At 69.4% G+C, this 57,671-nt stretch carries 36 protein-coding genes and 4 pseudogenes (1 of these 40 running past the window's edge); 24 read left to right on the plus strand and 16 right to left on the minus strand.

Going from position 1 to position 57,671, the window contains the following annotated elements; genetic code table 11:
- Positions 1 to 403 (minus strand): heparan-alpha-glucosaminide N-acetyltransferase domain-containing protein (locus G3I77_RS30455; protein WP_248508638.1); only part of this gene is annotated, 403 nt, incomplete at its 3' end.
- Positions 404 to 544: 141 nt separating this feature from the next.
- Positions 545 to 1,072 (minus strand): hypothetical protein, encoded by a 528-nt coding sequence (locus G3I77_RS30460; protein WP_248508639.1) that lies wholly within the window; start codon positions 1,070 to 1,072, stop codon positions 545 to 547.
- A 258-nt stretch (positions 1,073 to 1,330) separates the two neighbouring features.
- On the opposite strand from G3I77_RS30460, the gene G3I77_RS40950 reads away from it, so the two are divergent.
- Together G3I77_RS40950 and G3I77_RS30470 are read left to right on the plus strand one after the other, a co-directional pair.
- Positions 1,331 to 1,609: a glycoside hydrolase family 2 TIM barrel-domain containing protein gene (locus G3I77_RS40950; protein ID WP_248508640.1), complete on the plus strand. Its 279-nt coding sequence runs from the start codon at positions 1,331 to 1,333 to the stop codon at positions 1,607 to 1,609.
- 183 nt (positions 1,610 to 1,792) lie between these two features.
- A complete protein-coding gene (locus G3I77_RS30470) occupies positions 1,793 to 2,803 on the plus strand; it encodes a hypothetical protein (RefSeq protein ID WP_248508641.1) in 1,011 nt (336 codons plus the stop codon).
- 347 nt (positions 2,804 to 3,150) lie between these two features.
- On the opposite strand, the gene G3I77_RS30475 is transcribed toward G3I77_RS30470, so the two are convergent.
- From G3I77_RS30475 to G3I77_RS30490, 4 genes and pseudogenes are all read right to left on the minus strand, one after another.
- Positions 3,151 to 4,257, minus strand: coding sequence for a ricin-type beta-trefoil lectin domain protein (locus G3I77_RS30475; RefSeq protein WP_282574160.1), 1,107 nt, complete (start codon positions 4,255 to 4,257; stop codon positions 3,151 to 3,153).
- Between the two features lie 29 nt (positions 4,258 to 4,286).
- The gene (locus G3I77_RS41305) at positions 4,287 to 4,466 is read right to left on the minus strand and encodes a hypothetical protein (RefSeq protein ID WP_374387485.1); all 180 of its coding nucleotides are present in this window, start codon (positions 4,464 to 4,466) and stop codon (positions 4,287 to 4,289) included.
- 54 nt (positions 4,467 to 4,520) lie between these two features.
- Complete coding sequence (locus G3I77_RS30485) at positions 4,521 to 6,734, minus strand: sialidase family protein (RefSeq protein WP_248508645.1); 2,214 nt, start codon at positions 6,732 to 6,734, stop codon at positions 4,521 to 4,523.
- A 101-nt stretch (positions 6,735 to 6,835) separates the two neighbouring features.
- Positions 6,836 to 7,003, minus strand: a pseudogene (locus G3I77_RS30490) (carbohydrate ABC transporter permease); the annotation flags it as partial.
- Positions 7,004 to 7,593: 590 nt separating this feature from the next.
- On the opposite strand from G3I77_RS30490, the pseudogene G3I77_RS30495 reads away from it, so the two are divergent.
- Positions 7,594 to 7,942: pseudogene (locus G3I77_RS30495) on the plus strand (sugar hydrolase); the annotation flags it as partial.
- Positions 7,943 to 8,760: 818 nt separating this feature from the next.
- On the opposite strand, the gene G3I77_RS30500 reads toward G3I77_RS30495, so the two are convergent.
- Positions 8,761 to 11,412 (minus strand): RICIN domain-containing protein, encoded by a 2,652-nt coding sequence (locus G3I77_RS30500; protein WP_248508647.1) that lies wholly within the window; start codon positions 11,410 to 11,412, stop codon positions 8,761 to 8,763.
- 666 nt (positions 11,413 to 12,078) lie between these two features.
- On the opposite strand from G3I77_RS30500, the gene G3I77_RS30505 reads away from it, so the two are divergent.
- The 7 genes from G3I77_RS30505 (at position 12,079) to G3I77_RS30535 (ending at position 20,418) form a co-directional block, all read left to right on the plus strand.
- Complete coding sequence (locus tag G3I77_RS30505) at positions 12,079 to 13,137, plus strand: LacI family DNA-binding transcriptional regulator (RefSeq protein WP_248508649.1); 1,059 nt, start codon at positions 12,079 to 12,081, stop codon at positions 13,135 to 13,137.
- A 178-nt stretch (positions 13,138 to 13,315) separates the two neighbouring features.
- Positions 13,316 to 14,560 carry an extracellular solute-binding protein gene (locus tag G3I77_RS30510; protein WP_248508652.1) on the plus strand — a complete coding sequence of 415 codons (1,245 nt, stop codon included), beginning with the start codon at positions 13,316 to 13,318 and terminating at the stop codon, positions 14,558 to 14,560.
- A 30-nt stretch (positions 14,561 to 14,590) separates the two neighbouring features.
- On the plus strand, positions 14,591 to 15,580 hold the full coding sequence (locus tag G3I77_RS30515) for a carbohydrate ABC transporter permease (RefSeq protein WP_248508653.1): 990 nt from the start codon (positions 14,591 to 14,593) through the stop codon (positions 15,578 to 15,580).
- Positions 15,577 to 16,434: a carbohydrate ABC transporter permease gene (locus tag G3I77_RS30520; RefSeq protein WP_248508654.1), complete on the plus strand. Its 858-nt coding sequence runs from the start codon at positions 15,577 to 15,579 to the stop codon at positions 16,432 to 16,434. Before G3I77_RS30515 ends, G3I77_RS30520 begins: the two co-directional genes overlap by 4 nt.
- Positions 16,435 to 16,482: 48 nt before the next feature.
- Entirely contained in the window at positions 16,483 to 18,219 is a 1,737-nt protein-coding gene (locus tag G3I77_RS30525) for an amylo-alpha-1,6-glucosidase (protein ID WP_248508655.1), read from the plus strand.
- Between the two features lie 137 nt (positions 18,220 to 18,356).
- Positions 18,357 to 20,147, plus strand: coding sequence for an RICIN domain-containing protein (locus G3I77_RS30530; protein WP_248508656.1), 1,791 nt, complete (start codon positions 18,357 to 18,359; stop codon positions 20,145 to 20,147).
- Between the two features lie 121 nt (positions 20,148 to 20,268).
- Positions 20,269 to 20,418, plus strand: a complete 150-nt coding sequence (locus G3I77_RS30535) for a hypothetical protein (protein WP_248508657.1) — start codon at positions 20,269 to 20,271, stop codon at positions 20,416 to 20,418.
- Between the two features lie 452 nt (positions 20,419 to 20,870).
- Here G3I77_RS30535 and G3I77_RS30540 read toward each other — a convergent pair whose 3' ends face one another.
- The 4 genes from G3I77_RS30540 to G3I77_RS30555 form a co-directional block, all read right to left on the minus strand.
- The gene (locus G3I77_RS30540) at positions 20,871 to 22,226 is read right to left on the minus strand and encodes a PHB depolymerase family esterase (RefSeq protein ID WP_248508658.1); all 1,356 of its coding nucleotides are present in this window, start codon (positions 22,224 to 22,226) and stop codon (positions 20,871 to 20,873) included.
- Positions 22,227 to 23,098: 872 nt separating this feature from the next.
- Positions 23,099 to 24,745, minus strand: coding sequence for a lectin (locus tag G3I77_RS30545; RefSeq protein ID WP_248508659.1), 1,647 nt, complete (start codon positions 24,743 to 24,745; stop codon positions 23,099 to 23,101).
- 88 nt (positions 24,746 to 24,833) lie between these two features.
- Complete coding sequence (locus G3I77_RS30550) at positions 24,834 to 26,240, minus strand: non-reducing end alpha-L-arabinofuranosidase family hydrolase (protein ID WP_248508661.1); 1,407 nt, start codon at positions 26,238 to 26,240, stop codon at positions 24,834 to 24,836.
- A 168-nt stretch (positions 26,241 to 26,408) separates the two neighbouring features.
- Positions 26,409 to 28,718 (minus strand): beta-L-arabinofuranosidase domain-containing protein, encoded by a 2,310-nt coding sequence (locus tag G3I77_RS30555; RefSeq protein WP_248508663.1) that lies wholly within the window; start codon positions 28,716 to 28,718, stop codon positions 26,409 to 26,411.
- A gap of 1,031 nt (positions 28,719 to 29,749) precedes the next feature.
- Here G3I77_RS30555 and G3I77_RS30560 point away from each other — a divergent pair.
- Positions 29,750 to 30,209, plus strand: a pseudogene (locus tag G3I77_RS30560) (hypothetical protein).
- Here the strand turns inward: G3I77_RS30560 and G3I77_RS30565 are convergent.
- A complete protein-coding gene (locus G3I77_RS30565) occupies positions 30,202 to 30,573 on the minus strand; it encodes a hypothetical protein (protein WP_248508666.1) in 372 nt (123 codons plus the stop codon). The pseudogene G3I77_RS30560 and the gene G3I77_RS30565 overlap by 8 nt on opposite strands.
- Before the next feature lie 305 nt (positions 30,574 to 30,878).
- Here G3I77_RS30565 and G3I77_RS30570 point away from each other — a divergent pair, with 305 nt between their 5' ends.
- Positions 30,879 to 31,445, plus strand: coding sequence for a PadR family transcriptional regulator (locus G3I77_RS30570; RefSeq protein WP_248508668.1), 567 nt, complete (start codon positions 30,879 to 30,881; stop codon positions 31,443 to 31,445).
- Between the two features lie 79 nt (positions 31,446 to 31,524).
- Complete coding sequence (locus G3I77_RS30575; protein ID WP_248508670.1) at positions 31,525 to 33,243, plus strand: acyl-CoA dehydrogenase family protein; 1,719 nt, start codon at positions 31,525 to 31,527, stop codon at positions 33,241 to 33,243.
- A gap of 188 nt (positions 33,244 to 33,431) precedes the next feature.
- Here G3I77_RS30575 and G3I77_RS30580 read toward each other — a convergent pair whose 3' ends face one another.
- Complete coding sequence (locus tag G3I77_RS30580) at positions 33,432 to 36,185, minus strand: SpoIIE family protein phosphatase (protein ID WP_248508672.1); 2,754 nt, start codon at positions 36,183 to 36,185, stop codon at positions 33,432 to 33,434.
- Between the two features lie 137 nt (positions 36,186 to 36,322).
- Here G3I77_RS30580 and G3I77_RS30585 point away from each other — a divergent pair, with 137 nt between their 5' ends.
- The 3 genes from G3I77_RS30585 (at position 36,323) to betT (ending at position 41,643) form a co-directional block, all read left to right on the plus strand.
- Entirely contained in the window at positions 36,323 to 37,450 is a 1,128-nt protein-coding gene (locus G3I77_RS30585) for a PP2C family protein-serine/threonine phosphatase (protein ID WP_374387384.1), read from the plus strand.
- 394 nt (positions 37,451 to 37,844) lie between these two features.
- A complete protein-coding gene (gene betA, locus G3I77_RS30590; RefSeq protein ID WP_248508676.1) occupies positions 37,845 to 39,503 on the plus strand; it encodes a choline dehydrogenase in 1,659 nt (552 codons plus the stop codon).
- Between the two features lie 31 nt (positions 39,504 to 39,534).
- Positions 39,535 to 41,643: a choline BCCT transporter BetT gene (betT, locus tag G3I77_RS30595; protein ID WP_248508678.1), complete on the plus strand. Its 2,109-nt coding sequence runs from the start codon at positions 39,535 to 39,537 to the stop codon at positions 41,641 to 41,643.
- A gap of 321 nt (positions 41,644 to 41,964) precedes the next feature.
- Here the strand turns inward: betT and G3I77_RS30600 are convergent.
- A pseudogene (locus G3I77_RS30600) lies at positions 41,965 to 42,108 on the minus strand (amino acid ABC transporter substrate-binding protein); the annotation flags it as partial.
- A gap of 46 nt (positions 42,109 to 42,154) precedes the next feature.
- The gene (locus G3I77_RS30605) at positions 42,155 to 42,484 is read right to left on the minus strand and encodes a helix-turn-helix domain-containing protein (RefSeq protein WP_248508680.1); all 330 of its coding nucleotides are present in this window, start codon (positions 42,482 to 42,484) and stop codon (positions 42,155 to 42,157) included.
- A gap of 107 nt (positions 42,485 to 42,591) precedes the next feature.
- Between G3I77_RS30605 and G3I77_RS30610 the strand changes: the two genes are divergently transcribed.
- The 3 genes from G3I77_RS30610 to G3I77_RS30620 all read left to right on the plus strand — a co-directional run bounded on the left by G3I77_RS30610 (position 42,592) and on the right by G3I77_RS30620 (position 50,205).
- Positions 42,592 to 42,996 carry an STAS domain-containing protein gene (locus tag G3I77_RS30610; RefSeq protein ID WP_248508682.1) on the plus strand — a complete coding sequence of 135 codons (405 nt, stop codon included), beginning with the start codon at positions 42,592 to 42,594 and terminating at the stop codon, positions 42,994 to 42,996.
- A gap of 344 nt (positions 42,997 to 43,340) precedes the next feature.
- The gene (locus G3I77_RS30615) at positions 43,341 to 47,612 is read left to right on the plus strand and encodes a HAMP domain-containing protein (protein WP_248508685.1); all 4,272 of its coding nucleotides are present in this window, start codon (positions 43,341 to 43,343) and stop codon (positions 47,610 to 47,612) included.
- A gap of 97 nt (positions 47,613 to 47,709) precedes the next feature.
- Positions 47,710 to 50,205, plus strand: a complete 2,496-nt coding sequence (locus tag G3I77_RS30620) for a SpoIIE family protein phosphatase (RefSeq protein ID WP_374387389.1) — start codon at positions 47,710 to 47,712, stop codon at positions 50,203 to 50,205.
- 63 nt (positions 50,206 to 50,268) lie between these two features.
- Here the strand turns inward: G3I77_RS30620 and G3I77_RS30625 are convergent, their stop codons facing one another.
- On the minus strand, positions 50,269 to 51,945 hold the full coding sequence (locus G3I77_RS30625) for an NAD-dependent malic enzyme (RefSeq protein ID WP_248508688.1): 1,677 nt from the start codon (positions 51,943 to 51,945) through the stop codon (positions 50,269 to 50,271).
- A 226-nt stretch (positions 51,946 to 52,171) separates the two neighbouring features.
- Here G3I77_RS30625 and G3I77_RS30630 point away from each other — a divergent pair, with 226 nt between their 5' ends.
- The 5 genes from G3I77_RS30630 to G3I77_RS30650 all read left to right on the plus strand — a co-directional run.
- A complete protein-coding gene (locus tag G3I77_RS30630; RefSeq protein ID WP_248508690.1) occupies positions 52,172 to 53,806 on the plus strand; it encodes a hypothetical protein in 1,635 nt (544 codons plus the stop codon).
- Between the two features lies 1 nt (position 53,807).
- A complete protein-coding gene (locus G3I77_RS30635; protein WP_248508692.1) occupies positions 53,808 to 54,896 on the plus strand; it encodes a hydrogenase expression protein HypE in 1,089 nt (362 codons plus the stop codon).
- A 64-nt stretch (positions 54,897 to 54,960) separates the two neighbouring features.
- Positions 54,961 to 56,754: a nickel-dependent hydrogenase large subunit gene (locus G3I77_RS30640; RefSeq protein WP_248508694.1), complete on the plus strand. Its 1,794-nt coding sequence runs from the start codon at positions 54,961 to 54,963 to the stop codon at positions 56,752 to 56,754.
- Positions 56,747 to 57,295 carry a NifU family protein gene (locus G3I77_RS30645; protein WP_248508696.1) on the plus strand — a complete coding sequence of 183 codons (549 nt, stop codon included), beginning with the start codon at positions 56,747 to 56,749 and terminating at the stop codon, positions 57,293 to 57,295. The genes G3I77_RS30640 and G3I77_RS30645 overlap by 8 nt, the downstream gene beginning before the upstream one ends.
- A protein-coding gene (locus G3I77_RS30650) for a DUF5947 family protein (RefSeq protein ID WP_248508698.1) crosses the window boundary here: on the plus strand, positions 57,292 to 57,671 show its 5' portion. Its footprint extends 217 nt past the window's final position; the window shows 380 of its 597 coding nt (coding positions 1–380); its start codon is at positions 57,292 to 57,294; the stop codon falls past the right edge of the window. The genes G3I77_RS30645 and G3I77_RS30650 overlap by 4 nt, the downstream gene beginning before the upstream one ends.

The raw sequence follows: 57,671 nt of genomic DNA on the forward strand, positions 1-57,671 counted from the left end.
CCCCGTACTCCATCGCCAGCACGGTGCCCAGGGCCAGCAGGATCACGGCGCGGATCGCGATGCGGGCCTTCGCCTGCCGGCCCGCCAGGCCGGTCTTCGGCTCTCGGCGGCCGGCGATCAGCATCAGCGAGAACCCGGCGAGGGTGGCGAACAGGGCCGACGAGCGCCCCTCGGCCAGAAAGTACACCCAGCTGCCGACGCTGTCCCCGGCTGACTCCATCGGGGCGATGTGCACGATGTACATGCCGAACACCGCCAGCGCGCGGGCCAGATCCAACCCGACCAGGCGTCCCATCGAGGGACCGCCCGAGACCTGCCCGGCGGAATCGGACGAGGTTCTCGGCCCTGGAGGCGAGTTCTCCTGCGGAGCCGATGTCTCCTGCGGCGGCTTGATCTGTGTCATGCGCAGAATCCTTCGGTGCCGTCAGGAGACGGACCATCCGGCAGGCTTCGGTAACACCCCCGCCGACCGGCCGGGACCACCCCGCCGACCGGCGGAACAGCGCCGCGTCGGCCGGCCGGCAGGCCCGGACAGTCAACTGCCCTACTTGATGACGGCGTTGGCCACCACGACCGCAAGCCCGAGCAACGCGTCCACTGTGCCGATCTTCAAGGCGGAGCCCCACGTGCGACCGGCAGCGCGGGCCGCGAGCAGGCCCCAGGCGAACAGCAGCACCACGTTCACGGCGAAGGCCACGTACTCGATGCCCGCCGAGGGCCACCACCCCCAGGCCGCTCCGAGCAGCAGGAGCAGTGTCGGCGCCGTCGCCACCACCAACGGCCACTCGGACAGCAACAGCCGCACCGCGGCGCGCACACCGTGATGGGTCCGGTCGCCGCGCAGGGCGATCAGATGTGCGTAACCGTGCGCCAAGGCCGATGCGACGGCCGTGACCAGGAGCCACTGGGCACTGATGAACCGCTCGGCGGGCGCCGTCTCACCCTGCTCCGTCAGGGCGGCCACCATGGAGCTGGCCAGGACCGCGCCGTACACGCCCCCGAACAGCACATGGGGCCGCGCCGCACAGCGGCGCAGAGCACGGACAGGCTGACGCAGGTACAAGCGGGGCATGGCTGGGTGATCCTCGAACGGTACGGACATCGACTGTGGCCCGCAGACTCGAGCGGGCCCACGGACCGATCCCACCGGACGAGAACCGCCGACACCATCCGCCGAGCCTCGCCCACCCGCCCGCCGACAGGCCGGAGTGCCCCCCCGAGCGGGTGGAACCAGCCTGCCGGGCGCAGCAGCCGCACCGTCGCGCGCCGTGCCGACGTACTGTCGACAGCAGGCGATCACCGTACGAGAACGTGGACGCCCCGCTGCGGGGTGCACGAGGTCGCGCTCCGCGTCGGCGACCGCACCGTCCACCGCGTCGAGGAGAGATTCGGCTTCCGCACCGTCGAAGTGCGCCCCGGCGACGGCGTGTACGTCAACGGCGTCAAGATCCTCCTCAAAGGCGCCAACCGGCACACCATCTGGCCCACGTCCGGCCGGGCGACCAGCGCGCGCATCAGCCACAAGGACATCCTCCTGATGCAGGAGATGAACATGAACGCGGTCCGGATGTCCCACTACCCGCCGGACCGCCCTCGACAACGACGATGAACATGAACGCGGTCCGGATGTCCCACTACCCGCCGGACCGCCCTCGACAACGACTACGCCCGCCACGACCCCCAGCGGCGCACCGTTCTCCACCCCTGGGCGAACTTCGGCGGGATCAACACTGACCACTACGAGACGCACGACAGCACGCGCCGTATCCTCCAGGAACAGGGCGACGTCTTCATGCCCACCGAGTTCCTCCACGGCCTATACGACGGCGGCGCCGGCGCGGGGCTCGACGACTACTGGAAGCTGATGGGCCATGAACGGCTCTCCGCCGGCGGCTTCCTGTGGTCACTGGTCGACGAGGGCATCGTGCGCGACGACCTCGACGGCACCATCGATGTGGCGGGCAACGCCGCACCCGACGGCATCCTCGGCCCCTTCCGCGAGAAGGAGGCCGGCTTCTACACGATCAAGGACATCTGGTCCCCCGTACAACTCGCCGAACAAGAGCGGTTCACCTACCGACCCATCCCGCCTGACGCACGGGCCGACGGCAACGGCTACACGGTGCAGGCCGAGTACTCCGGCGTCCTGCGCCACGTCCGGTGGCGTCTGCACCCCAGCGGCTGGCTGCAGTTGGACTACCGCTACGACCTCACCGGCGAGCACCACCTGTTCGGCGTCGGCTTCGACCATCCCGAATCGCGAGTGACCGGCGTGACATGGCTCGGCCACTGGCCCCACAGGGTGTGGAAGAACCGGCTGTGCGGCGTCGCGACGGACGTCTGGACGAAGCAGCACAACGACACCGCGACCGGTGCCGACGGCTGGGTGTACCCGGAGTTCAAGGGCTACCACGCGGGCGTCCGCTGGGCGTCCCTGCACACCACCGCCGGACGCATCACCATGGTCTCCGAGGACGAGAACCTCTACCTTCGCCTCTTCACCCCCCGGTTCGGCCCGACCCTCGCCATACCGCGCCGCCTTCCCGAAGGGAGACCTGTCGTTCCTCGACGCCATCCCGGCCGTCGGCACCAAGTTCGACGCACCGTCCGCGCTCGGCCCCAGCGGCGGCCCCACCACGGCGACGGGCGACTACGGTCGAACCCTGTACTTCTCGTTCTCCCAGTAGCGCCTCCACCCCCTCGCCGACGCCGCACCATGCGGGCCGGGCCCCTGCCGACCGGCGCTGCACACAGGTGCTCGACCTCACTTTCCCGAGGCGTGCGCCTGCTCCCACGACCGTGACGGCCAGTGCCGATATGCGCCTGGTTCGCCGAGGAGGAGCGCGGCGGACTGGTCTTCCTCTGCGCGAGGGTGCCCTATCGGCGCATCTCCTTCGCCCTCCCGGACGGCTTCCGCTTCTACGAACTTCGTCGCACCGGACACACCCTGACGACCCGCTCGCCCGCGCCCTCAGTAACACGATGGTCCAAGCGCGCCGAGATCGACTCTGCGCACAGTCGTACGTTGCTTGTCCTCGCTGTCCTGCCATGTATGAGCCGACCGCAGCCGTTGCCGTCCCCAGCGGGACCCGGCACCGGTGTCCTCCCGGGATCTGAGCCAGGACAGGCCCAGATCCTCGGGCGCGGGGTTCATCCGGCGGTCAGAGCGGTCCACCTTTGGTTGGAGCCGCCGTTGCAGTCCCACAGCACGAGCTGCGTGCCGTCGGTCGTGGAGGAGCCCGGAACATCGAGGCAGCGGCCGGAGGCGGGGTTGCGGTAGCCGCCGTTGTAGGGCTGCCAGACCTGGTTGGCGCCGCCGTGGCAGGCCCAGGTCTGCACCTTGGTGCCGTTGGCGGTGGCCCCGCCGGCGGCGTCGAGGCACTTGCCCAGGGAGCGCAGGGTGCCGTCGGTGTAGGCGGACCAGTACTGGTTGGCACTGTCGCCGCAGCTCCACGTCTGAACGGCGGTCCCGTCGGTGGTGTTGGCGCCGTTGACGTCCATGCACTTGCCGGCGATGCCGGACTGCACACGGGAGGGCGCGGGGGCGGGGTTCTTCAGCCACCCGGCGCTGTCCGCCGACTGGACGCCACGGTGGAAGGCGTCGGCCATCTTCTGGTAGCCCGAGTCGTTGGGATGCAGGGGGTCGGCCAGGTCGGCCGTGGTCAGGCTGCTCATGTCGACGAATGCGACGTGTTTGCCCGTGGCCTGTGCGTCGCTGACGATTTGGCGGATGGCCTGGTTGTACGTGCCCCGCCACTGCTCCTCCGAGCTGCTGGTGGACACGACCAGGGAGGCGACGAGGACGGTCGCATCGGGGACGTCGGCGGTGATCTGGTTGACCAGCGACCTCAGCCGGGCGATGGCGCTGTCGACCTCGGAGGCCCCTTGGAGGTCGTTGGTGCCGATGTGCAGCGTCACGACGTTGGGCCGGTAGCGGGTCAGTGAGGCGTCGGCGAGTGCGGCGATCTGGTCGATCCGGTATCCGGAGTGGCCTTCGTTGTCGGGGTCGGACATCGACCCGCCCCGCACCGTGCCGACGAAGTCCAGCGGATGGCCGTCCGCCGCAAGCTGGTTCCACAGCGGACCCCGGTAACCGTTGCCCGTACTGCTTCCCACGCCCCAGGTGATCGAGTCGCCCAACGGCATGACCCGCAAAGGCGTGTCGGAGGCGGCGGAGGCAGGGGCCACACCTGCCGCTGTCCCCCCGAGCGCGGTGGCGACAAGCGTGATCAGGGGTAGAATCCAAGATTTTCTCATGCAGTTTCCTCTGTTCTGCGAGTGATTGCTCAATCAGCGGGGCTGATCGCCGCCCGTCCGTACCAGGGTGTGATGCGTGACGACGCCCCTCTCGGCTTCCGGCTCTCCGAACACGTGCAGCCGGCCCATCCAGGGCGGGGCGATCGAGGTGGGGTGCCGAGGACCACGCCGATGCCGCCTGCCTGCATCAGCTCCGTGGGCCTGCCCAGCCAGCCGAACTCCCGTGCGCCTGGGTGAGGTTCGAGCTTCGCCCAGGTCGGGTATCAGGCGGGCTCCCCGTACTGCACTCCGCGTCCGTTGGTGGAGACGTAGACCCGGCCGTACACGCGCGGGTCACCGGTGATGGCGGCTCCGGTCCAGCCCCACTGGTGCTGGTCGTCGTTGATCCGCGTCCAGGTCTTGGCCTCATCGTCGGAGCGGTGGATGGCGTTGAAGCTCTCGACGGCGCCGACCATGTAGATCGACGGGTAGGAAGCGCCCCTGGCGGCCTTGCCGAAGCCCAGGGTATGTGCGGCGTGGCAGCTGCTGACCTTGGCGAAGGTCGCACCTGCGTCGGTCGAGCGGTACAGCCCGTTCGCCTTGAGGCTGAGCCACAGGTCGCCGGTGCGGCCCGGAGCAGCCGTCAGCTGGAACTCGCTGTCGCCCGTGCTCAGGCCGGTGGCCCGCGCGATGAAGGTCCGGCCGCTGTCGGTGCTGGCGAACACCGTGCCGGTCGTGGTGTCGAAGGCGTAGAAGCGGGTCGGATCGACGGGGTCCGCGATCGGGGCGGCACCCTTCGGGAAGGAGGCGACCTCGGACCAGGTGGCGCCGTTGTCGGCCGAGCGGTATCCGGGGTTCGCCGTGCCGAAGGACCACAGCAGCACGCTGCCGTCGGCGTTGGTGGCGATCGGCCCCGGCGCGTCCTTGGCGATGGCGGGCTGCGCCCCGAAGGGGGCCCAGGTCTTGCCGCCGTCGAGCGAGTAGGCGCCGTTGGCGTCGTTGCTCCAGCCCGCCCGGACCACGTACGACGGCTTGGCCGCGGCCAGCGACAGGCCGGTGGAGGTGCCGAACACCGGGTTCGACGCCATGCCGCGCGAGGGCGACGCCGTGAGCCGCTCGTGGTACATCACACCGATGTCCCCGGACCCGCTGAGCAGGTGCGCCTCACCGGTCGGAGGCGAGACCAGCTGGCGGATGGACGCCTCCTCCAGGCCGCGGATCTGCGGGGCCCAGCGCTTGAGGTCGCGGGTGCCGTAGAGGGTCGCGCCGGTGCCGTAGACGACGTGCTGGGAGTCGTACGGGTCGAGGGCGAGGGCCTGGATCCACCAGCCGAACTTGACCTTGTCCCCGCCCCACTTGAGGTAGGGGGTTTCGGAGACGTCGAAGACGGCCCTGTCCTTCAGGGACGTCCAGGTGCGCCCGCCGTTCGTGGAGCGGAAGACGGTGTCGATCTCGGCCCACCGGTTGTTCGTGGAGACGACGAGCGTGCCGGGGCGGCGGGCGTCGACGGCGATGCCGCCGTAGCCGAAGGTGTCGGTCGACCCGTCCGTCGCGGTTCCGCCCGGCTTCACCGGGGTGACCTCGGTCCACTTGCCGTTGGCGGTACGCAGTTTGTGGACGCTGCCGTCGGACTGGCCGTTGGGTCCGGGGGCGTTGGCGTACGTCACGTACAGCTCGCGCGTGTGGCGGTCGTAGGCGGCGCGGATCGGCACCTTGGCCGCAGTGCCGGTGGGCTGCCCGGGGACGGCCTGCCAGGTCGTGCCGTCGCAGGTGCGGTACAGGTTGGGCCGGTCGGCGGTGCCGTCGGAGTCGCCCCAGCCGGCGTAGACGGCACGACCCCCGGCGACGAGGAGCGTGACGCCCTGGCCGGTGGCGCTGGGGGCCGCCGGGAAGCTCACGGCCTGCCAACTGGCGCCCCGGTCGGTCGACTTGAGCAGCCCGTCATGCCGGGTACCCAGCCACAGCGTGTCACTGTCACGCGGATCGACGAGCAGCCGCTCCCCCGCACCCCGCCCGTCCTCGTTGCCGCCCAGCTTCACGGTCAGGTCGGTGCGCTTCCAGGTGGCGCCGCGGTCCTCGGAGCGCAGCACGGCCCCGTTGCCGGCCCACGACTGCGTGTACGCGCCGAGGGCGAGGTACAGCCGGTTCGGGTGGGCCGGGTCGACGGCCATGGCCTCGACGCCGAGGAGGTTCCAGTCGTCCCAGCCGAGGTGATCGGTCAGCGGGGTCCAGCGGCCGGTACGGTCGTCCCAGCGGTAGGCGCCGCCGATGTCCGTGCGGGCGTAGGCGAGGCCGCGACAGGACGGGTGGAAGAGGATGCCGGTGACGAATCCGGTGCCGCCCTGGACGGCGTTGCGCCAGCGGTAGGCGGGGGCGGCAGTCTCGGCGCCGTTACCGGCGGCCTGCGCACGTCCCTGGAGGACCGGCAGGGTGGCGACCGCGGCGGTGGCAGCGGTCCCGGCGAGCACAGCTCTTCTGCTGAGATGGAACGTGCGCATGACATACCTCTTTCTTGTGCAGGACAAAGGGGAAGGTGACGCCCTCAGGGGCGCGGGGCGATATCGCTGTGCGGCTCCGCCGCGTGGGGGGGGCGAGGGCGTCAACCCTTGATCGCCCCGGTGAGCATGCCCTTCTTGAAATGCCGCTGGACAAACGGAGAAGCAACCGCGACGGGAATCAGCGCGAGAACCATGACAGCCATCTGCAACCCCAGCGCGGAGAGTTCGCCGGTATGGACCGCCTGCTGGAGGCCCCTCGGGGCCTCGGTGCTCCAGTTGAAGATCAGGAGCAGGACGGTGACGGGTAGGGTCACCAGGATGAGCGTGCGGTCGCGGTGCAGCCGGATCCGCCAGGGCACCTTGCCCGCCTCGCCGGCCTTGTTCATCTTGCGCGGCACCCGGTCCGACCCGCCGCAGGCGGCGAGCAGCGGCATCCCGCCGGCCCCCGCTGCGGCGACCGCCGTGGATGCGAGGAAGCTTCTCCGGCTCGGTCCTGAGGGCATGGAGGCGACGTTCGGCGTCATTGCGTCAACCCTTCATGGCGCACCCGGACACCCGGCGGTGGGCCGTCGGCTGCGGTGCGTGACGTGAACCAGCTGAGCTGAAAGCAGACATCCCATCACTATCGACACAGGACTCAGTCGAAGCGCTTCGATGTTGCTGTGAGGTTAAGTGAACGCCCATGGGCGCACAAGGGTCGCTTCAAAGATTCCTCCGAGGCGCCAGAGGAGGTTCTCCATGTTCTCTGCTTGATGAACGGTGTTGATCTCTTGACACCCTCCTGGTGCCCTGGCGCCCTGGCGTGCGTCGAAGCGCTTCGAAAGCACTCTGAACTCCACCCCAAGGGAATCCCACGTGTCTGCACACACGGGCGCACACACCACCGCCGTTCCGCGATCACAACTGACGTTCGCGAAGCGCATCGACGGCCTTCTGGCGCGGCACCCTCGGACGAAAAGATGGGATGCCTGCATCCGTTCACGCCCGCCGTCGAGCGCCTGGGTATCGCGGCCTCGCACGCCACACCGGCCCAGGAGGCCCTGCATCGCGTCGCCTGGATGGGCCAGGCCACCGTTTTCGCCCAGGCGGTCGGCCTCGGTGCGACCTGGAACACCGATCTCGTACGGTGGGTCGGCGAGGCCGTCTCCACGGAGACCCGCGCGATGCGCGCCCGCGACGACCGGGTGGGCCTGAAGTTCAGGTCCCCGAAGACACGCTCGGTCGATCTCTTCGTGGGTGACGGTCCGGTACTGGTAGTGCTCACGCTCTTGCAGGATACGGCCGAGCCCCACGGCTTCGCCGATCGAGCGCTCCCGTTGTCGGGGACCAGTGTGCAGGACGTCCGCCTCGGACTGCGTGGTCCGGTGCGGGGTAGGTAGGCGCCGAGTGGCACAGCCCCGCGTGCTGGCCGGCCGTCGGCGAGGCCGGCCAGTTCGAGGCGGACCGTCACCGTCGCGCCGCCCGCCGTGCGCAGCACCCGTTGAGGGCGGGTGCTCCCCACCTTGGTCAGGTTGCCGGCCGCCAGCGGTGCGAATTGTTCCCCGCCACGAACGCCAACTACAAGATTCCCAATAAGAAGAGTGCCAAGGCGATCGATGTCTCAGGTGCGTCGACGTCCGCCGGAGCCAACGTCATCCAGCGGAAACGGCTACTACGAGGTCCGCTCGGACCGACGGTTTGCTCTGCGCCAGTCGCCATCCGTCCGTCCCACCAGTACTGGTGGGACGGAAACGGCGCCTTCAAGAAGAGCAACGCGGAGCTCCGACGACGGTTTCCGCGCTGGGCTGCCTGATACGAGTGTCCATCCACCACGTGGCACTGCGCCCGCCACCAGGAGGAGCAGCGATGCTCGACCACAGGAGACAATCCGGCTTGCGTGCATGCCCTCGTGCACGCGGTGGTGAGTGGGAGCGGTCCGTGTTGAACGCCCTGCCGGTGAAGTGACGCGGCCCACGCCTCCGCGAGGGTCCTCAGCCATGGCGGGGCCGCGGGCCGTTGTGCCTGCGGCCCCGCACGGGCATCGGGGTCAGGACGGGTCGCCGTACTGGAGGCCGCGTCCGTTGGTGCCGACGTAGACGCGGCCGTAGGTGTCGGGGTCGCCGGTGATGACGCCGGTGCCGCCGATGGCTCCCCACTGGTGGGCGTCGTCGTTGACGCGGAGCCAGGTGGCGCCCTTGTCGGTGGAGCGGAAGACTCCGGTGACGTCCTTGACGGTGCCGATCAGGTACAGGGCCTGATACCCGGCGCCCGGCGCGGCCTTGCCGAAGCCGAGGGCGGAGGCGGACTGCACTGTCTTGAGCGTGGTGAAGGTCCGGCCGCCGTCGGTGGAGTGCAGCAGCCCCTTTCCACCGCCGGAGATCCACAGGTCTCCGGCGATGCCCGGGACGGCCGTGAGCCGGCCGGAGGGCAGGTCGGTGGCGCGGGCGGTGAAGGTCGCGCCACCGTCGGTGCTGGCGTAGAGCGTGCCGCCGGCCAGTGAGTAGAAGGTCCTGGCCGAGGAGCGGTCGGCGACGACCACGGCGCCGGTGCCCAGGCCGCCGACCCTCGACCAGCTCGATCCCTGGTCGGTCGAGCGGTACGGGGCCTGACCGGCCTGCGTCCAGACGATGGTGGAGCCGTCCGCCGCGAGCGCGATACGGCCGTCCTGGGCACCGGCCACCGGCTCTGCCTTGAAGCCGTTCCAGCTGCTGCCGCCGTCGGTGGAGTAGGCGCCGTCCTGTGCGCCGCCCCGGCCGACGCGGACCATCATCGCGGGCTTGGACTGGGCGAAGTCGATGTCGGTGCTGTTGGTCATCATCGGGTTCTTCAGCCGCCCGGAGGGCACCTTGGTCAGGGACTCGTGCCGGAAGCCGCCCTGGTCGCCCATGGCGGTGATGACGGTGGCGCCGCCGGGCGGGGCGATCGCGTCCAGCAGCGCGGTCTCCTCCAGCCCTCGGGCGCCCATGCTCCAGTGACTGGTACCGCCGCTGTCGGAGGCATTGGCGTCCTTGCTGCGCAGGATGCCGTTGCCGGTGCCGTACAGCACGTGCCCGGAGTCGAAGGGATCGATGGCCAGGGCGGTCATCCAGTGCCCGGTGTGGGTGCCGACGTAAGGAGCGGCGGAGGCGCTGCGCTTCGACTTGTCGGCCAGTGCCTTCCAGGTCGTGCCGCCGTCGGTGGTCCGGTAGATCTCGTCCTCCGGCCACCAGCGGCCGAGGGTGGTGACCATCACCGTGGAGGGCTTGCGCGGGTCGACGGCCAGACCGGAGAACCCGTAGTTGCCCCTGGACGGGGAGACGTCCTTCCACGTCGCGCCGGCCGGCGTGTACTTCCACACCGAGCCCCCCGTCACGCCGTTGGGTCCGAGGGCGTTGGTGTACGTCAGGTACAGCGAGCCGTCACCGGAGAGCACCCCGTGCTGCGGCATCTGGCCGGTGGGCTGCCCGGAGACGTCCTGCCAGCTGCTGCCGCCGTCGGTGGAGCGGTACAGGGAGGTGGACTTGTCGCCGACGCCGACGTAGATCGTCTTGCTGCCGGCCGGGCCGTACGTCACGAAGGAGACGCCCGCCCCGCTGCTCGCCCCGTCCTTGACCGGGAACGAGGAGACCTGACGCCATGTCACACCGTGGTCGGTGCTGCGCCACAGGCCGTTCTTGCGGCTGCCCAGCAGCAGGTTGCGGTTGTCCGCGGGGTCGACCGCCAGTCGTTCGCCCGCGCCGCGGCCGTCCTCGTTGCCGCCCACCTTGAACGGCAGATCGGTGCGCTGGAAGGTGCGGCCCCGGTCGGTGGAGCGCAGGATCGCGCCGTTGCCCGCCCAGTCATTGGTGTAGGTGCCCGCCATGAGGTAGAGCCGCTTGGCATCGACGGGGTCGGTGGCCACCGCATCGATGCCCAGCAGGTTCCAGTCCTTCTCGCCGACCCAGTCGGTCAGCGGGATCCACTGCTCGGCCCCGGTGTCCCAGCGGTAGGCGCCGCCCATGTCGGTACGCGCGTACAGCAGGCCCTTCTCCCGCTGGTTGAACACCAGACCGGTGACGTAACCGCCGCCCACCACCTGGGCGTTCCTCCACGCATACGGTCCGGCCTTGGCGGTGGCGTGTGTGCCGCCGGTCCCAGACGCCTGGGTCTCGGCCACCCTCACCAGCTTCCACTGCTGGTTGGTGCTGCCCCGGCTCGGATACTGGATGACCGCCGCGCCCTGGGCCGCGGAGCCCCCGGAGACGTCCAGGACCTGGCCGCTCCTGCGGGAGGTGAAGGCGACGGCGTCGGAACCGCTCACCGCGTCGATCCTCCACTCCTGCGAGGTGGAGGAACTGTCGGTCTGCTGCTCGGCGGCGGCCCCCTGAGCGCTGGAATTGCCGGCTATGCCCAGCACTTTGCCGCTGTTGCGGTTCACCAGCTCGTAGTAGCCGTCCCCGGTGGACTTCAGCTTCCACTGCTGGTTGGCGGTGTTCTGGTCGGTCCACTGCTGGATGCGGGTGCCGTCGGCGGTGGAGAAGCTGTTGACGTCCAGCACCTTGCCGCTGCGCACGGAGACCAGCCGGTAGTAGGCATCGCCGTCGACCGTCGCGGCCTGTGAGTCCTCCTGCGCGTACAGGAGATACGGCACGACGATGGCGGGCACGCCGAGCAGCAGACCCGTGGCGGTCCAGCGACGGCGGTGACGCCCGCGGCGCCCGCCGTTCGTGGGGTTGTTCATGGGGAGGTGTTCTCCTTGCATGCTGTTCAACAGTGGAAAACCGGATCCGGGCACCGGAACTGGCCGGATCCGCTTCCCTGTGGTCACAGGCTGCGCAAAGGGTTGCCGCGAGCCGGGAACTTTTTCAGATCACCTCGTGGCGCGGCAGGAGGTGTTCAGCGACTGGGTGCGGCCGCGCCCTTGGCGTCGACGGCGGTGGCCCGGAAGGACCCCGAGCCGGACGTCCTGGGCCGCCCCAGTCACCGACCGAGCGCGTAACGAGAACCGAACTCGCGCTCTCAGCTTGGGAAGCGACGGCGCTTGCGGAGCCGGACGGCTTTTGCCCTGGACCGGCCGGTGAGTTCACTCCTGACACGATGCGATCTCCAGGTGCGGGCATGCCCCTGGCGCCTGGTGGGCAACGCGCGCTGTTCTGTCTGGTGGGCAACACACGCCGTTCTGGCTGGCGGGGGCGGCGAGTGTGGACGGTGGCCGCGGGTTCGCGCGTACTGGTTTGCGATGTGTTTCATGAGGTTTGCGAGAGGTATTGACACCCGCACGGTCGGCTCCTACCTTTCCTTCACGCGAACCGGTTCGACGCCGGATTTGAGCGCCACTCCCACCTCTGCAGCTGACCGGCCGCCTTCTCCTCTTGGAAGTAGCGAACCGGTTCGATGAAGGAGTCTCGTGAACATCGGTGAGATTGCCAGGCGGGCCGGTGTCTCGCGGAGCACCGTGTCGTATGCGCTGAGCGGCAAGCGTCCGGTGTCGGACGAGACCCGCGAGAAGATCCAGCGGGTCATCGACGTTTTGGGCTACCGGCCCAACGCGAGCGCACGTGCTCTGGCCAACGGCCGGACCAGCACCATCGCTCTGGTCTTCCCGCCGGCCGGCGCTCACTACACCGGCATGCAACTCGATTTCATCGGCAGCGTGGTCGAAGCCGCGGCCGCCTATGACTATGACGTACTGCTCTCCCCGAGCGGCGTGGACAGCGACCGCTCGTTCCAGCGGCTGCTGGGGGAACGGCGAGTCGACGGCGCGATCCTGATGGAGATCAGGCTTCAGGACGACCGGGTCGACCACCTCCTTGCCGAGGGCTTTCCCGCCGTCTGCATCGGCCGCACCTCGCGGCCGGAGAGCGGCTGGTGGGTGGGCCTGGACCACACGGCGCTAGCGGCGGCCTGTGTCCACCACCTCGCGGACCTGGGCCACGACAGGGTCGCCTTCGTCAACCGGCCCGAGCGGCTGCTGCGCGCCGGGTACGAGTCCGCGCACCGGGGGCTGGACGGCTTCACCAAGGCCGCCGCCGAGCGTGGGCTCACCGTCCGCACGTACAACTGTGAGGACGACGCACCGTCGGGTCAGGCCTGCCTGGAGCGGATCCTGTACGACGATCCCGACACCACGGCCCTCGTCACGTTGAACGAGGCCGCGCTCGGAGGTCTCTACCGGGGCTTGGCCCACGCGGGCCGCCATGTGCCGCGCGACTTCTCCGTCACCGGTGTCGTGGCCGCCCGGTGGGCCGAGACGGTGACCCCGCAGCTGACGGCGGCCGACGTGCCGGCGTCGCAGATGGGGCACCTGGCCGTCGAACTGCTCGTCGAGCGGCTCGACCACCCTGACGCGCCACCTCGCCACCAACTGCTCGCCCCGCCGATTTCGCTCCGCGCCAGCACCGGCCCCGCAGGCCCCCGCCCTCCGGGGGACACGCGCGGGATCCCAGACGCCGACTCGACCGCCTGACAGGCCGCCCTCCGCATCCCCTGTGGATCGGGAGCCCTGCTCCTCCTCCTTCACCTCCCGTCCCGTCACCGTTCAACCAGGCGCTCCGCGACTCTGCGGCGCCGTTCAGCCTGCCCTGCTCTGCCATCCGTCCACCTCCGCTGGCATGCCCATGCCTGACACGCGCAAGGAACGCCCGATGAACAGATCCACCAGGCACCGTCTCACCGCCACCGCCATGACCGTCGTCGCCCTCACCACCGTCACCACCGCATGCTCCTCCGGCGATGGCACCACGTCCGCGAGGGCGACAGACGGCGGCAGCTACACCATCTGGGACCCCTACCCGCAGTTCGCCAAGGGCTCGGACTGGGTGAAGCTGCTGGAGGACTGCGGCAGCGCGGCCGGGGTCGAGGTCAAGCGGACGGCCTTCGACACCAGCGACCTGACGAACAAGGCGCTGCTGGCAGCCCAGCAGGACAACTCCCCGGACGTGCTCATCCTCGACAACCCGGTGGTGTCGACGCTCGCCGAGGCGGGTGTGCTCACCACGACCGACGAGAACAAGGTGGACACCTCGAAGGTGGACCCCAACCTGCTCGCGGCCGGCCAGTCGGGCGGCAAGACCCACGGCACACCCATCGGCGCCAACACCCTCGCCCTCTACTACAACAAGGACATCCTCAAGGCCGCGGGCGTGGACATCGCCTCGGTCAAGGACTGGAAGTCGCTGACTGCGGCGCTGGCGAAGGTCAAGAAGGCCGGCAAGAAGGGCATCACCTTCTCCGCGATCGGCACGGAAGAGGGCAGCTTCCAGTTCCTGCCGTGGTTCTGGGGCTCGGGTGCGAAGCTGACCGAACTCGACTCCGCCCAGGGTGTGGCGGCCGTGTCCTTGTGGAGCGACTGGCTGAAGAAGGGCTACGCGCCCAACTCAGTCATCACCAACACCCAGACCACCAGCTGGCAGGAGTTCGCGAGCGGCGACTACGCCTTCGCCGAGAACGGCACCTGGCAGCTCGCCAACGCCGAGAAGGCCGGCTTCGACTACGGAATCCTGCCCATCCCCGGCGCGGACGGAGGAAACGCCGCTGCCCCGACAGGCGGTGAGTTCGTCACCGTCCCGGTCCAGAGCGACACCGGCCGCTACGCCACCTCGCAGAAGCTGGTCTCCTGCCTGACCAGCACCGAGAACCTGTACGACACCGACACCACCCTGTCCTACGTGGCCCCCACCAGCGAGGTGCAGGAGAAGCAGGTCGCGGAGAACGCCGAGCTGAAGCCCTGGGTCGAGGCGGTCAAGGCGGCCAGGGGACGCACCAGCGACGACCTGGGCACCAAGTACCCCAAGATCTCGGAGCAGATGTGGAAGGCGGTCCAGTCCGCCCTCAGCGGGTCCAAGTCGCCGAAGGACGCGCTTGCCGCAGCACAGGACGCCGTCAAGTAACCGTCGAGCAACCGCCTACGGGGCTCCCTGATGAATCGCACGACACCCCTGCCGGACCGCCGGCCGGTGCGTGACCGGAAGGGGGCGGCAGCCACCGCCGCCCCGCCCCCGGCCCACGCCGCCGACTGGCGCCGTCGTCCCACTTCCCAGCAGTGGGCCGCTTGGGCGTTCCTCGCCCCGGTCACCGTCTACCTCGCCCTCTTCTACGCCTATCCGCTCTACCGCAACATCGACCTGAGCCTGCGGCACTACACGGTCCGCTCCTTCGTCCAGGGGAACGCGCCCTTCACGGGCCTTGAGAACTACCTGACCGTCCTCGACGACCCGACCTTCACCCCGGCCCTCCTGCATACTGCGGTCTTCACCGTCGTCTGCCTGGCCTTCCAGTACGCCATCGGTCTGGCCCTCGCGGTCTTCTTCAACCAGCACTTCCGGTTGTCGGCGACCTTGCGGGCCCTGTTCCTGGTTCCGTGGCTGCTGCCGCTGATCGTGTCGGCGTCCACTTGGTCGTGGATGCTCAACAGCGACTCCGGTGTCGTCAACGCGGCTTTGCAGGCAGTCGGTATCGGTCCGGTGAACTGGCTGACCTCTCCAGAGTGGTCGCTGACGTCGGTGATCCTCGCGAACATCTGGATCGGCGTCCCCTTCAACCTGGTCGTGCTCTACAGCGGTCTCCAGGCCATCCCCCACAGCCTCTACGAAGCGGCCGCCCTCGACGGCGCGAGCGCCTGGCGACGCTTCTGGAGCGTCACCTTCCCGCTGCTGCGCCCCGTGTCCGCCATCACCCTGCTGCTGGGCCTGGTCTACACGCTCAAGGTCTTCGACATCATCTGGATCATGACCAAGGGCGGCCCGGCCGACTCGTCCACCACCTTCGCCACCTGGTCCTACCGGCTCGGCTTCGGCAACCTGCTGCCCGCCTTCGGCCCGGGCGCGGCCGTAGGCAACCTGCTCGTCGCCGCGGCCCTGGTCTTCGGTCTGGTGTACCTGAAGGTCCAGCGAAAGCAGTACGCCTCATGACCAGCCTCCAGACCACCCCGGCCACCTGCCGCCCGAGACGCGGACGAACCACCTGGTGGAAGACGGCAACGGGCCTGATGTTCACCGCCGTCATGCTCTTCCCGGTCTACTGGATGCTCAACGTGTCCTTCACCCGCGACCAGGACATGCGCAAGTCACCGCCCGACCTCTTCCCCGTCCACGGCACCCTCGACGGCTACCGCGCCGTCCTCGACCAGCAACTGCCCTACCTCGGCACCAGCCTGGTCATCGGTCTGGGCACGGTCGTGCTGACCGTGGCGCTGGCGGCGCCCGCCGGCTACGCGCTGGCGAAACTCCGCCCCCGCGGCGGGGGCCTGCTCAGTTTCCTCTTCCTGGTGGCCCAGATGATCCCCGGGATCATCATGGCGATGGGCTTCTACGCCATCTACCTCCAGCTCGGCCTGCTCCAGTCCGTCCCCGGCCTGATCGTCGCCGACTCCACCCTGGCCGTCCCCTTCGCGGTCCTGATCTTCACCGCGTTCATGTCCGGCATCCCCGGCGAACTCCTCCAGGCCGCGCAGATGGATGGAGCCGGGCCCCTGCGCACCTTCCGGTCCGTGGTGCTGCCGATGAGCCGCAACTCGATCGTCACCGTCTCGCTGTTCGCGTTCCTGTGGTCCTGGTCCGACTTCGTCTTCGCCAGCACCCTCGCGAACGGCGGCGCCCACGAGCCGATCACTCTCGGCATCTACCACTACATCGGCAACAACAACCAGGAGTGGAACGCCATCATGGCCACCGCCGTCGTGGCCTCGCTGCCGGCCACGGTGATCCTCGTCCTCGCCCAGCGCTACGTCGCCGCCGGCGTGACGGCCGGAGCCGTCAAGGACTGACCACTTCATCACCGCCGGTCCCCCTGCTGAAGAAACGAGTACCACGTGATGACCGCCGCCCGATCCGGCCCGGCCTTCTCCGTCCACGACATCCCGTTCAGCACGCACGGATCATGGTTCGGCATCTCGCCCGTGCTCGCGGAGAAGGCACGTGCCGAGGACCTCCACCTCGTCTCGCACCAGAACGGCATGCACGCCGTCCTGCGCTTCACGCCCCTCGACGCGAGGACGGGCGAGCGCGCGGGGACCCGCGTCGAGGCGACTCCGGGTCTGCTCCGCTGGGCCGGTGAGCAAGGGCACGTCGCCCTCGCCTACGCCTCACCGGACGCCGTCCGCCTGCGCGGCGAAGGACTCGGCCTGCGCATCAACGCGGCGGCGGACGCCCTGACCCCCTTCACGGGCACCTACTTCTACCGCGACCCGGTGGACGGGGCGTACGTGTTCACCTCGTACGAGACCGGGCGCCGCTATCGCATCACCGTGCTGTCGGGCACGGTCGCCGAGATATCCGGCAGTCAGGCCCTCGGTAGCGGTGAACGCGGCGTCACCCTCACCGCGGCCCCCGGCGGAGGCTGGGAAGCGGCCGTCGAGGAGCTGGACAGCGCACGCCTGCCCTACACGTCTTCGGAGACGTTCGACGATGTCGTGGCCACCGCGGAGCAGGCCTTCGCCGCCTTCGCCGACGCGGTGGCCCCCTGGCGCTCGTCGGCCACGCCCGCCGCCGAACTCGCCGCATACGTCCTGTGGTCGGCAACGGTCCGCCCGGCGGAGCTGGTCACCCGTCCCGCGGTGCTGATGTCCAAGCACTGGATGGACAAAGTGTGGAGCTGGGACCACTGTTTCAACGCCCTCGCCCTGGCCCCCGGTGCCCCCTCCCTGGCCTGGGACCAGTTCTCCCTGCCCTTCGACCACCAGGACGAGACCGGCGCCCTTCCCGACTCGGTGACCCACTCCGAGGTCCTCTACAACTTCGTCAAACCGCCCATTCACGGCTGGGCCCTGTCCCACCTGCGCAGACGGCTCCCCGCCCCCCTCAGCCGCACTGAACTCGCCGAGATCTACCGCAGATTGGCACAGTGGACGGACTTCTGGCTCACCGCCCGCCGCGCCCCGGGCGCCGCCCTGCCCCACTACCAGCACGGCAACGACAGCGGCTGGGACAACGCCACCACCTTCGATCCCGAGCGCGTGGTCGTCACCGCCGACCTGGTCTCCTTCCTGGTGCTCCAGCTGCGCGAACTGTCCGTCCTGGCTGCCGAACTGAGCCTTCCCGACGAGGCCCGCCGCTGGTCCCGTACCGCCGAGGCGACCCAGGCCGCGATGCTCGACGAGCTGTGGACGGGAGAGCGGTTCGTGGCCCGTGGTGTCGACTCCGCCGCGACCTGGGGCAGCTCCAGCCTGCTGGACCTGATGCCGATGGCACTGGGCGAGCACCTGCCCGAGCACATCGGCAAAACCCTGGCCGCCCGGATCGAGACCCACCTGACCGCGTACGGCCTGGCCACCGAACTGCCCACCTCACCCCACTACCTCTCCGACGGCTACTGGCGCGGCCCGATCTGGGCACCCGCCACCGTCCTCATCGAGGACGGCCTGCGGCGCGCCGGCCACCACCGCCTCGCCGACGAGATCAGCGCCCGCTTCCGCTCCCTGTGCGAAACCCACGGCTTCGCCGAGAACTTCGACGCCCTCACCGGCACGGGCCTGCGCGACCGCGCCTACACCTGGACCGCCAGCAGCTACCTCCTGCTGGCCGAGGCACACGCACACCGAGACAGCCGCTGACCGGCCGTCTCCCCACAGCACCGGGGACGTTCCCCGACCCCGGCCACCCACCCCGCTCACACAGGAGCCGCAGCATGAAATCCCGCTGGACACTTCCCAGACCCGCAACCCGCACCCGACGCCGAGCGACCTCGTCCGTGGCCGTCCTCCTGGCCGCCCTGGCCGCGGCCTTGGTGCCCGCCGGCCCGTCACAGGCCGCAGACACCAGCGTCACCGTCGATTTCGCGACCACCAAAGGCACCCCCACCTACCGCGCCTCGGGCATGATCTACGGGCTGACCGCCGACGGGTCGCTGCCGCAGGACCACTTCTTCAAAGACATCAAGTGGCAGTTCATGCGGGCCGGCGGCGCGCAGCTCAACGGTGGCGGCTACGCCACCAGCCTCGCCGACTACCAGACCCGCTGGCAGGCCACCCTCGCCCAGTACCAGCGCACCGTCGCCCTCGGCGGCACGTTCGTCATGCTGCCGCACGACCTGTGGGGCGCCGACGGCACCACCAGCCAGCCCTTCCCCGGCGACAATGGCGACTGGACGCGGTTCGACAACTTCGTCAACCAGGTCATCTCCGACGTCAAGGCCAACAACATGACGGTGCAGTGGGACCTGTGGAACGAGCCGGACCTGAGCGGCTTCTGGGACCGGCCCCAAAGCCAGTACCTGCAGATGTGGTCGCGGTTCCACGCCGCCGTGCGAGCCAACCTCCCCGGGCAGCTCATCGTCGGCCCCAGCACGGCGAACACGCCAACCTCCTCCAACACCTGGTGGACCACGTACCTGAACCACATCAAGGCCAACAACGTCGCTCCCGACATCTACAGCTGGCACGCCATCCCACACGACCCCGTCCAGGCCGTCAGCAACGCCAACTCGACCCTCGCCGCCGCGGGCCTGACCAACACCCGCCCTTACCAGATCAACGAGTACGCCGGACGCGAGCAGCAGCACCCCGGTGGCGGCGGCTGGTTCATCAGCCGCCTGGAGCGGGCCGGCGCCGACGGCATGCGCGCCAACTGGGGATGGGGCCCCAACCTGCACGACTACGCGGCCAACCTGCTCACCAAGAACGACTCCGGCCAGTACCTGCCGCTCGGCGAGTGGTTCATGTACCGCTACTACGGCTCCCAGACCGGAAGCATCGTCAACCTCACGCCCGGTACGAACACCGACGGGCTGGCGACGAAGGACAACACGGCTCGCAACGCGAAGATCCTGCTGGGCAGCAACGGCAACACCGGCAACGTCACCGTCGGCCTCAACCGCCTCGACACCACCTCGGTGGTGGAGAACAGCCGGGTGCGCGCGATCGTCCAGCGCATACCGAACAACAGCGGCGGCGCGGTGACGGGTCCGGTGACGGTCTCCGACCAGACCCTGACCGTGAGCAACAACTCGGCTTCGGTGAGCGTGCCGTGGACGGACGCCGCGGACGGCTACACCGTCACGCTGCTGCCGCCGTCGAACACGACCGTCTCCACGGTCGCGGTGGTACAGCACAGTGGTCAGTGCCTGGACGACACCAATCTCAGCACGGCGGACGGTACGCAGTACCAGCAGTACTACTGCGAGGGCGGCTACCAGCAGATGCTGGACTTCAAGCCGGTCGCCGGCCGGGCGAACACCTACACCATCGTGAATGAGCACAGTGGTAAGTGCCTGGACGTCTCGGGCGCTTCCACGGCCGACGGTGCCGCCGTCATCCAGTGGACCTGCAGCGGCAGCACGAACCAGATGTTCACCCTCAACCCCGTGACCGCGCTCGGCAACAGCAAGGACTACCAGCTGGCCGCCGTCCACAGCGGCAAGTGCGTCGACGTCAGCGGGATCTCGACCGACCCCGGCGCGAAGATCCACCAGTGGACCTGCGACCCGGCGACCGACCTGACCTGGAAGAAGAACCAGATCTGGCGCCTGCAGGGCATGAGCTGACCCGCGTTCCTCCCATGGGGTCTCCCAGCACCGGCAGGAGCCCCCATGGGCTGCCGTCTCCCTGTTCCCGGACGGCGGCCGCCGCCTGAGCTTCGCAGGCCTCCTGCCGGCGAAGCTCCCTGTGAACAGCATCGGGGCGGGCGCCCCTGCCTCGGCCTGGCAGCACCTCCCGCTGCGGAAGTCGGTGATCCGGGCGGCAGCCGCCACCGAACCGGCTCCGGCGCTCGGCCGCGGCGAGGAAGTGCCGCAGGTGGGACTGGAAATCGAATGAGACGCATCGCTGCCGCAGCCGGTGCTCACCCATGCCGTGCTGCCAGCCACGCTCGCTCGCCTGCAGCCCGGCGCTGGCGCCGACGCCGACCGGTCTGGCGTTCGTGAGCCGGCTCGCTGCCGCCTACCCAGAGGCCGCCGGCCTCGCCGCGTTCCTCACCCGACACGCCGGGCGGGCGTCATGAGCGCCGGCTGCCAGGACCGGCTCGTTGAGCACCGCAGACTCCCTGCGTTGAAGCCCTGGTGCCCCCGCCGGGGCGGGGGTTTCGTGCTGTCCGAGGGTTTGCGGGAGGTGATGACGGCCGACCGAGGGGCGGATTCGGTTCGCGAAGTGGGGCAGGGGCAGATGGTGTGCGGGGGCGGCCGTCACGGTCTGGTACGGGTCGCTCGTCCGCCGCGGGGCGTGGGCGGAGGAGGAGGGCAGTATCGGGGGTGTGAGCTAGTAGGGCCTTCTCAGCCGAGGTGCCACTGCTGGCTGGTGCCGCCGTTGCAGTCCCATAGTTGGACCAGTGCGCCGTTGGCGGTGGAGGCACCGGTCACGTCAAGGCACAGGCCTGACTGGACGCTGGTGATGGTGCCGTTGGAGTTGCGGTTCCATTGCTGGCTGGTGCCGCCGTTGCAATCCCATATCGCGACTTTGGCGCCGGCCGTGGTGCCGGTCGCGTCGAGGCACTTCGCGCTGCCGTAGACGGTGAGCTGCTTGGTCGACGTGCTGGTCCAGGTCTGGTTGGTGCCGCCGTGGCAGTCCCAGATCTGCGTCTGGGTGCCGTTGGTCTGCGAAAGGCCGGGCACGTCCAGGCACTTGCCGGAACCGATGGCGTGAACCGGACCTGTCGTGGTTCCGCCGGTACCGCCGGAGCCGTCGAGTCCGAAGAAGGCGATGGCCCGGCCCGCCATACCGCTGGAGGGCAGGACGTGCCCGGCACCCTGAATGCTGATCGCCTCGACGGGTGCCTGCGCGGTGGCGGAGCCGTAGCGGGTGCGGGTCCAGCCGGACTGCGGGGAGTCGGTGAACACCGGGGTCTGGCTCATCCCGAGCACGTTCGTCCACTGCTTGATCTCTTCACCGAAGTTCGGGTAGTACAGCGCGTCGTCCTCGGTACCGTGCCACAGCTGCATCCGCGGCCGGGGGCCGGTGTACTCCGGGTAGGCGGCCCGGACGAGGTCGCCCCACTCCTGTGGGGTCTTGGTGATCTTGCCGGTGGCGCAGTCGCTGTTCCAGCCGGAGCCGTCGGTGGTGGCGAAGCAGCCGAACGGCACGCCCATGAACGCCGCACCGGCCTTGAACAGGTCGGGGTAGTCGCCGAGCAGGACATTGGTCGTCATCGCGCCGGACGAGGCGCCGGTGACGTAGACCCGGCCGGCGTCGGCGTTCATGTTCTGCACGGTGTACCGGACCATCTGGGCGATGCTCGTGGGGTCGCTGCCCCCGTCATGCTTGAGCGCCTGGGGCGAGGAGACGTCGAAGCACTGCCCACTGACGTTCGCGTCCGGGTAGACGACGATGAACCCGTACTGGTCGGCCAGGCGGGCGAACTCCGTGTTGGTGTAGAAGGTGGGCGCCGTGCCGGTGCAGTAGTGCACTGCCACCAGCACCGCCGGGCGTGCCGGAGTGTTGTCGGGCTTGTAGACGTACATCCGCAGGTTTCCGGGGTTGCTGCCGAAGTTGGTCACCTCGGTCAGTGACGCGGCCGACGCGGTGGTGGCCGAGGTGCCGGTCAGCACGAGCGCCGCGATCAGCGGCGAGATCGCCATCAGCAGGGCTACCAGTACATCTCTGACGCTTCTCTTCTTGGACTTCCGGGACATGACGGTGTCCTTTCTGGAATCCGGCGCGGCCGGGGGAATGACCGTTGTTGAAGCGCTTCGACGCTCCCATTGGCCTCAATGTGGTGTCAATGGTGGGTGGAAGCAAGGTCAGGTTGCCCGTATACCTCTTGCTTCACCAGAGAATTCTCATAGCTTGATTCATCAGGTGAAGCGCTTCGACGCCCGTGAGGGGCACTGGCCATTGATCCGACGGTGATGACCGGGCGGTGGCCTGGTACTGCTCGATCTGTGGTGAATGGTTTCGGCTGGATGCCGTCCCGGGGGCTCGGTTTTTGACGATCTCGCGGTGGGAGGACGCTCCGGAAGGAGCGAGGGGCCGCGGGTTCCTTGCGGGGTGGAGTGCCGCACCCGCTCTTCTTGAAGCTTCAGGTCGCCCCCCCCGTCGCACAGCAGCAGGAACTCGACACGGGCACCGGCCATGAGGGCGAGCCGGGCCTCACAGAGCCGCCCCCGAGCCACATAAGCGCAAGTCAACGACCACGTGGCCGCCCAAGCGCCCGTCGCCTCCGAAGCTGAGAGCGCGTGAACGCCCGTCTCCGTCCCATCGGTACCGGTGGGCGGAAGGCATCAACCACCAACGACCTGGTGGCCTACCCGATCGAATGAGAAACCGACGAGACCGTCCTGCCCATCGAGCTCACCGCATGGCCTCAGAACGAGAAGACCGAGTGGCCGCCGGTACACCACCTCAGCGGACGTGACCTGCCACGGGAGCGTCCGGCAGGTGACTGCGGCGATGGGCTCGAAGTCCCGGTCCCCTGCAGGAAGGCAGTCCCCGCAGCTTGGCCTGCTGTCGTGGGACTGCCCTCAATCGATCGGGCGTCTCCCTACGCGGTGGCAGGGGTGGCGGGTTACGGGAGCGTGGTCCACTTCTGGTTGTTCTGGCCGGTGCAGGTCCACAGGATGAGCGGGGTCCCGTTGGCGGCGGCGGCCCCGTTGACGTCGAGGCACAGCCCGGCGTTGACGTTGCGGATCGACCCGTCGGCCTGCGTGGTCCACTTCTGGTTGTTCTGGCCGGTGCAGGGCCAGATGATGACCGGCGTGCCGTTGGCGGTGCCCTGGTTGGAGGCGTCCAGGCACTTGTCGCCGTAGACGCGGATCTCGCCGCCGGCCCACGTGGTCCAGAGCTGGTTGGCGGCGGTGTGGCAGTCCCAGATCAGCGTCTTCGTCCCGGCCGCGGTGGAGGCGCCGTCCACGTCCAGGCAGCGGCCGGACGCGTTGCCGCGCAGACGCGAGGTGGTGGCGGCCAGAGGGCTGCCGCCGGTCACCTTGTACACGGCGACACCGTGCGCGGGGACGCTCGCCGAGATCTGGCCGGACGTGCTGGACGTGCCGCCGGTCCACAGGTCGGTGAGGGTGAAGGGCCCGCCGGACAGGCCGACTTGCGCGGCCGTGGCGGTGACGGTGGCAGTGCCCTCTCCGCGGTTGAACAGGCCGACCGCGACCGAGCCGTCGGACAGGGGCTTGGCGAACACCTCGGTGCTGCCGTCGTCGCGCACCCGGCGCCCGCCCGCGCCCAGCGAGTCCTGGTTGACCGCGAGCAGACGCGGGTTGCGCAGGATCGCGCTCACGTCGGCGGACATGGTGCGGATGTCATTGCCGGCCATGAGCGGGGCACTCATCAGCGACCACAGGGCGAAGTGGGAGCGGGACTCGGTCAGTGACAGACCGGGACGGCCGACGACCAGCATGTCGGGGTCGTTCCAGTGGCCCGGACCCGACTGAGCGGCCAGCGGCGCGGTGACGTCCAGGACGTTGCCGACGCCCATCGGGTAGCTGTTGGTGTTGTTGTTCTGCCAGATGTCGAGCAGGTCCTCGGTCGTCCGCCACAGGTCGGCGACCTCGCCCCAGTTGTACTTGTCGCCGGTGGGGGCGTGGAAGCTGTTGGGGTTGATGCTGTAGACGATCGGGCGCCCGGTGGCGCGCAGGGCGTCGCGCATGATGGTGAACTGTGCGATCTGCTCGCCCAGGGTGCCGCTGCCGGAGCACCAGTCGTACTTGAGGTAGTCGACGCCCCATGAGGCGAACGTGTTGGCGTCCAGGGCCTCGTGGCCCTTGCTGCCGGTGGAGCCGGGGTAGGTGCCCACGCCCTGGGCGCACGTTTTCTCGTTGGGCGCCTGGTAGATGCCGAACTTCAGGCCCTTGCTGTGGATGTAGTCGCCGAGCGCCTTCATGCCGCTGGGGAACTTGGTCGGGTTGGCCCGCAGGTTGCCCGCCGCGTCGCGCTGCGGGTCGAACCAGCAGTCGTCGACGACGACGTACTGGTAGCCGGCGTCCCGCATGCCCGACGACACCATCGCGTCGGCGGCCTCGCGGACCTGTGCCTCGGTGATCCCGCATCCGAAGCTGTTCCAGCTGTTCCAGCCCAGCGGCGGGGTGAGCGCGCGGCTGCCCGGTGCGGCCTCGGCGGTCGTGCCGGCGGAGGTGGTGACGCAGGCGGTGAGCGTCAGCGCGGTGGCCGTGAGGAGACGCAGCAGTCGTCTGTGTGGGGGAACCACGGGGGTGTTCCTTCCCGGCCCGCAAAGCGGAAGCCGCTTTGCGGGCCTGATCGGTGAGGTCATGAGCTTGTGATCATGTGCGGGCAGGTCAGCGCTGCAGGGTGAGGACGCCCGGCCGGTACGGCAGTTCGATGTAGTCGATGCCGTCCGAGCTGGGGGACCTGCCCTGGTAGAGGAACTGCAGGTTGCAGGGGTCGATGGTCATGGTCTGGTCGGGGTTGTTGCGGACCAGGTCACCGTGGCTGATGTCGTTGGTCCAGGTCTGGTTGGTGTTGGCCCTGCCCGCGAAGGGACTGCTCTCGCTGCCGGCCTGGAGGGTCCACGGACCGTTCAGGCCGGAGGCGGTGAACGAACGGAAGTAGCGCCCGTTCGCGCCGATCGCCTCAACGATCATGAGGTACTGGTTCTGGCCCTGGACCTTGTATACCTCCGGCGCCTCGAACAGCTTTTCCTTCGTGTCCTTCATGACCGTCGTGTACGACGAGCCGAAGCTGCCCGGGAAGTTCCCGATCGGTATGGTCGACTTGTAGATGCCGCCGTTGTCATCGGCGAAGAACAGGTACATGTTCTGGTCGTCGGCGATCATGGTCGGGTCGATCGGGCCGCCTTCGGGAAGGCTGCCGGTGAACAGCGGCTGCGGGGCGGACCAGCTGTTGGGGTTGGTGGGGTCGCTGGAGGTGCGGTAGGTGAAGGGCCAGGCGGTACCCCACCCATTTGAGGTCAGCACCCAGATGTTCTTGGGCGCGAAGTAGAACAGTTTGGGCGCCACCGCGGACCCGCTGATCGCGGTCTGGCCGGCCGTCGCCATGTCCGACCAGTTCGTGAAGGGACGGAACGTCATCGCACCCCACGACGATCCGTTGGAGGTGGTCGCGTAGACCAGGCGCTGGCCGTTGTACGTCACGGTGGTGAAGTCCTTCAGCGCGACCCAGCCGTTCGCCGGCTGAGCCAGCGGACCGGTCGACGTCCACCGGTATGTCGACGGAAGGGCACACGAGTTGGGCGTCCCGGTCAGGCCGGTCCACTTCTGGTTGTCGCCGCCGGTGCAGTTCCAGAGCTGCACCGCCGTGCCGTTGGCCGTGGTGCCGCCCGATACATCCAGGCATAGCCCGGACTCCACGGCGGCGACCGTGCCGTCGGCGTTCACCCGCCACTGCTGGTTCGTACCGCCGTTGCAGGACCAGATCACCACCTTGGTCCCGGCCGTGGTGGCGTGGCCCGGCACGTCGAGGCACTTGTTGCCGTAGACGGTCAGCTGGTTGTTGTCCGTCAGCGTCCACTGCTGGTTGGTCCCGCCGTGGCAGTCCCAGATCTGCAGGTTCGTGCCGTCGGTCTGGCTGGCGCCCGGCACATCGAGACACCGGCCGGAGCCGACACCGCGCAAGACGCCGCTGGTGGCCGCCTGGGCCGGGTTGGCGACGAGCGTCGCCGCGGAGGCGACCAGGGCCGCCAGCACCACAGAAAGATGCCTGCGGCTGAAACCACGTCTGCGCATGGGGGGTCTCATTCCTCGAGTGAGCGGTTCCGGCTGGCCCCGTCAGGGGCTGTCCGGACTGTTGATGGGCTACGACCCGATCTGAATGTTCGTCATATCGAACGAAGGTCGATGTGTCGAGCAAGTGGAAGAGGGGAGAGTGACCACAATCTGCTTCCGGGGCGGATCTCAGTTCCTCACGATGCGCCACCGGTTGTCGGCGGTGCCATCGTCCGAGTCCTGGACCGCGAACGCGCCGACAGCGGTGGAGTTGTTCGCGATGGCGAGCAACTTGCCGCTGTGCGCGTTGCGGATCTTGTAGGTCCCGTCTCCCTGGTCGAGCAGCGTCCATCTGTGGTCGGCGGTGCCGGTGTCCGACCACTGCAGGACGGTCGCGCCGTCTGCCGTGGACATGTTCAGGACGCCGAGCACCTTGCCGCTGTGGGCATTGCGGAAGCGGATCGCGTTTCCGTCGGTGATCATTTCCCAGTCGTGGTCGGCGGTGCCGTTGTCCGACCACTGCAGAGCGCGGCCACCGTCGGCCGGGGACATGTTCAGGATGCCCAGCACGAGACCGCTGCCCACGTTGGCGAGACGGACGGTGCCGCTGGTGTTCCAGTAGACGGTGTAGTTGTGGCCGTGCGCATCGTGGAACGGGCCCAGGTTGACGGTGGAGCCATTGGCGGTGGCGGTGAAGGCGAGCGAACCGTTGCTGGTCCGTGTGATCGAGGACGTGGTCAGCGAGGGGAGGGAACTGAGCGAGGTGTCGCCGTAGTTGCCGGACAGGACCACCGGGCCGTAGGTGATCGCGGTGACGTTCGCGTTGTCGTTGGCCGCTCGCATGATGACCCGCATGGGCAGGCGGACGGTGACCGTGTCGCCGGAGGTCCACGAGCGGCTCAGGGTGGCGTAGCTGCCGGGGGTGGTGGTGATGTTCTGCGCCGTGCCGTTGACGCTGACGGTGGCCCCTGTGGTCCAGCTCGGGATACGGATGCGCATCGCCCAGGTTCCGCTGACGCTGCCGGTGACTTGCAGGGTCGTGGTGTCGCTGACGGGGTACGACGTGGTCTGGGTGACCGTGATTCCGCGCTCTGACCAGTTGAGCACCGAGGGCACGAACAGGTTCACGATCAGCGTGTTGTCGCTGCGGAAGTAGATGGAGTCCATCAGCCTGGTGTGCATCTCCAGGCCCGTGCCCTGGCAGCACCAGAAGGTGCCGTAGTCGGTGCTCCAGGTGCCGCCGCCCCACGCCGGGCCCACACCGCGTCGGCCTCCGGGGTTGAGCGGGGTGAAGTAGGTGACGTGGCCGTGGTTGTCGGCCGGGTTCTGCTGGCCGATCATCTGGTTCAGCCACGCCCGCTCGTAGTAGTCGAACAGCGCGACCCGGTTCGGGTTCAGCGCGAACAGTTCCCGGGTGAGGACGAGCATGTTGAAGGTGTTGCAGCTTTCGCAGGTGTCCTGGTTCAGGTAGCCGGCGATGGCGTTCGGGGCGCGGAAGTGCTCCGCCTGACTGTTGCCGCCGATGGCGTAGGTGTGCGTGTTGACGCAGTTGTTCCAGGCGTTGGTGGCGATGTCCCGGTAGCGGGTGGTGCCGGTGGCCTTGTACTCCCGGGCGGCCCCGATCCACTTGGGTACCTGGGTGTTGGCGTGCAGTCCGTTGAGCTGGTCCTGGTTGGACGCCAGGGGGTCGAACACCGCGGCGTGGTCGAAGCGTTGGGCGACGGTGAGCCAGCGCGCGTCGCCTGTCTGCTGGTAGAGATCGGTCAACACGGTGTTCATGCCGCCGAACTCGGTCTGCAGCATGGTCTGCATCTGCTGGCTGCTCAGCCGGCCGGTGCGCCAGTCGACCCATCCCGCCAGGGCGAGCAGCACGTCGCGGGCTTGTGTGCTGCCGATGTGGCGCCATACGTCCAGCAGGCCGGCGAGTGTCTTGTGGATGGTGTAGTATGGCACGTTGCCGTTGGTCAGGTTCCGTTGTTCGAGAGCGGTGAAGTCGGACTCGGGGTAGCCGGAGAGGTACCCGGCGTTGAAACCGGCGGCGCTGTTGTTGGCCTGGCACTTGGCCAGCTCCGCGACCATGTGGGTTGCCTTGTCCCGGCAGGCGGTGTCCCCGGTCACGGCGTACAGCTGTGCCCATGCCGTGAGGAAGTGCCCTTGGGCGTGGGTGCGGAAGGGGAACGTCGGCGCGTCCCAGCCGCCGGTGGCAGCCGCGCCGTTGGTGGACAGCCGGTGGTTGGCGCGGAAGTTGTACAGCAGCCGGTCGACATCGACGAACCGCAGGTAGTTCCGCGTACGGTTCTGGTTGTCCAGCCACCGGCTCGCGGTGAGCCGGACCTGATCGAGTTCGAAGGGGTGCGCGGAGACCCCGATGTCGGCCCTCGCAGGAGGAACGGCCGCCGCGTGGGCGGGAGATGCGCCGATGAAGGATCCGGTGGCAGAGGCGGCGGCGGTGGCCCCGGCTACTTGCAGCAGGCGCCGTCTGCTGACGGAGGAAGACATCTTGAACCTTTCGGTGAGGGGAGAGCGACTGCAGGTCGTCGGCGCGCTCGCTCGCATGTCCCAGAGTCGGGTGCGGCAGGTCACGGGCTTGTCTGCTGCCGATGTGGCGCCACACGTAGCAGGCCGACGACATCACAGCGGGAGCCGTTGGTGGCGGTCAGCGTCCCGGCCGCCATGCCGGTGCGAACCGATGCGCGTGAGAGTCCTCCGGCACTGCGGTTGGTCCTGTTCGCTCGTCGGAAGTCCGTCCGGAGCCGGCGACGGTGGGTCAGGCGGCAGCCCTGCTGGGCAACGAGGCCCGGGATTCATAGGGGTCTCGGTCCCATCAGCCCTCTCCACCGATACATGGGATGAATTAACGGACATGAACGTGGCCTCTGTCTAGTCTTGCAACACGAAAACTTGGTTACCTGTGGGTATGTGTCCGAGCCGCGTCCTGACGTCGAACCAAACATGGGAGTGCTGGGGAGGAGTGTGAGGAGTGCGAGAGCTGGATAACGTCACCTCGAACTGTCGACGGGGCTCCCGCCCCGCCTGTGCCGCTTCAGATGAAGCGCGCGGATACCGACATCAGCCCGTGCCCGCACGGACCATGTGCCCGGGCACTTGAGTCGAACCGAGGAATCCCCTTGTCCTGCAGTGTCCGTGAAGGCGGCCTGGAACGGCACACTGCCGAAGAGATCCTCCGCATCGAGCCCTGGGGACCGGACTTTGTCCGAGTCCGGGCCTCATCGGGGACCATCGACCCCACCGTCCCGGGCGCGCTGGAGAGCCCTTCGCCCTCCCCGCAGGCCGAAGTGTTCGTATCGGACGACGGCTGTGCCCGCCTGTTCAACGGCCGCCTCGCTGGCGCGGATCTCCGGAGTCAGCGAGACGACTGTCCGCAAAGGCGTGTTCGAACTTGAGGCCGGTGCGGAACCTCTGCCCGAGGGACGTGTCCGGCTCCCCGGTGGCGAGCGGATGCGGGCCGAGGCTGTTGACTCCCGGCTGGTTCCGGCGCTGATGGCGGGGCATCGGGTGACGCGCCCACGGTGGGCCGCCTTTTGAAGGAGCACGGATTCAGCCTGCAGGGCACCGCCAGAACCCTGGAAGGCGATCAGTACCCCGATCGGGACGCACAGTTCCGCTATATCAACGAGCAGGTCATAGAGCATCAGGCCGCGGCGAGCCGGTGATCAGCGTGAACGCGAAGAAGAAGGAACGGCTGGGACAGCTGCCGATGGCCGGGCGCGAATGGCGGCCGACCGGGCGCCCGTCGAGGTCGAGGACCACAGCTTCTTCGCCGGCCCGCACGTGGACTCGGTGATCCCGTACGGAATTTACGACATGACCGCGAACACCGGCTGGGTGAACGTCGGCACCGACGACAACACTGCCGCGTTCGCCGCCGCCTCGATCCGCCGCTGGTGGCAGGAGCGCGAGTTGCTCTGTTCGGGCATGATTTGGAGGTGGGGTGCTGACTCCCGTGCTGGTTTGGTGCTGACTAACTGACCGTTTCAGAATGAGGTTCGTAGGCGGCGGAGGCACCTGAGGCTGCCAGCTGGTTCGAGAAAGCCTGGTAGTGCTCGGCGATGCCGGGCAGGTCCCAGGCCTGGACCGGGTTGCGGTCAGCCTCCGTGTCCAGATCCTCCTGCCGCGCGCGGAACACGGTCACCGCTCCCCGCGCCAGGTCTGCCACCTCGATCCGCCCCTTGGGGGTCAGGGGGTGAGGCGACACCCAGAGTGCGTCGTACAGCGGCGCGAATCCGCGCCAACGCAGCGCGGTGCGCAACGCGCGCCGCCGCGTGCTCTCCTGTTCCGGGACGGAGAAGGCGTCCCCACCAGGCCCCCGTCGGCCCAGACTGCTGCTGGGCACCCGGGCCGGCTCCGCGGCACCGGCGCCCATCAACTCTGAGACGGACGTCGAAGCGCTGGAGGAGGCTGGGGTAGCGACGCTGCGCAACGGCTTCCCGGTGCCGTCGGCCTTGTCGGTGCGCCGCCACAGGTCAGTGGCGTATGTGCTGGGACACGATAGTTCGGTGTGCGGAGGTGCGTGCGGCCGCGATGAGGGCGTCGCCCGAGCCTCAACGGAAGAGGCGTGCACCGCCGCCCCGCGTGAGCCCTGTCTCACCTGGGCAGCGCCCCTTGGCTATGCAACGAGTTGCATATGAGGATCGAGGTATGGCGCTCGAGCACGCGATCCTCGTCTCCCTGCTGGAGAAGCCGGGCACCGGCTATGAGCTGGCCCGGCGGTTCGAGCGGTCCATCGGATACTTCTGGACCGCCACGCACCAGCAGATCTACCGCGTTCTCAAGCGCATGGAGAGCGAGGGCCTGCTCGCCGTCCGTGAGCTGTCGCAGCGGAGCCGACCGGACAAGAAGGAGTACTCCGTCGTGGGCCCCGGCCGCGCCGCCCTCTCTCAGTGGCTGCACGAATCGATCCAACCCGAGAGCATGCGGCACGAACTCGCCGTGAAGATCCGCGGCGCGGCCTTCGACGACCCGTCCGTGCTGATCCGTGAGGTCGAACGGCACCGCCAGGTGCACATCGACCGGCTCGGGCACTATCTGGCCGGGGAGCTGCGCGACTTCACCGGCCCGGCGGCTCCCATCCCGCTCGACGCCGGTCAGGAACTGCAGCATGTCGTGCTGCGCGGCGGAATCGCGTACGAGCGGATGACGATCGCGTGGCTCGACGACGTACTCGCCACCCTCCGCCGGCTCGGCACGTCACACCCGCACGCCTGACCTGCCGGCCACCGCCGCCCGCGCCCCGCGACCTTCAGACCTGCACCCTCCACCCTCAACTCTCGGAAGGCGGACCTCCATGGCCGACCCCCTCCTCTTCAACCCCCGTACCTACGACCCGGCGCAGTTCGACCCCGAGACCCGCAGGTTGCTGCGTGCCACCGTCGACTGGTTCGAGGACCGCGGCAAGCGCAGGCTCATCGAGGACTACCGTTCCCGCGCCTGGCTGGCCGACTTCCTCGCGTTCGCAGCCAAGGAGGGGTTGTTCGCCACCTTCCTCACCCCGGCGTCCGCCGCCGGACAAGAGGACCAGCGCTGGGACACGGCCCGGATCGCCGCCCTCAACGAGATCTTCGGCTTCTACGGTCTCGACTACTGGTACGCATGGCAGGTGACCATCCTCGGCCTCGGCCCGGTCTGGCAGAGCGACAACACCGCGGCCCGCACCCGCGCGGCGGAACTCCTCGCCCAGGGTGAGGTGTTCGCCTTCGGTCTCTCCGAGAAGACCCATGGCGCCGACATCTACTCCACCGACATGCTGCTGACGCCGGACGGCGACGGCGGTTTCAGGGCGACGGGCTCCAAGTACTACATCGGCAACGGCAATGCCGCCGGGCTCGTCTCGGTCTTCGGCCGACGCGCCGACATCGAGGGCCCGGACGGCTACGTCTTCTTCGCCGCCGACAGCCGCCACCCGGCCTATCACCTCGTGAAGAACGTCGTCGACTCCTCCAAGTACGTCAGCGAGTTCCGCCTCGAGGACTACCCGGTGGGCCCGGACGACGTCCTGCACACGGGCCGCGCCGCCTTCGACGCCGCCCTCAACACCGTCAACGTCGGCAAGTTCAACCTCTGCACCGCCTCGATCGGCATCTGCGAGCACGCGATGTACGAGGCGGTCACCCACGCCCACAACCGCATCCTGTACGGCCGCCCCGTCACCGCCTTCCCGCACGTGCGCCGCGAGCTGGCCGACGCGTACGTCCGCCTCGTCGGCATGAAGCTGTTCAGCGACCGCGCCGTCGACTACTTCCGCGCCGCCTCGCCGGACGACCGCCGCTACCTGCTCTTCAACCCGATGACGAAGATGAAGGTGACCACGGAGGGCGAGAAGGTCATCGACCTGATGTGGGACGTGATAGCCGCCAAGGGCTTCGAGAAGGACACCTACTTCGCCCAGGCCGCGGTCGAGATCCGGGGGCTGCCCAAGCTCGAGGGCACGGTCCACGTCAACCTCGCGCTGATCCTCAAGTTCATGCGCAACCACCTCCTGAACCCGGCCGAGTTCGCGCCCGTACCGACCCGCCTCGACGCGGCCGACGACACGTTCCTCTTCGAGCAGGGACCGGCCCGCGGCCTCGGCTCCGTGCGCTTCCACGACTGGCGACCCGCCTACGACGCATACGCCGGCGTGCCGAACGTCGCCCGCTTCCGGGAGCAGGCCGACGCCCTGTGCGAGTTCGTCGCCACCGCGGCCCCCGACGAGGAGCAGAGCCGCGACCTCGATCTTCTTCTCGCCGTCGGCCAGCTGTTCGCGCTGGTGGTGCACGGCCAGCTGATCCTGGAGCAGGCCCGCCTGACGGACCTTGACGAGGATGTGCTCGACGAGCTGTTCTCCGTCCTCGTCCGCGACTTCTCCGCCTTCGCCGTCGAACTGCACGGCAAGGACTCCGCCACTGTGGATCAGCAGCGCTGGGCGCTCGGTGCCGTCCGGCGTCCCGTCGTCGACGAAGCGCGTTCGGGGCGCGTCTGGGAGCGGGTGGAGGCACTGTCCGGGGCGTACGAGATGGCGCCGTGACAGTCCGCCCAGGGGGCTCGTCGACAGGTGACGGTCAGGGCCCCCGGGAGCAGTAACGCTCGCACCGTGGCCCTCCGCGCGCCCTGCCGCGCGGAGGGCCACGGCGCCACGTCCTCGTGTGCGGTGGGGACGGGTCCGTGTCCGGACACCGTGGGAACGTGCGGGTCAGGCCTGGCGGCGCGGTGCGTTCACGTCAGGGTCTTCGGGTCGGCTGCCTCTTCGTCCGGGGGTGTGTCCGCTTCGGCCGGTGTCGGGACGGGCTGCCGGCTGACCTCGGGCAGGGCCTGTTCGGCCCAGATCACCTTGCCCTGCGGGGTGTACCGGGTGCCCCAGCGCTCAGCCATCTGCGACACCAGGAACAGGCCCCGGCCTCCCTCGTCGGTCGTCGCGGCATATCGCAGATGCGGTGAGGTGCTGCTGCCGTCGGCCACCTCGCAGATCAGCGTGCGGTCGCGGATCAGCCGCACGTGGATCGGCCCGGCGCTGTAGCGGATGGCGTTGGTGATGAGCTCGCTCAGGATGAGTTCCATGGTGAAGCCGAACTCCGACAGGTCCCATGCTTCGAGCCTTCGGGACACAGCGTCGCGCATACCCGAGACGGCGGCCGGGTCCGCCGGTACATCCCAGTCGGCGATGCGGTCGCGCGGCAGTGCCCGAGTGCGGGCGACGAGCAGGGCGACATCGTCCTTGGGGCGATCGGGGAGCAGGCTGTCCAGCACGTCCTGGCAGGTCTCCTCGGGCGGCCGGCCGGAGTGGCCCGTCAGCGCGTCGCGCAGCAGTTCCATTCCCACGTCCAGGTCGCGTCTGCGGTCCTCGATGAGTCCGTCGGTGTACAGGACGAGCTGGGTTCCCTCCGCGAGGCACAGCTCAGCGGTCTGGAAGGGCATGCCGCCGAGGCCCAGGGGCGGACCGGCCGGCACGTCCGGGAAGGAGACGGTTCCGTCGGGCTGGACCAGCGCGGGCGCCAGATGCCCCGCACGCGCCATGACGTAGTGGCGCGTCACGGGGTCGTAGATCCCGTACAGGCAGGTGGCGCCCACAACGCCCGCCGCGCCCTCCGCCGTCTCGTTCTGGTCGATGCGCCCGACCAGGTCGTCCAGATGGCTCAGCAACTCGTCGGGGGGCAGATCGAGGGCGGAGAAGTTGTGCACCGCGGTCCGCAGTCGTCCCATCGTGGCGGCGGCGTGCAGGCCGTGGCCGACCACATCGCCGACGGCCAGTGCCACCCGGCTCCCCGGCAGGGGAATCACGTCGAACCAGTCTCCGCCCACGCCCGACTGGGCGGGGAGGTAGCGGTAGGCGATGTCGAGGGCGTTCTGCTCCGGCATGGCCTGTGGCAGCAGGCTGCGCTGGAGGGTGACTGCCAGAGCGTGCTCGCGGGTGTAGCGGCGGGCGTTGTCGATGCTGATCGCGGCACGGGCCACCAGCTCCTCCGCCAGCGACAGATCCTCTTCGTCGAAGGGCTCATGCGGGTGCGCGCGCCAGAAATTGGCCATGCCCAGCACGACGCCACGGGCCTGGATGGGGGCGCTGATGAGGGAGTGGATGCCGTGGTCGATGATCGCCTTGGCGCGCTCGGGGTCCTGCACGCGCCAGCCCGTGGCGGTCGGCAGATCCCTCACCAACTGGGACCGGCCGCTGCCGTAGCCGCGCGCCTGGGGCGTGGAGGGAAGGTAGTCGAAAAGCCGGCCTTGTTCGGAGAGCGGATGGTCGTCCTGAATGCCGCACACGGCCGCGCGTCGCATGCCCGTCGCCGTGAGGGCCGGCTCCTCGCCGTGCAGGACGGCGTCGGCCAGGTCCACGGTGACGAAGTCCGCGAAGCGAGGAATCGGGACCTGCGCCAACTCGTCGGCGGTGCGCAGCACGTCCAGGGAGGTACCGATGCGCAGTCCGGCGTCGTACAGCAGCCTGAGCCGCTCCCGTGCCACCTCCGCCCTGCCGGTCACCGCCTGCAGCTCGGTGGAGTCGCGCAGTGTCACCACCGTTCCCTCGGGACCTCCCCCGAAGTCCGTGGGCCGTTGGTTGACCGCGAGCAGCCGCTCGCCCGCGAGGTGCACCTCGTCGGTGGCCTCGCGCGCGGAGGCGAGCAGCGCCTTCATCTCGGGATCGAGGCCCGGCAGCTGCGAGACGGGCTGCCCCTCGACGTCGGGGGGCAGCTCCAGCAGGCGTCTGGCCTCGTCGTTCGCCAGCATCAGCTGCCCGTCGGCGGCCACGATCAGCACCCCTTCCCGAACGGAGTGGAGCACCGTGTCGTGGTGCTCGTACATCAGGGTCATCTCGTCCGGGGCCAGGCTGTGTGTCTGGCGTCGCAGCCGCCTGCCCACCAGCGCCGTCACACCGGTGGACAGCACGAGCGCCGCGGCCCCGGCGCCCAGGATGATCGGTAGTTGCCGGGCCAACTGACTTTCGACGTTCTCGACCTTCATCCCGGCCGAGACGAGGGCCACCACCTTGCTGTCGGCGTTCTCGACCGGGACCGTGGCCTGTACCTCGCGACCGAGCGGGCCGTCGACGCTCTCCACGTAGACCTTCCCCGCCAGCGACGGCCCGATCTCGCCCACGAACCGCTTTCCGATTCGGTCCGGCAAGGGGTGCGTGTACCGGATGCCCTCGGTGTCCATGACCACGATGAAGTCGACGCCGGCGGCCCGGCGTGCCGCCTCGGTGAGCGGCTGGAGAATCTTGCTCGGATCCGGGGTCTGCAATGCCGCCAGGACGCCTGGTGAGTGCGCGAAGGTCTGTGCCACGGCCGTGGAGCGCCGCCTGGCCTCGGCGTTGTTGTCCCGCTCCGACTGCAGGATGAGAGCGATGACGCCGCAGGCCACGAGCAGCACTACCAGAGCCACCTGGAAAACAAGCACCTGCCCGGCCACGCTCCGCGTGCCCTTGCCCAGGAGGCGCTTGACTGACAGGCGTCGAAAACGGGCGAAAGGATTCGCCATGCGACCTTTCTAGCATCGGTGATCCCAAGTGGCCAGGGCTCGGCTCCTCCGGGCGTGACCGTCCGGCGCGCGTTTCCCCCGTGCGACGCATGATCCTTCTGCGCTCAATGTCTCATTAGGCCGATATGATGCATTTTGTGATCATGTCTGCATGGCCGTGGCGCCGTCGCCCCGCCTACAGCGGTCGATGGGAAGCTGCCCGGCTGTCACCCCTCATCCTGACCGCCCTCATCGCCGGCCTAGCGTTCTCCACGCCCAGGGAGATCGCCTTCAGCCGCCTTCTGCCCGCCGCGCCCGCCCTGGCCGCCGCGATGTGGCCCGTGCTCCCCACGATCCTCATGGGGGCCTTCTGCCTGCTGCTCATGATCGTCCTCAGCTTCTTCCACACCGATCTGGGGACCCAGTACACGGCGGCCGCGATCATCGCGGTCACCTTGGCGGCCGCATACGGGAGTCATGTCCGACTCCAGCGTGAGGAAATGCTCTTCCAGATCCGGCTCGTCGCCGACGCAGCCCAGAAGGTGCTGCTGCGCCCGCTGCCACGCCGCATCGAGGGTGTCGAGATCGAGTCGCTGTACCTGGCGGCCCAGGAGCAGGCCCGGATCGGCGGCGACTTCTATGAGGCGATCGGAACACCGCACGGGGTCCGGCTGCTCATCGGCGACGTACGGGGCAAGGGCCTGTCCGCAGTGGGGGCGGCCTCGGCGGTGATCAGTTGCTTCAGGGAGGCCGCCTACGACGAGCCCGACCTGCAGGGCGTCATCCACCGCCTCGAGACCGCCGTCACGCGCCACAGCGCTGCGTTTCCGGCCCAGGACCAGCCCGAGCACTTCGCCACCGCTCTCCTCGCAGAGATCCCGCACGACGGCGGCTACGTACGACTTCTCAACTGCGGGCATCCCCCGCCGCTGATCGCGCATCACGGAAAGGTCCGGGTCCTGGTCCCTACCATCGCCTCCCCGCCACTCAACCTCGCAGCGCTCATCGGCGACCGCTACTGGGTCGACGTCGTCGCCTTCGGCCCGGGGGACCAGTTGCTGCTCTACACGGACGGCGTATCGGAGGCCCGGGACCACGCGGGCGAGTTCTTCCCGCTGCCGGACTGGATGCGGCGGCAGGGCCTGGAGCGGCCCCGCGAGCTGCTCGACCAACTGCACCGGGCTCTGCTGCAGCACAGCGGCGGAAGACTCGACGACGACATCGCGGCCCTCGCGCTGAGGTCCTCCACCGCGCAGGATCGGGGAGCCGGCGGCGTCAAGGGCTGAGCCTTCGTGTGCGCATGCCGGAAATCCGCAGGTCCTGGCTCTGGCCGAATGAGTTGCCGCACCACTCGATGGCCGTGCCGATGAGGCCGGCGGCGACGATGCGCTTGACGCCGGCGGGTTCTGTACCGGCAGCTGGCTGGGGCGCGCGGTGGACCGGCCCGGTGTGGCCGACGGTGAACAGTGAACCGGTTCACGGACTGGTCCCAGAGGTTCAGAATCTCGCGTGTGGTGCCGTTCGACGCGGCCATCCCCTCCTTTCCGTCGCTTAAACAGACCGGACGCAGTAGTCCCTCCCCGGTTGAGCCGAATGCAGCTGCATCGTTGTGCGCCGGAAATTCCCGCCGCCTAGGTTTGGTGCGTAACACAGGGTGGTGCAACGAATCCGAGGAGCGGCATGGGCCGGACGGAGTACGACTACATCATCGTCGGCGGGGGCTCGGCCGGATGCGCGCTGGCCAATCGGCTCAGCGCGGACCGGGAGAACAAGGTCCTCGTACTGGAGGCCGGCCGCCCGGACTGGATCTGGGACATCTTCACGCACATGCCGGCCGCGCTGACGATGGTCATCGGCAATCGTTTCTACGACTGGTGCTACGAATCGGAGCCTGAGCCGTTCATGGACGGCCGGCGCGTCACCCAGGGCCGAGGGAAACTGCTCGGCGGATCGAGTTCCATCAATGGGATGATTTTCCAGCGTGGAAATCCCATGGACCTGGAACGCTGGGCGGCCGACCCGGGCATGGAGACCTGGGACTACGCGCACTGCCTGCCGTATTACAAGCGCATGGAGCACTGCGTGGCCGGGGCCGACGAGTGGCGCGGCCAGGGCGGCCCGCTGTGGCTGGAGCGCGGTCCGGCGAAGAACCCGCTGTTCTCCGCGTTCCTCGAGGCGGCGCAGCAGGCCGGCTACCCGCTGACCTCCGATGTCAACGGCTACCGCCAGGAGGGGTTCGCCCGCTTCGACCGCAACATCCGGCGGGGCAGGCGCTGGTCGGCCGCCCGTGCCTACCTCCACCCGGTGAAGAAGAGGCCGAACCTGACGGTGCAGTGCTTCTCGCAGGTGGACCGCGTGCTGTTCAAGGGCAAGCGCGCGGTGGGTGTGGACTACCGCAGGTGGGGCCGGGAACGCCGGCGGGCCTTCGGCGGCGAGGTGATCCTCTGCGGAGGTGCCATCAACACGCCGCAGCTGCTGCAACTCTCCGGGATCGGCAACCCCGACGAACTGCGGCCGCTGGGTGTCGACATGGTGCACGAGCTGCGCGGTGTCGGTGAGAACCTCCAGGACCACCTCGAGGTCTATGTGCAGCACGCCTGCAAGCTGCCGATCTCGTACAACCCGTCACTCAAATGGTCCCGGCGACCCGCGATCGGTCTCCAGTGGCTGCTCTTTCGCACCGGACCGGCGGCGACCAACCATTTCGAGGCAGGCGGGTTCGTGCGCGGCAACGACGTCGTGCGCTATCCCAATCTGATGTTCCACTTCCTGCCCATCGCGGTGCGCTACGACGGCACACCGGTTGACGCCGAGCACGGCTATCAGGTGCACATCGGACCCATGTATTCGGATGTGCGCGGGTCGGTGAAAATCAAGTCCCGGGATCCGAGGGCGTATCCGGCGCTGAGGTTCAATTATCTGTCCACCCCCAACGACCGGAAGGAATGGGTGGAGGCGATCCGCGTCGCGCGCGAGATCCTGTCCCAGCCGGCCTTCGCCCTGTACGACGGGGGCGAGTTGTCACCGGGCCCCGCGGTCGAGACGGACGAGGAGATCCTGGAATGGGTTGCCCGTGACGCCGAGACCGCGTACCACCCGTCCTGCACCGCCCGCATGGGCGTCGACGAGATGTCGGTGCTGGACCCCACCTCCATGCGGGTGCACGGCGTCGAAGGGCTGCGCGTCGTCGACGCCTCCGCGATGCCGTATCTCACCAACGGAAACATCTATGCGCCGGTGATGATGCTCGCCGAGAAGTCGGCCGACCTCATCCTCGGCAACACCCCCCTGCCCCCTGCCACAGCCGACTTCCATCGGCACAGCGCACAGGAGAGCTGACACCGTGTCGATCGACGGAGGAAGCGGCGGCTTGCCGGAGCCGCAGACCCCGGCAGCAACGGTCACCGGCCCGGGAAGGGAGAGCAGGCTCAAGCCCGTCGTGTTCTTCGGGTCGTCCGTGCTCATCCTCGCCATCTCGATCTGGGCGATGATCACCCCGTCGGGCGCCGAGGACACCATCGGCGTCGTGGTGGACTGGATCTCCTCGGTCTTCGGCTGGTACTACTTCCTCGCCGCCACCCTGTATCTGCTGTTCGTCGTCTTCGTTGCCGCGTCCCGGTACGGAGCCATCAAACTGGGACCGCAGCACTCCACCCCCGACTACGGGTTGTTCGCCTGGGCCACCATGCTGTTCGCGGCGGGTATCGGCATCGACCTGATGTTCTTCTCGGTCGCCGGGCCGGTCAGCCACTACCTGGCCCCGCCGGAGGGCGACCCGGAGACCGTCGAGGCAGCGCGGCAGGCGGTCGTGTGGACCCTGTTCCACTACGGCATCACCGGGTGGGCGATGTACGCGCTGATGGGCATGACGCTCGGCTATTTCGCCTTCCGCTACAACCTTCCGCTGGCGATCCGGTCCGCGCTGTACCCGATCATCGGCAAGCGCATCCACGGCGGGATCGGCGACGCGGTCGACCTCGCGGCCATCATCGGCACGGTTTTCGGCATCTCCGTGTCGCTCGGCATCGGCGTCGTGCAGTTGAACTACGGGCTGACGTTCCTCTTCGACATCCCGCAGGGAACCGCCGCGCAGATCGGCCTGATCGCCGTCGCCGTGGTCCTGTCCACGGTGTCTGCCGTGGCCGGTGTGGACCGGGGCATCAGGCGTCTGTCCGAGCTCAACGTCGTCCTCGCCATCATCCTGATGCTCTACATGCTGTTCGTCGACAGCCCGATCCGGATCCTCAACAGCCTCATCCTCAACATCGGCGACTACGTCAGCCGCTTCCCGTCGATGACGCTGAACACCTTCGCCTACGACCAGCCGACCGACTGGCTCAATGCCTGGACGCTGTTCTTCTGGGCCTGGTGGGTCGCCTGGGCGCCGTTCGTCGGGCTGTTCCTGGCGAGGATCTCGCGCGGCCGCACCATCCGGCAGTTCGTGGCGGCGACGCTGGTCATCCCGTTCCTGTTCACGCTCACCTTCCTGTCCGTCTTCGGCAACAGCGCGCTGGGCCTGGTACGGGCAGGCAACGCCGAATTCGGCGAGACCGCCGCCAACGCCCCCGAACAGGGCTTCTACGAACTGCTCGCACAGTTCCCCGGAGCCACGTTCAGCGCCGGACTGGCCACCTTCGTCGGGCTGCTGCTCTACGTCACCTCGGCGGACTCCGGCGCCCTGGTGATGAGCAACCTCAGCTCGCATCTGCGGACCCCGCTCACCGACGCGCCTGCCGTGCTGCGCATCTTCTGGGCGGGAGCGACCGGCCTGCTGACCCTGGCCATGCTCCTCGTCGGGGGTGTGGCAGCGCTGACCGACGCGACGATCATCATGGGCCTGCCGTTCTCGTTCGTGATGTTCCTGATCATCTGGGGCCTGTACAAAGCGCTGCGCGTCGAACGCATGCGGGAGGACGCGCTCACCACCACCCTGCCGTCGTCGCTGTCCGGGCGCATGGTGCCGGCCGGCCGGGGACCGGAATGGACCTGGCGGCAGCGTCTGGCCAGGGCGATGAGCTTCCCCAGCCACCGGACCGCGGTGAGATTCGTCGAGGAGGCATGCCGCCCCGCGCTCGCGGACGTCGCCGAGGAGCTGAGCCGGCAGGGCGCGGAGGCGACGATCATCGAGGGGACCGACGAGGCGAACGGCCTCCCGCACTTGGAGCTGCGGGTCCCGATGGGCGGCAACGAGGTCTTCACCTACCACGTGCGGCCGGTCGAGGTGCCCACCCCGACGTTCGCCCACCGAGTGGTCACCGAACACGACACCTATGTGCGGTACGAAGTGCACCTCGCCGAGGGCAGCCAGGGCTACGACGTGATGGGCTACAGCAAGGAGCAGCTCATCGGCAACATCCTCGACCAGTACGAGCGGTACCTGGAGTTCCTGCGGCTGCACCGGGAGGCCACCGCGCGCTCGGCGCTGCCCGACCACCGGCCCGACACGGCCGAGGCGCATCTGCCCGACAAGGACGTCTGACGGCGGGCGCCGGGCACGTCGAAGCCGGACGGGCGCCAGAGCCGGCCCGGCACGGACGTGGAGGATGGCGAGGACGGCGAAGTCGTTCGTCGCCGCCCGGCTCGATGAGCAGCTCGTCGCAGAGCACGCCGGGGGGCTCGCGGGCCAGGGCGGCGGGCTCCCCTTACGGACTGCGTGGTCCGCACCCGGGCGATGCCGCGGGCCACGTCATCGACGGGGAGATGGTTCGGGCGGGCCACGGGCCGGCTTCCGAGGTTCTGACGGGGCCGGCCCCGCTCCTGAGCGTCGCGCACACCGCACCGGACCGATCACGGCCTCCCAACGCAGCACATCGGCGGGGACGGCGACCGTGTCGTAGCCCTCGAAGGCGACGAAGGAGGGCGCTTCGGCCAACGGCTCGCGCAGGGCCGCCTCGACGCGTGCACCGAGGGGACTGAGCCGCTCGGGCAGGTAGCGCAGGAACGGGCAACCGAATGTGTGCTCGGCTGAGCTGCCTTCCGAGCCGGTGCCGCTACTGAGCGACCGGCTTCCTGGCCCGGTCGGTCTCGTCCCGCACCAGCAGGGAGAGCAGGGAAGCCACCGAGAGGCCGGCTTCGGCCGGGTGGCGCAGCACCTTGTCCGGCTCGATGCGGTAGGTGTTCGTGCGGCCGTCCCTGGTGTGGGAGAGGTAACCGTCCTGCTCGAGATCCGCGATGATCCGCGAGACGGCGCGCTCCGTGAGCCGACAGCGGGCGGCGATGTCACGGATGCGGACGTTCGGGTTGTCGGCGATGACTGCCAGTACGCGCGCGTGGCTGGTGACGAAGGTCCATCCGGTGTGGGACTCGGGCACTGCGACCATGCCCGGCATTTTAAGGGGCACCGTTGCCGGAACGTAGATACGTGACATACTTTTCGTGCAACAGAGGACGTGCTCCCGTCGGGGAGAGTCACAGAAGGAGCCCGAAGGTGCCCTGGGACGAGGCCGGCGCGTCGGCGCCCACACGCGACACCGGCGCCGAGCCGCTGCCGGAGCAGGCCACCGCGCATGCCCATGAACGGGCTGCGGTGCTGCAGTACGTATGGCGCGGGGCCTGGGTCGTCGTCGCCCGCGGCTCCTACGACATGGACTCGATCAGGCCATTGGCGCACGCCCTGGAGGCCGCGGCCGGGAAGCATCCGAAGGTGATCCTGGACGCCTCCGGCATCACCTTCGCCGACTCGACGCTGCTGAATCTGCTGATCCTCACCCACCAGGCGGGCACCCTGCGCGTGGTCGCGCCGTCACCTCAGCTGCGGCGGCTCTGCGAGATCACCGGAGTCGACGCCATCCTGGAGACACGGGCCTCGGTCGATGACGCTGCCGTCACCTGAGCCGCCCGTCGTGACATAGGAGAGGAAGCGGTCCGGGCCTGCACGATGAGGGCCCGGCGCCACAGCGGGAGCGTCGGCGACGGGGCTCGCCCTCGAATGCGTGACACTGCCGCCGACGTCGGTGCCGATCGAGGGCTCGTGACGCGCCGCCGCTGTTCGGCCGAGGGTGGCTGCTCCGGCTTTGTTCAGGGCTTGAAACGTGGGTTAACCTGCGGCGTATTTCCACATCACATACACATCTGTGACCGTGGAAACGCATGCACGACAACCGGGCCGCACACCGGTCCGGGGGGTTCCGAGTCCTCGGTTTTCGAGGACTCTAGGGGAGCGGAACGAGGGTGCGCATGACCAGCGACAGCACTGGGGTCGTCGATGCGGTGCCGGGCGACCAGGAGTTGCGGCGGCTGCTGGCCGGCCTGACAGCCGTACGCGACGGGGACTTCGGTACCCGGCTGCCGGACGACGCGGACGGCCTCATGGGCGACATCGCCAAGGTCTTCAACGGCATGGTCGACCAGCTGTCCGTGTTCACCTCCGAAGTCACCCGGGTCGCCCGCGAGGTCGGTACCGAGGGGACCCTCGGCGGGCAGGCGGAGGTGCCCGGGGTCTCGGGCACCTGGGCCGACCTGACCGACTCGGTCAACGCCATGGCGGGCAACCTGACCACCCAGGTCCGCGACATCGCCCAGGTGGCCACGGCCGTGGCCAAGGGCGACCTCTCGCAGAAGATCGACGTGGACGCCCGCGGCGAGATCCTTCAGCTGAAGGAGACCGTCAACACGATGGTCGACCAGCTGTCCGCGTTCGCCGACGAGGTCACCCGTGTCGCCCGCGAGGTCGGCAGCGAGGGACGGCTCGGCGGACAGGCCCAGGTGCCGGGCGTGGCCGGTGTCTGGCGCGATCTCACCGACTCCGTGAACCACATGGCAGGCAACCTCACCAGCCAGGTCCGCTCCATCGCCCAGGTGACCACGGCGGTCGCGGAGGGCGATCTCTCGCAGAAGATCACCGTGGACGCGCGCGGTGAGATCCTGGAGCTGAAGAGCACCATCAACACGATGGTCGACCAGTTGTCCGCGTTCGCCGACGAGGTCACCCGCGTCGCCCGCGAGGTCGGCACCGAGGGACGGCTCGGCGGTCAGGCGGACGTCAAGGGCGTCAAGGGCACCTGGCGTGACCTCACCGACTCTGTGAACTTCATGGCCGGCAACCTCACCGGCCAGGTCCGCAACATCGCCCTGGTCGCCACCGCCGTCGCCAAGGGCGACCTGTCGCAGAAGATCACCGTGGATGCGCGCGGTGAGATCCTGGAGCTGAAGAGCACCATCAACACGATGGTCGACCAGTTGTCCGCGTTCGCCGACGAGGTCACCCGCGTCGCCCGCGAGGTCGGCACCGAAGGACGCCTCGGCGGCCAGGCCCAGGTGCGCGGCGTCTCGGGCACCTGGAAGGACCTCACCGACAACGTCAACGTGATGGCGTCGAACCTGACCGGCCAGGTCCGCTCCATCGCCCAGGTCGCCACCGCCGTGGCGCGCGGCGACCTGTCGCAGCGGATCACCGTGGAGGCCGCGGGCGAGGTCGCGGCGCTCGCCGAGGTCATCAACACGATGGTCGACACGCTGTCGGCCTTCGCCGACGAGGTCACGCGGGTCGCCCGTGAGGTCGGCACCGAGGGGCGCCTCGGGGGCCAGGCGCACGTGCCGAACGTCGCCGGTACCTGGAAGGACCTCACCGACAACGTCAACTCGATGGCCAACAACCTCACCGGCCAGGTGCGCAACATCGCGCTGGTGACGACCGCGGTGGCCAGGGGCGACCTGTCGAAGAAGATCGACGTGGACGCCCGCGGCGAGATCCTCGAACTCAAGACGACGATCAACACGATGGTCGACCAGCTGTCCGCGTTCGCCGACGAGGTCACCCGTGTCGCCCGCGAGGTCGGCACCGAGGGACGCCTCGGCGGCCAGGCCGAGGTCGAGGGCGTCTCCGGCACCTGGAAGCGCCTGACGGAGAACGTCAACGAACTGGCGGGCAACCTGACCCGGCAGGTCCGCGCCATCGCCGAGGTCACCAGCGCCGTCGCCGAGGGCGACCTGACCCGGTCGATCAACGTGGAGGCGTCCGGCGAGGTCGCCGAGCTCAAGGACAACATCAACTCGATGGTGGAGTCCCTGCGCGAGACCACCCGGGCCAACCAGGAGCAGGACTGGCTCAAGACGAACCTCGCCCGGATCTCGAGCCTGATGCAGGGCCACCGCGACCTGCCCGTGGTCGCCGAGCTGATCATGGACGAGCTGGTGCCGCTGGTGTCGGCCCAGTACGGGGCCTTCTACCTCGCCGAGGACGGCGAGGACGGGCCCGAACTGCGGCTCGTCGGCTCCTACGGCTACCCGGAGGACAGCAGTCGGCCCACCCGTATCGCCTTCGGCCGCACCCTGGTCGGCCAGGCCGCGCGCAGCCGGCGCACCATCATGGTCGAGGAGCTGCCGGACGGCTACGTGACCATCTCCTCGGGCCTCGGCCAGGTGGTGCCGACCGCGCTGGTGCTGCTGCCCATCGTCGTCGAGGGCCAGGTCCTCGGCGTCATCGAGCTGGCGTCTGTCACCCCCTTCACCCAGATCCACCGGGACTTCCTCGCCCAGCTGATGGAGACCATCGGCGTCAACGTCAACACCATCGTGGCCAACGCCCGCACCGACGAGCTGCTGGTCGAGTCGCAGCGCCTCACGGTCGAACTCCAGGCCCGGTCCACGGAGTTGCAGGTGCAACAGGAGGAACTGCAGCGCTCCAACGCGGAACTGGAGGAGAAGGCCTCGCTGCTGGCGGCGCAGAACCGGGACATCGAGGCGAAGAACCTGCAGATCGAGCAGGCGCGCCAGGAACTGGAGACCCGCGCCCAGCAGCTGTCGCTGGCCTCCAAGTACAAGTCGGAGTTCCTGGCCAACATGAGCCACGAACTGCGCACCCCGCTCAACAGCCTGCTCATCCTCGCCCAGTTGCTGGCGCAGAACCCGTCCCGCAACCTCACGCCCAAGCAGGTCGAGTACGCCCAGATCATCCACTCCGCCGGTTCGGATCTGCTGCAGCTGATCAACGATATCCTCGACCTGTCGAAGGTCGAGGCCGGGAAGATGGACGTCACGCCCGAGCGGGTGACGCTGCGGCAGCTCATCGAGTACGTCGAGGCCACCTTCCGGCCGATGACCACGCAGAAGAGCCTGGAGTTCACGGTGACGACCGCTCCCGGCGCGCCCGCGGACGTGCTCACGGACGACTCCCGGCTGCGCCAGGTGCTGCGCAACCTCCTGTCGAACGCCGTGAAGTTCACCGAGCAGGGCGGCGTGGAACTGAGCATCGAGCCCGCGGCGGACGACGAGGTGCCCGCGGGCGTGGTCCGCGGCGCCGCCGTGGTCGCCTTCCGCGTCAAGGACACCGGCATCGGCATTCCCGAGCAGCACCTGGAGACGATCTTCGGTGCCTTCCAGCAGGCGGACGGCACGACGAGCCGGAAGTACGGCGGCACCGGACTGGGTCTGTCCATCACACGGGAGATCGCCCAACTGCTCGGCGGTGCCGTCTCGGTGCACAGCACGCCCGGCCAGGGCAGTACGTTCACGCTGTTCCTGCCCGTGGCCCGCCCCGACTTCGAGGAACTGCTCAGCCGCGGCAGAACCCCGGACCGGGCCTCGGCCGAACCCCTGCCGCAGGGCCTCTCCGGCTCGGTGCCGGTGCCCCAGATCGGCCCCGGCCCCCGGCCCCGGCGCCTGCTCGTCGTGGAGGAGCGGTCGCGCGGTCTGCTGACCCTCGTCGCGGAGAGCGTGGTCGCCGACCTGACACACGGCCGCGCCGACGGCGCTCAGCGGCCCGCCGTCGACGTCATCACCGCCGTCGGCGCGCAGGAGGCGGCCGGTGCCCTCGCGTCCGAGCCGTGCCACTGCGTCGTCCTGGAGCTGGGCATGCGCGACGACGAGGCGTCCCGCTTCCTCCAGGCCCTGGAGGGCGACTCGGCGCTGACGAGCGTTCCGGTGCTGGTGCACAGCAGCCACCCCGCCGACGTGTCCCTGGGCGAGACGCTGCGCTCCCGCTCGGCGGGCGGCGCACTGGAGTTGCTGTCCAGCCTCGACGAGCTGCGGGAGCGCATCGCCCTGCACCTGTCCGCCGAGGAACCCGGGGACGTGCTCTCCCTCGTCCGGACCGAAGGGCCGCAGCAGTTGACGCCGCCCTCCGTCGACGACGCGTCGGCCGGCCGTACCGTCCTCGTCGTCGACGACGACGCGCGGAACCTCTTCGCGCTGAGCGGGATCCTGGAGCTGCACGGCTTCCGCGTCCTGCACGCCGAGAACGGGCGCAGAGGCATCGAGACGCTGATGAACAACCCGGATGTCGCCCTCGTGCTGATGGACGTGATGATGCCGGAGATGGACGGCTACACCGCGACGGCCGAGATCCGGCGGATCCCGCAGTACGCCGAGCTGCCCATCATCGCCGTCACCGCGAAGGCGATGCCGGGCGACCGGGACAAGAGCCTCGCCTCGGGTGCCAGCGACTACGTCACCAAGCCCGTCGACACCCACGACCTCATCGCCTGCGTCCGCCGCTGGCTGCCCGCATGAGCACACCGGCGCCCGACCCGCACCCCGGTGGGCCGGGCGCCCCGCAGCGCCTGCCGTTCCGCGCCCCAGGGCACTCCAGCCGAGGAGCATCCACACTGTGAGCATGTCCGAGCAGCCGCGCGAACCGGGTCAGGAAGGCGAGCCGAAGCGCGATCCGGCCGTCGGCCCGGAGTCTTCCCTGCCGTCGGTGACGTCCGACGCGTTGCCCCTGTCCGCCGATGACCGCCCGGACGGCCCGCCCGCCGGCCTCGAAGACCTCCCACCCGCCTCCCCGGTGGGCCGGCTCGCCGCCACCGTGGAACGGCTCAGCCGGGAGGTGCGGGCCGCACAGGCGGAGGCCGAAGGGCGTGCCCTGATCGAGCTCGCCAAGGGTGTCCTGGTCGAGCGGCTGAAGTGCGGCCCGGCCCAAGCCGCCCGGCAGCTCGCCCAGTTGGCCGAGCAGGCCCAGGTCACCCCCCTGGAACTCGCCGTCGACGTCATCAACCAGGCCGCCCGGGACCGGATGTCGGAGGTGACGGACGCGTTCCTCGCCGCCACCCGGGCCGCCGACGAGGCGGAGACCGAATCGGCCGCCGTACGCCTGCGCGCGGCCGAGAGCGGCGTACTGGCGGCGGACGACGCCCAGGCCGTGGCCGACGCCCTGCTGGAGCAGGCGCTGCGCCCCCTCGGCGCGGTGGCCGTGGCCATTTGGGCAGCGGGTCCGGACGGTTCGCTCACCCTGGCGGGCAGCGCCGGTTTCTCACCGGCCGAGGCCGCGCGCTGGCGTTACGTCCCGCCGGACGTGGTGACGGTGGCGCGGCGGGGCCTCATCGAGCGCGAGGGGCAGTGGATCACCACCCTCGGCGCGACCGGGCTGCCCAGCATCGGCCTGCACCACCATCCGGACGGCGGCCGGGCCGCGCTGCCCGCCGGCGTCGGAGGCCGCATCCACGGCGTGCTGGAGATCGCCTGGCCGGTTCCGCTGGAACCGCAGCCCCCGCAGATCGTCCGCCAGGTGGAGGCGCTGGCCGAACTGTGCGCCCACACACTGGAGATGTACACACCGGCACCGGGAGCGGCCCAGGAGCCCCGCGTCCTGCCGGACGCCGCCGAGCTGATGGATCTCGCAGACGGGCTGCACGACCCCGCCCTCGTCCTGGTGCCGCACCTCGACGGCGACGGGCACCTGGCGGACTTCCGCATCCAGCACGTGAACAGCCGGTTCCTCGACCCGGCGGGCCGGCCGCGGGCGGTCGTCAGCGGCGCGCTGCTTCTGGAGGCCTACCCGATGGCCGCCGGGGACAGCGAGTTGTTCCAGCGCGTCGAGCGGGTCTACGCCACCGGTGAGCCCTTCCGGGCCCGCCGGATGAACCTCACCGCCCTCGTCGACCAGGTCCCCCTCTCGGCGGTCGCGGACATCAGCATCAGCCGCCACGGCATGTCCGTACTGCTCATCTGGCGTATCGAGGACGAGGCGGCGCGCCTGGCGAGCCTGCTCCAGCACGCCCAACGGCTCGGCCGTATCGGAGGGTTCGAGGAGAACGTGCTCACCGGTGAGATCACCTGGAACGGGCAGCTCTTCGACCTCTACGGGCGCCCGCAGACGAGCACCCCGGTGGCCCTGGAAGAGCTGCCGGCCCATGCCCATCCGGACGACGGCGTCTCCATCCGCCGCTTCCTGCGCACGCTGCTGCACCACCAGCGGCCCGCGGCCGCGGCCTTCCGGCTGCAGCGGCCGGACGGGGTGACGCGGCACATCCGGATCGTGGCCGAACCCGTGCTCGACACCGACGACCGGCTGCTCCTGGTCCGCGGCGCCTGCCAGGACATCTCGGCCCAGCACTGGACCGAGGTGGCGCTCGCCGCCACCCGCGACCAGCTGGCGCACACCGAGCAGCAGGCCACCGAACGCAACCGGCTGACCCTGCAGTTGCAGCACGCCATCATGCCTCCCACGCAGGCACCCTTGCAGGTGTCCGGCCTCCAGGTGGCCGTCCGCTACCGGCCCGCGGAGACCGAGCAACTGGTGGGCGGCGACTGGTACGACGCCGTCGTCCTGCCGTCCCGGCTGGTGCTGCTGTGCGTGGGGGACGTGGCCGGCCACGGCATCGAGGCCGCCACCAGCATGGTCGTCCTGCGTAACGCGCTGCGCGGCCTGGCGGTGACCGGCGCCGGGCCCGGCCAGTTGCTGTCGTGGCTCAACATCGTGGCGCACCATCTGACCGGTGCCGTCACCGCGACCGCGGTGTGCGGTCTGTACGACCCGGTCCGGCGGACGCTGCGCTGGGCCCGGGCGGGTCACCTGCCGCCCGTGCTCGTCCGGGACACCGAAGCGGCTCCCCTGCCCCTGGTCAAGGGGCTGCTGCTCGGAGCGGTGCCGGAGGCCGTGTACGAGGAGACCGAGATCCAACTGGCCCCCGAAGACACCTTGTTGATGTACACGGACGGCCTGGTCGAACGCCGCGACCGGCCCGTCGAGGAGTCCCTGACCCACCTCCTGACCACCGCCCGTACGGCACCCAGCACACTCGACCAGCAGCTGGACCGCCTGCTGACCTACAGCAAGTCGGACACCGACGACGACACGTGCATCGTGGGCATCCGGGTCGGGTGAGCAACGGGGCGGCCCGGAGGAGCGGGTGCGGCGCAGGTGCCGGTGCCGCACCGCACCGGTTCCTCAGTCCTCGTAACGCGGCTCCCACTGTGCCCGGGCGACCGTCTCGCGCAGCTCCTCCTCCGTCGCTCGCGGGGCCACCCCGTCCTCGACGGCGGCGAGGGCCGCGGCCAGGGCGATCTCGCGGGCGGACTCCCGCATCCCGGTCAGCGGCGGCAGCAGCGGCACGGGGACGTCGTCGCCGTCCGCCGCCCGCACCGCGCACCGCGCGACGGCACGGGCGGCGGCCACGAGCATGCGGTCCGTGACCCGCGTGGCCCGGCTCGCGGTCACCGCGAGACCCATGGCCGGGAAGACGTACACGTTGTTCGACTGCGCCACCGGCACCTGGTGCCCGTCGACCGTCAGCGGCGGGAAGGGCGAGCCGGTGGCGATCAGCGCCCGCCCGTCGGTCCAGCGGGTGAGGTCGGCGGGATCGGCCTCGGAGTGCGAGGTGGGGTTGGACAGCGGGAAGACGACGGGCCGTTCGCAGGTCGAGGCCATCTGCCGCACGATCTCCTCGGTGAACGCGCCGTGCGCCGTCGACAGGCCGATGAGCGCCGTCGGCCCGACCCGGCGCACCACGTCGGCGAGGCCGGTGCCGTCCCAGTCGGCCACCTCGCTGTCGTCGCGCGCGAACATCCGCTGCTGCGGGGTCAGTTCGGAGCGTGACGACACCAGCAGGCCGTCGACGTCGAGGATCCAGAACCGTGCCGTGGCCTCGTCCTCCGGCAGGCCCTCGTCGACCATGGCCGTACGGATCATGTCGGCGACGCCGATGGCGGCCGACCCCGCGCCCAGGATCACCACGCGCTGCTCGGACAGCGGGATGCCGGCCACGTCCGCCGCGGTGGACAGGGCGCCCAGCGTGACGGCCGCGGTGCCCTGGATGTCGTCGTTGAACGTGAGCAGCCGGTCGCGGTAGCGGGCGAGGATCGGGTGGGCGTGGGCGGTGGCGAAGTCCTCCCACTGGAGCAGAGTCCCGGGCAGCTCCGCCTCGACCGCCGAGACGAACGCCTCGATCATCTCGTCGTACTCGGAGCCGGTCAGCCTGCGTGCCCGGCGGCCCAGGTAGCGGGGGTTGCCGAGCAGGGTCTCGTTGTCGGTGCCGACGTCCAGAAGGACGGGCAGGGTACGGGCGGGGTGGATGCCGCCGATGGCCGTGTAGAGGCTGAGCTTGCCGATCGGGATGCCCATGCCGCCGACACCCTGGTCGCCCAGGCCGAGGATGCGCTGGCCGTCGGTGACGACGATGACGTCCACGTCGTGGTCGCGGTGCGGGCGGTTGCGCAGGATGTCCCGGAAGCGGTGCCGGTCCTCCCAGGTCAGGAACAGACCGCGCGGCCGCCGGTAGATCTCGCTGAACCGCTGACAGGCCTCACCCACCGTCGGCGTGTAGACGACGGGCAGCAGCTCCTCCAGGTACTCGGTGACCAGACGGTAGAAGAGCACCTCGTTGGTGTCCTGGAGCTGCCGCAGGTAGATGTGCCGGTTGAGGGGCTTGTCGTAGCCGTGGAAGGCCTCGTAGGCGCGGGCGACCTGCTCGTCCAGGGTCTCCACGGCGGGTGGCAGCAGCCCGTCGAGTCCCAGCTCCTCGCGTTCGCTCCGGCTGAAGGCGGTGCCCTTGTTGACCAGCGGGTCGGCCAGGGTCGTGACGGCGGGGCTGGTGGTGGGGCGGGGGTGATGCGTCGGCTGGTCCATGAGGTGACGCCTTCCCGTGACGCGCCGGTTCGTGCGGGTGATGTGTGCCATCCGGATGAACCGCCGGCCCCGTGGAAACGCCCCCGGCCACCGACGAGTTCCGCCGTGCGTCCCGGCGTGTCCACCCCGAACGGCGCAATCGCACTGCGCCGGAGGAGGCGACGGCGGATGAGCGGTGTGACCGTGGTGGAAGGGATGCGCGTGCACCCGGGAACGAGGAGGCGCGATGGCGGAGGCAGTGGTCGAGGGCGGCACGAAGAGCGCGGCCGCGAGGGGCGGCGCAGATCCGGCCCCGGGCGTCTTCGAGCAGCTCAGCGCCGTCGCCGACGCCGTCCTCTACGAGGGCTACCTCCTCTACCCCTACCGCCGCTCCTCCGCCAAGAACCGCGTCCGCTGGCAGTTCGGCGTGCTGTTCCCCCGGGACTGGGTGGAGGCCGACGGCCCTGTCGTTCCCGGTGTCTCGGGCTCCGCCGACTCCTGGTACCAGCAGACCGAGTGCCTGCTGCGGGTCCGGCAGCCGGGCAGTGCCCGGGTACGCGTGCGGGTGCGCTACCTGCAGATGCAGCGCAAGCAGGTGGAAGAGGCGGACCACCGGCCCGTCGAGTCGCTGCACACCGACGACGGCACGGTGCATCTGACCTTCGACGAGGCCCTGCCGCGCGAGTGCGGGATCGAGGTCCCGCTCGACGAACTCCTCCGGGGCGGACGCACCGTCGCGGTGGGCGCCGCAGCAGGTGAGGACATCGAGCCGCTGCCGGAAGGCGCCGGGCGGGTGGTGCGCAGCCGTGAGGAGATCCGGGCCGAGACCACCGTCACCGCCGAGCGGCTCTCCGACGGCCTCTGCCGGATCCGCGTACGGACCACGAACACCGCGCCCGCCCCCCGGCCGCGTACAGCACGGGACGAGGCACTGCGCCGGGCCCTCATCGCCACCCACACCCTCATCGGCGGCGACGGGGTGGAGTTCGTCTCGCTGATCGATCCGCCGACGGACCTGGAAGCACCCGTGCGCGCCTGCCGTAACGAGTTCACCTTCCCCGTGCTCGGGGGCGAGGCCGGGGACGTCGGCCGCGTCCTGCTGTCCGCGCCGATCATCCTGCCCGACCACCCCCAGGTCGCCCCCGAGAGCCCGGGCGACCTGCACGACGCCGCCGAGATCGACGAGATCCTCACGCTGCGCACGATGCTGCTGACCGACGAGGAGAAGCGCGAGGCGCGGGCCACCGATCCGCGGGCGGCGGCGATCCTCGACCGGGTCGACACCATGCCGCAGGAGGTTTTCGAACGGCTCCACGGCGCCGTCCGCTCCCTGACACCGGCCGCCCCTGCCGCGGTGTCCGTCGACCGGCTGCCGGGCGCTGTCGGGTCTCCGGCACCGGCCGCCCCTGCCGCGGTGTCCGTCGACCCGTCGCCCGGCGCTGTCCGCTCTCCCGCACCGGTCACCCCCACGGCGTCCGCCGACCGTCCCGCCTGGTGGCAGGAGGGCGCCGACGACGGTCTCTCCCCGACCACCGACACCGTGCTCGTCGACGGCGTCCGGCTCGGCGCCGGCAGCCCCGTACGGCTCCGGCCCCGGGGACGCGGCGCCGACGCCCAGGACATGTTCCTGGCCGGGCGGACCGCCGAGGTCGCCGCCGTCTTCCACGACGTCGACGGCAGCGTGCACCTCGCCGTCACCCTCGACGACGACCCGGCCGCCGAACTGAACAACTGGTACGGCCGCTTCCACTACTTCCGGCCCGACGAGCTCGAACCCCTCGAGCCCGCCGGATCCCCGGACGAGCCGTCGGCACCGGCTCCCGCCGCGGCTCCGGCGCGGCACACGACCGACTCCGAGACCCCCGCAGCGGAGGCCGAGTGACATGACAACGCACAGCAGCACCACCGAAGTCAGCAAGGAGCCCGAACGGTCCGAGGACCGCAAGGGCATAGACGAGATCCACATCCTCTGGATCTCCGAGGGCATGAGCTGCGACGGCGACACCGTCTCGCTCACCGCCGCCGACCAGCCCTCCATCGAGGACCTGGTACTCGGGCTGATCCCGGGCCTGCCCAAGGTGAACCTGGTGAACAAGGTGCTCTCGCCCAGCCTGGGCGGCGAGGACTTCCTCGCTCCCTACCGGGCGGCCGTACGCGGCGAACTGGGCCCGTTCATCCTCGTCATCGAGGGCTCGATCCCCAACCAGAACATCATCGAGGGCGACGGCTACTGGACGTCCTTCGGCAACGACCCGGAGACCGGGGAGCCGCAGACCCTCAATTGGTGGATCGACCAACTGGCCCCCAAGGCCTGGGCGGTGGTTGCCGCCGGCACCTGTGCCACCTTCGGCGGCATCCACGCCATGTCCGGCAACCCGACGGGCTGCATGGGCCTCGCCGACTACCTGGGCTGGGACTACACCTCCCAGGCCGGCCTGCCCATCGTCAACGTGCCCGGCTGCCCGATCCAGCCCGAGAACTTCATGGAGACCCTGGTCTGGGTCCTCTACCACGCGGCCGGCTCCGCACCCCCGCCGCCGCTGGACCACATGCTGCGCCCGCAGTGGCTGTTCGGGAAGACGGTCCACGAGGGCTGCGACCGCGGCTCGTACTACGAGCAGGCCAGCTTCGCCACGGACTACAACTCACCCAAGTGCCTGGTCAAGACGGGCTGCTGGGGCCCGGTCGTCAACTGCAACGTGCCCAAGCGCGGCTGGATGGCCGGCATCGGCGGCTGCCCCAACGTCGGCGGCATCTGCATCGGCTGCACGATGCCCGGCTTCCCCGACGCGTTCATGCCGTTCATGGACGAGCCCCCGGGCAGCACCCTGTCGTCCCTCGTCGTCAAGCCGTACGGGGCCGTCATCCGACGGCTGCGCGGCGTGACCAACGAACTGGTCAACCACGAGCCCAGGTGGCGCCACAACAAGCGCAAGCTGACCAGCGGTTACGACCCGCGCTGGCGCCCCTGATGAAGCGTCCCCGGATGCAGCCCACCACCCCACACACCACCGACAGCGAGGGGCAGTACCGCAGATGACCACCACCGAGGCCCGGCCCACGGACCGCAAGCCGCCACAGCTCGTGGACATGTCCTGGGATCCGATCACGCGGATCATCGGCAACCTGGGCATCTACACGAAGATCGACTTCGCCAACCGGGAAGTCGTCGAATGCCACAGCACCTCGTCGCTGTTCCGCGGCTACTCGGTGTTCATGAAGGGCAAGGACCCGCGCGACGCGGGCTTCATCACGTCCCGGATCTGCGGCATCTGCGGCGACAACCACACCACCTGCTCCGACTACGCCCAGCAGATGGCCTACGGAGTCAAGCCGCCCCCGCTGGCCGAGCACATCGTCAACCTCGGCGAGGCCGCCGAGTACATGTTCGACCACACGATCTTCCAGGACAACCTGGTCTTCGTGGACTTCTGCGAGGCCATGGTCAAGGCCACCAACCCCGGTGTCCTGGCCCGCGCCGAGCGCACCGAGGCGCCCCGCGGCGAGATCCACGGCTACCGGACGATCGCCGACATCATGAAGGCCTTCAACCCCTTCGAGGGTGAGGTCTACAAGGAGGCCCTGAAGGTCAGCCGGGTCACCCGCGAGATGTTCTGCCTGATGGAGGGGCGGCACGTCCACCCCTCCACGCTGTACCCGGGCGGCGTCGGCACGATGCCGCAGCCGACCGTCTTCACCGACTACCTCAGCCGCCTCATGCGGGTCATCGACTTCGTGAAGAAGGCCGTCGCCATGAATGACGACGTCTTCGACTTCTTCTACGAGGCGCTGCCCGGCTACGAGGAGGTCGGCCGCCGCCGCACCCTGCTGGGCTGCTGGGGCGCGTTCCAGGACCCCAAGGTCGTCGACTACCGCTACGAGACGATGAACACCTGGGGCAAGGCGATGTACGTCACCCCGGGCATCATCGTCGACGGCGAACTGGTCACCAACAACCTCGTCGACATCAACCTCGGCCTGCGCATCATGCTCGGCAGCTCCTACTACGAGGACTGGGTGAACGAGCAGCCCTTCGTCACCCACGACCCGCTCGGCAACCCCGTCGACATGCGCCACCCGTGGAACCAGACCACCGTCCCGGTGCCGCAGAAGCGCGACTTCGACGACAAGTACAGCTGGGTGATGAGCCCCCGCTGGTTCGACCAGCGCACCGGCGACCACCTCGCCCTCGACACCGGCGGCGGCCCTCTCGCCCGCCTGTGGTCGACCGCGCTGAGCGGCCTGGTCGACACCCCGTACATCAAAGCCACCGGCCACAGCGTGCGCATCTCCCTGCCCAAGGGCGAGTCCCTGCCGGAGACCACCCTGGAATGGCGCATCCCGCAGTGGAGCAACACCATCGAACGCGACCGCGCCCGGCCGTACTTCGTCGCCTACGCGGCCGCCATGGCCCTGCAGTTCATCGAAGAGGCCATGGGCATGGTGCGCGCGGGCGAGACCAAGGTGTTCGAGAACTACGAGGTGCCCGACGAGGCGATCGGCTGCGGCTTCCACGAGGCGGTGCGCGGTGTCCTCTCCCACCACCTGGTGATCAAGGACAAGAAGATCGCCAACTACCACCCGTACCCGCCCACCCCGTGGAACGCCAGCCCTCGCGACATGTACGGCACCCCCGGCCCGTACGAGGACGCCGTCCAGGGCCAGCCCATCTTCGAGGAGAACGGGCCGGACGACTTCAAGGGCGTCGACATCATGCGCACCGTCCGCAGCTTCGACCCCTGTCTGCCGTGCGGTGTGCACATGTACGTCGGCAAGGGCAAGACGCTGACCACCCTGCACTCGCCGACGTACGGGGCGAACCATGGCTGAGGCCGACACCGCACGGCTGGCGGACCCGGACGTCGAGGCCCGGCTCGGCCGGCTCGACGAGCTGCTGGAAGGCCTCGAGTCCGCGCCCGGCCCCACGACACGCTCCGCGACCGAGGCGGTGGCCCTGCTGACCGAGGTCTACGGCGAGGCCCTGGCCCGCGTCCTGGACCACGCGGACGAGCAGGTCGCCGAGCGCCTCGCCGAGGACGAGCTGCTCGGGCACCTCATGGTGCTGCACGACATCCACCCCGAGCCCGCCGAACGCCGGGCGGCCCGCGCGGTCGAACGGCTGCGGCCCGCCGTGCAGGAACGCGGCGGCGACGTGGAGTGGGCCGGGGTGGAAGGGCAGGTCGCCCGGGTGCGTCTGAAGGCCGGCGGCGGGTGCGGGTCCGGCTGCGGCGGCGGAGGTTCCGAGGTCACCGACGCGGTCCGCGCGGCGGTGCTCGCGGCGGCGCCCGAGCTGACGGCGGTGGAGCCCCTGACCGAGACGGCCCCCGCCTTCGTCCCGCTGACCACGCTGACGCACCGGAGCGCACCGTGACCACCGACGGGGCACTGGCCCGCCTCATCCGCTCCTCGGCCGATCGCACGGCGGTGGCCGAGCGGGAGGTGTGCGACCTGTGCGCCGCGCCCGTCGCCGAGGAGCACGCCCACCTGTACGACACCGGCCAGGAGGAGGTGCGCTGCGTCTGCGGCCCCTGCTCGGTGCTGTTCGCCGACGCGGCGGCGGGGGATGGCCAGTACCGGCTCGTGCCCCGGCGCCGGGTCCGGCTGCCCAAGGTCGACACGGCCGTGCTGGGCGTACCGGTCGGCCTGGTCTTCTTCGTGCCCCGGGCGGACGGCACCGTCACCGCCGAGGGCCCGAGCCCCGCGGGAGCCATGCGGTGGGAGGTGGACGCGGCGGCCTGGCAGGAGCT

This window comes from Streptomyces sp. D2-8 (assembly GCF_023184515.1).
Lineage (GTDB): Bacteria > Actinomycetota > Actinomycetes > Streptomycetales > Streptomycetaceae > Streptomyces.

What these genes read in the sequence shown, in the direction of transcription:
- G3I77_RS30635 (WP_248508692.1), top strand. Translation starts at nt 53,808, where the DNA reads ATGACAACGCACAGCAGCACCACCGAAGTCAGCAAGGAGCCCGAACGG.
- G3I77_RS30475 (WP_282574160.1), bottom strand. Translation starts at nt 4,257, where the DNA reads ATGAGAAAATCTTGGATTCTACCCCTGATCACGCTTGTCGCCACCGCG.
- G3I77_RS30520 (WP_248508654.1), top strand. Translation starts at nt 15,577, where the DNA reads ATGACCAGCCTCCAGACCACCCCGGCCACCTGCCGCCCGAGACGCGGA.
- G3I77_RS30470 (WP_248508641.1), top strand. Translation starts at nt 1,793, where the DNA reads ATGCCCACCGAGTTCCTCCACGGCCTATACGACGGCGGCGCCGGCGCG.
- G3I77_RS30625 (WP_248508688.1), bottom strand. Translation starts at nt 51,945, where the DNA reads ATGGACCAGCCGACGCATCACCCCCGCCCCACCACCAGCCCCGCCGTC.
- G3I77_RS30510 (WP_248508652.1), top strand. Translation starts at nt 13,316, where the DNA reads ATGAACAGATCCACCAGGCACCGTCTCACCGCCACCGCCATGACCGTC.
- G3I77_RS30575 (WP_248508670.1), top strand. Translation starts at nt 31,525, where the DNA reads ATGGCCGACCCCCTCCTCTTCAACCCCCGTACCTACGACCCGGCGCAG.
- G3I77_RS30615 (WP_248508685.1), top strand. Translation starts at nt 43,341, where the DNA reads ATGACCAGCGACAGCACTGGGGTCGTCGATGCGGTGCCGGGCGACCAG.
- G3I77_RS30605 (WP_248508680.1), bottom strand. Translation starts at nt 42,484, where the DNA reads ATGGTCGCAGTGCCCGAGTCCCACACCGGATGGACCTTCGTCACCAGC.
- G3I77_RS30460 (WP_248508639.1), bottom strand. Translation starts at nt 1,072, where the DNA reads ATGCCCCGCTTGTACCTGCGTCAGCCTGTCCGTGCTCTGCGCCGCTGT.
- G3I77_RS30645 (WP_248508696.1), top strand. Translation starts at nt 56,747, where the DNA reads ATGGCTGAGGCCGACACCGCACGGCTGGCGGACCCGGACGTCGAGGCC.
- betA (WP_248508676.1), top strand. Translation starts at nt 37,845, where the DNA reads ATGGGCCGGACGGAGTACGACTACATCATCGTCGGCGGGGGCTCGGCC.
- G3I77_RS30570 (WP_248508668.1), top strand. Translation starts at nt 30,879, where the DNA reads ATGGCGCTCGAGCACGCGATCCTCGTCTCCCTGCTGGAGAAGCCGGGC.
- G3I77_RS30640 (WP_248508694.1), top strand. Translation starts at nt 54,961, where the DNA reads ATGACCACCACCGAGGCCCGGCCCACGGACCGCAAGCCGCCACAGCTC.
- G3I77_RS30525 (WP_248508655.1), top strand. Translation starts at nt 16,483, where the DNA reads ATGACCGCCGCCCGATCCGGCCCGGCCTTCTCCGTCCACGACATCCCG.
- G3I77_RS30485 (WP_248508645.1), bottom strand. Translation starts at nt 6,734, where the DNA reads ATGCGCACGTTCCATCTCAGCAGAAGAGCTGTGCTCGCCGGGACCGCT.
- G3I77_RS30550 (WP_248508661.1), bottom strand. Translation starts at nt 26,240, where the DNA reads ATGCGCAGACGTGGTTTCAGCCGCAGGCATCTTTCTGTGGTGCTGGCG.
- G3I77_RS30555 (WP_248508663.1), bottom strand. Translation starts at nt 28,718, where the DNA reads ATGTCTTCCTCCGTCAGCAGACGGCGCCTGCTGCAAGTAGCCGGGGCC.
- G3I77_RS30500 (WP_248508647.1), bottom strand. Translation starts at nt 11,412, where the DNA reads ATGAACAACCCCACGAACGGCGGGCGCCGCGGGCGTCACCGCCGTCGC.
- G3I77_RS30580 (WP_248508672.1), bottom strand. Translation starts at nt 36,185, where the DNA reads ATGGCGAATCCTTTCGCCCGTTTTCGACGCCTGTCAGTCAAGCGCCTC.
- G3I77_RS30630 (WP_248508690.1), top strand. Translation starts at nt 52,172, where the DNA reads ATGGCGGAGGCAGTGGTCGAGGGCGGCACGAAGAGCGCGGCCGCGAGG.
- G3I77_RS30515 (WP_248508653.1), top strand. Translation starts at nt 14,591, where the DNA reads ATGAATCGCACGACACCCCTGCCGGACCGCCGGCCGGTGCGTGACCGG.
- G3I77_RS30540 (WP_248508658.1), bottom strand. Translation starts at nt 22,226, where the DNA reads ATGTCCCGGAAGTCCAAGAAGAGAAGCGTCAGAGATGTACTGGTAGCC.